This is a genomic window from Bacillus sp. D386 (genome assembly GCF_006346415.1).
This window is the reverse complement of the sequence record NZ_VEMV01000005.1, coordinates 230,686-288,356: the sequence shown is the minus strand read 5'-3', so window position 1 is coordinate 288,356 and position 57,671 is coordinate 230,686. Positions and strand designations below refer to the sequence as shown.

Below are 57,671 nucleotides of genomic sequence, written 5' to 3'. Positions count from 1 at the left end.
TTCGATTATTGATGCGTTAACGATTATGAGTCAGCAGGATCCAAAAAGTTTAGTTAAGGAAATAACCCATCACATGATTAAAAGTCTTCAGGAGGGAGATTCATTAGAAAGCATTAGTGGGAATCTCACAATTTTTATGAATGATTTTGAGCGAGTAATCAGCCATGGGCAAAAAAATAGTTTATTAGGAGAAGAACTTCTTTACTACAGCAGATATCTGTTAAATGAGATGGAGATGCAGACTGAAAAATATATAAAGGTGGTTCAACCATTAATGTTTGGCCTTGTTGCCATTTTAGTGATCCTTCTGTATTTGGCAATATTAATGCCAATGATTTCATTGATGAATACGATATAGGAAGGTGTTTTTGATGAAATACAAAAATGAACAAGGTTTTACCTTGATTGAGATGTTGATTGTCATGCTGGTTATATCAGTTCTATTGATTATTACAGTACCCAATGTAATGAAAAACCAGGAAGCAGTTAATAGTAAGGGATGCGAGGCATTCGTAAAGATGGTTGAGGGACAGGTACAAGCCTATAAATTAAAGGAAGGTACGCTTCCGACGATGGAGAAGCTTATCTCTTCTGGTTTTTTAAAAGAGGATGTTAAATGTCCGGAAGGAAAAACCGCGGTGATTTCGGATGATGGGACTGTAACTCTTCAGGGACAATAAAAATGGAAAAGAACGAAGAAGGGTTTACGTTAGTAGAGGTGTTGATTGTACTTGGATGTCTGACGTTAATGCTGACTATAGCAAGTGCGGTTACAAGTAAAATGTTTGAAACATATGAACAGCAAGCATTTTTAAATCAACTGGAGAAGGATATTTACTATGCTCAGGTCTATGCAATGGAAAATAACACGTATGTATTACTAAGATTTGTAACTGACCAAAATGAATATTCAGCTTACTCATACAAAACAAACAGTCATATTATTTCGACTCAGAAGGCCGAATCAATCAAGTTTAAAAAAGTTGGCAATGTGCCAATTACCTATATTCCAGCAGGAAATATCCAAAATCCAACAACAATCTATTTAACCGGTAAAAATGGTAAAACGATATACAAGCTTGTCTTTCAATTAGGGAGGGGGAGATTTTATATATCAAAAGTATAAAGAGCATGGATATGCTATCTTGGACCTGCTGATTTCGTTTGGAATACTTATCTTATGCTGCTGTTTATTGCTTCCGGCATATATGGAAAGCATTACGCTAAAGAATGACTTAAGAATGGAGGAAGCCGCTCTTAATAGATTGTTTGAAAATTTAAATGAATATCAGATAAACGACCGTCCACTGTTTACTGGACAAGCAGAGATTGAGGGGAAAGCCTATACTTTTTATCTTGAAGGGGACGTTTATTTTGCAGAGTATAGCAACTCAAAGGATAAATTACAGAAAGTGTATGAAAAGCTGCCTGAAAGATGATGGCTTTACTTTGGTAGAGATATTATTTGCTCTTGGTTTATTTTCGTTATTAAGTGTCTTTATGACGAGTGCACTTGCCAGTATAACAGACTGGCATGTCAAGGATACGAACACAAATACAAGGATGGAATGGAATATCTTTATACGTCAATTGGAACGAGAATTTCAAAAGACAAAAGACTTCGGAGTACCTAAAAGCAATGTCCTTTTACTTGATAAAAGTGGAGAAGAAATAACATATGAAGTCTATAACAATATGGTAAGAAGGCGAGTGGATGGCGCTGGGCATGAAATGGTCCTTCAAGATATTAAGAGCTTTCATGTTAAAAAAGAAGGAGAGTCACTGATCATATCTGTGACTCTTATAAATGGTGATATGTATGAAAAACGGCTGTTCAAACGATACAAATTTGAACCTTCTTAAAAATGAACGTGGGATATTTATGCCTGTTGCTTTATTGTTTTTTTCGGTTATTTTTATCATTTGTATGTATTCGATAGGAAATATGGCTCAGGAAGTGAATTATCATAAGTATCAAACCGAATGGTTAATTACCACCTATCTGGGTGATACGGGTACACATGCTGCAATCTTAATGCTTGATGATGATAGTGTTCCTGAGACAAAAGGGGAATGGATTTATTATAATGGAAGAATAGGCTATCATATAAAACCGCTTGAGAGAGGGTTCTATGAGATCTCATTGGATATTCAGACTGATCATACGGTGAGACGGGAGACGATTACGTACTCAATTGAAGCAAAGAAAGTAGTGAAATGGATAGATAGTTAGGAGTTAGGGGGAGCGAGATGAAAGCCATTTATTTAATTGGATTTATGGGAGCTGGGAAAACGACTGTGGGTAGGGCTCTCGCTGAAAAAATGCGTTGTCCCTTTTATGATAGTGATCAGACGGTGGTTGAACGTACAGGAAGGTCGATTCCGCAGCTCTTTGATGAAGTAGGTGAAGATGGATTCAGGGACCTAGAACAGCAGGCGTTGCAATCATTACCTATCGAAAATTGTATCATTGCGACAGGCGGGGGTATCATTCTTAGGGAAGACAACCGGAAATATATGAAGGAAAAGGGAACCGTTATTTGGCTCCATGCCAATCCGACAGAAATCATAAAAAGGCTCGAGACTGACTCATCACGCCCTTTATTGTCCGGAAATAAAGAGGAACAAATAGTGCAGCTTTATCAAAAGAGGGTTAACCTATATAAGTTAGCTGCTGATTTACAGGTTCATACGGACAGAAAAACAAAAATGGAGATTACAGAAGAGATATTAATGAAAATCACCATAAACTAGCCATCTTTTTTAGAAATTAATGAATAACATCCATGATAAATGGAGATACTTCTGATGGGTGAATGTCGATGAAAACAAATGATTATATAAAATTTTTAACAATTCAGTGGTTAGTGTATATGAAGCAGCCAAAGGAAGTACGTAAAGAGCAACGCCGTAATCATAGAGATGATCGGCCGCCATTAATGAACCATTGGTTCGGAATCATTCCGTTATCGATTGAAATGCTCTTTAAACGTAAGGCGTAATAAATAGTATTTGTTTAAAAAAGCAGTGGATTTTTTGCTGAATCCACTGTTTTTTGTATATTCATTTTATCCTCATCTAAGATTACGTCATATTCATGCCATTCAAACAAAAAGAAAGCCACACAAGTAATGTATGGCTTAACCCATTATTAATTAATTGACTATTATATATAGGCGATTACTCCCATTGTTTTTTCCATTCATCTATTTGTTTCTGATAATCCTCCTGAATGTCCTTTAATTCTTCTTCTTTTTTGTTCTTGAGCTGTTCAATACCATCTTGTCGTATTTTATGCATTTCAGAAGCTTTACCTAGTAATTCCTTTTGGACAGAATCACTTATTAGTTTTTTATATTGATACTCTACTTGTTTTGGTTATACGGATATTCAGCCTGTAACTTTAGAGATCCTCTTTAGATAGCCTGACCGCTAAGATAAAAAAGGCCGCCATTTATGAAGCTGACACGGATTCTGGGTTCATATTGCATTCGTAATGCTTCTTTTTCAAGGTCATACATGTGAGTTTCCTCTTCTTTTTTATCCTCATAAAAATGGTTCAGTAAACTCAAATCTTTATTCCAGCGCACGAGAGCCTCATCAGCCCACCCATGGTCATCCTGATTAATTTTATTTTGGATATAAGTTTTGATACGATGCAATCCGCTTTGATACCGAATAATTGGTGTAAGGGTAAATGTATAATCAGATATTTTAGGTGTAAGCGACAGTTTATCAGCTGAATCAATGAAATTTTCAACGAAAAGACCGTTAATCAGGTTCAATCCTATTGAAAAGAATAAATCCTTTTTTCGGTCGCATTCATAGGAGATATTAACATTTACACCTAACCAAGGAAATAAAGGCATCTGACCACTAGTCACTTTAATCTCCTCAAATAAGCGGATATGCTTCGATAGTCTTTGGGCAGATGCGAATATTTGGTGCAGGCGAGGGGATCCGAAATGTATGAATTCCCCTTTTAAATCAGGAGGAGCTGCCTCTTTGTCGAGGATAAACGTTAAGCTCATCGGATTAGGCACTCCGCCAACTTTCTCGAGATAATGCCAATAAAAAGGTCGGTTCATCAGTTCTTTATCCATATCAATTGTCAACTGCACAGTTAGATGACCTGGCCCTTGATTGATGATTTCGCATTGATTGGCTGTGAAAAATTGAACGAGAAACTCAAGAATTTCCTGTTGCTGCATGTGAAGGCATCTCCTTTTTTAGATCTTGAGCAAGCTGTATTAAAGACGTGAGATTATCCATTTTAACCTTCATCTCACCCTCTGTTTTTGATTTATTGAGGATGTCAGTTAAATGCTCTTCAAGATTCTTAACCTCCAGCCTCGTTAGAATATCATCAAGTTCCCCAACGACACGTTCAAATAATTGAATTTTTTCGTAGAGAATTTTCATAATATGATCCTCAATGGTATTCCTGGTCGCAAAATTATAGATTCGGACATCTTCTGTTTGTCCAAGTCTGTGAATTCGGCCGATTCTTTGTTCCAGTCGCATCGGATTCCAAGGTAAATCAAAGTTTATAATATGATGGCAAAACTGCAGGTTAATTCCTTCTCCACCTGCTTCTGTAGCAATTAAGACTTGTGCTTGTTTTTCGAACAGTTCTTTCATCCAGTCCTTCTTACTACGTTTAAATCCGCCGCGGAATGGAACAGAAGTGATTCCATTTTGCTTAAGAAACCACTGCAAATATAATTGCGTGGCTCGATACTCGGTAAAAATGATAACCTTATCTTTTATAGAATGAATCAATTCAAGCGCTTTTTTCGCTTTTGAATTGCAATCAACCAGTTCGACCAGGTTGATAAGGTTATGTATGGCTTCCTTAAAGCTTAGTCCGGCATCCGGGTTTCGATCGAGCATATTTTTTAACGTAAAGTAGACGGCTTCCCTGCTGCTGCATGCCTCACGCTGAAGGATTAAAGAAGAAAATGTACTCCCGATACCCTCCGGCAATTCTTTCCTAAATGAAGAAACTCCATCATATAGATCCTGTTCCTTTTCGGTGAAATCTATAAAAATTGTTTCAACCTTTCTTTTTGTCCACTCAATGCCGGTATCCTGGCGTTTATTTCGAATCATCACCATATTAACCAATTCTTTTAAATAAGCATCATCCTTTAATGAACGTTTCTTAGCAGAAAAGCGTTCATTAAATTTGGCATAGCTTCCTAAATGCCCTGGCTTAAGCAATGATACAAGATAAAAAATTTCTTCTAGCTTGTTTTGAATAGGGGTTGCCGTTAACAGTAGACAGAACTTTCTCTGGACTTTTTGTACAAACTCATAGTTTTTGGTTTTATTGTTTTTTAACTTGTGAGCCTCATCTATGATGACAATGTCATAGGTTTGTTCGAGTATGGCAGAACGATGAGGCTCTCGTTTAGCAGTATCTATGGAAGTGATTATACATTCAGAATCCCACCCATACCCCTTTCTGTATATGACAGCTGGTATGTGAAACTTCTGATTAAGCTCCTGTGCCCATTGAGATACGAGAGAGGCTGGGACTAGTATTAGTATTTTGCTTGCCAGGCCCCGAATCATATATTCCTTTAAGATCAGACCGGCCTCTATTGTTTTACCAAGACCTACTTCATCAGCTAATATGGCTTTACCATTCATTCTTTCAATGACTTCGGTAGCAGCTTCGAGCTGATGGGTTAAAGGTGTAAATCCTGATAAATGCTTTGGTGCAAGGAGGCCGTTGAAATCTGGAATCAGATTATGCTTTTCGGCATCCAATCCGAGTTTAAAAAGGGAGTAGCTGCACCAGGGGCCATCCTCCATAATCTTTTCCTCAAGCTCCTTTTCCCAATCTTCATCAAAATAGACCTTTGGTGTTAAACTCAATGTGAATCCCAACTTTCTTTATTTAAGCTAGTTAGATAAATGCTTGATTGTAATTTAACTAAATTCAATAGAATTCTCTTACCTTATATAGGTATAGGTGGTGTCATTAATTTCTAAACAATAGTAGGAGTTTAATCTCCGGCTAAAATCTGATTAAATGCTTTATGCGGATGGCAGAAAATTATAAGGAATTTATTCAGTGACGCCTAAACAATTTTTTTGCCCCAATAAAGCTGAGGTGTTACTGATATTTTTTTAGTTTCCAATCATTCATCGAGATAACGTAAATGTTGCCACCTGATAATTGTTGATGGTAGGATATAAATGTAAGACTATTTAGAAAACGGCTTATCTCTTGCTTTTTGTTTAGTATGACCAATTTACATAATTATATGAGCGAATGAAGGCAAGGGGAGAGACCGTATTTGCGGCACCGAAGGAGCAAATGGTGAATCCATGAATCTCTCAGGTACAGAGACTCTTGCTGGACGCATCTCTGGAGAGCGCTTCCTTTATTGTGAAGCCACCCAAGAGGAAACGCCGAAGTACGTTACCCGGCGGTAAACTTTCAGGTATCAGGACAGAGCCCCCCTAATAAGGGAGGTTTCTGTCCTTTTTTTCGTGGATCGCTGAAGGATATATCGCTTCGGTCAAATGTGGAAAAGCGGCGTTTTACTTAATAAGTTAACAAGCAATCATTTAAATGGCATAACAAGCAAGAGAATCCGTATAAAACGAATATTTTAGGAGGGTAAGGATGGGAGAATTAAAGCAGACTCCGCTGATCAGTGTGTACAGGGAGTACGGAGGAAAAACAATTGATTTTGGCGGCTGGGAATTGCCTGTCCAATTTTCGGGCATTAAACAGGAGCATGAATCAGTGCGTACAAAAGCAGGCCTCTTTGATGTATCACATATGGGCGAATTCATGATTAAGGGTGCTGGGTCTTTACCATTTTTGCAGCTGATGATGACCAACGATGTCAGTAAGCTGAAAACGGGCCGGGCACAGTATACTGCTATGTGCTATGAGAATGGCGGAACGGTTGATGACCTGATTATTTATAAAAAAGGTGAAGATGATTATTTGTTAGTTGTGAACGCATCTAATATTGATAAAGATTTTGAGTGGTTAAAAAAGCATGCGAGCGAAGATGTAGAACTAAAAAATATATCGGAACAAATAGGGCAATTGGCATTACAGGGACCGCTTGCAGCTGATATATTACAGAACCTTGCAGAGGAAGTAGATCTCAATACCATTGGTTTCTTTGCTTTTCGTGAAGATGTCATGATAAATGGCATTAGTGTACTTGTTTCAAGAACTGGCTACACCGGTGAAGATGGATTTGAATTGTACTGTAAGAGCGAAGATACAGTGAAGCTTTGGAAAGATCTTTTAGAATTCGGTAAGGATAAGGGATTGGTTCCATGTGGACTTGGGGCAAGAGATACGCTTCGGTTTGAAGCAAAACTTCCTTTATATGGCCAAGAGTTATCTCCAGAGATTACACCTATCGAAGCGGGGATTGGGTTCGCTGTAAAAACCGATAAAGAACATTTTATTGGTAAGGAAGTTTTAAAGGAACAGAAGGAAAATAGCGCCCCTAGAAAGCTTGTCGGAATCGAAATGATTGACCGCGGTATTCCGAGACATGGGTACCCGGTTTTCGTTAAGGATGAAAACATCGGGGAAGTGACCACTGGAACACAATCCCCAACCTTAAAGAAAAACGTAGGCCTTGTCCTGATTAATGTAGAATTCGCTAACCTTGATGAGGTAGTCGAGGTTGAGATACGGGGAAAAAGATTAAAGGCGAAAATTGTTAGTACTCCATTTTATAAACGCACTCAGGCAGGAGGAGTAAAAAAATGAAGCATCGTTATTTACCAATGACAGAGCAGGATACTGAACAGATGTTAACAGCGATTGGTGTAGAATCAATCGATGACTTATTTTCTGATATACCTGAAAAAGTAAGGTTTAAGGGTGAATACAAGCTAAAAAAAGCAAAGTCTGAATCAGCACTTCTGAAAGAATTAACTGAGCTGGCCGAGAAAAATGCCAATCTCAGGACCCATAGTTCTTTTCTTGGAGCGGGAGTATATGACCATTACATGCCAGTCATCGTTGATCACGTTATCTCAAGATCAGAGTTTTATACCGCTTATACACCGTATCAACCGGAGATTTCCCAGGGAGAATTGCAGGCTATTTTTGAATTTCAAACGATGATTTGTGAACTGACCGGAATGGATGTGGCGAACTCCTCCATGTATGATGGGGGAACTGCTCTGGCCGAGGCAGCCATGCTCTCAGCAGGACATACACGTCGTAAGAAACTGCTTGTTTCAGAGACAGTGCACCCGGAATCACGGGCTGTTTTATCCACTTATGCAAAAGGCCAATATCTTGAGCTTGAAGTTGTCCCCTGTAAAAATGGAGTGACGGATACAGAACAATTGGCGGGTATGATGACTGATGAGGTAGCTGGTTTTATTACTCAATATCCAAACTTCTTTGGCCGAATCGAAAACTTAGCTGAAATTGAACAAATTGTTCATGAACATAAAGGAATGTTAATTGTTTCAAGTAACCCACTTTCACTTGGTGTCTTGAAACCGCCGGGTGATTTTGGTGCAGATATTGTCATAGGGGATGCACAGCCGTTCGGAATCCCGGCTGCATTTGGCGGACCTCATTGCGGATATTTTGCAGTTACTTCTAAGCTGATAAGAAAAGTACCTGGACGTTTGGTTGGCCAAACGGTTGATGAGGATGGGAAGCGTGGGTTTGTATTAACCTTGCAGGCGAGGGAACAGCATATTCGTCGCGATAAAGCGACCTCGAATATTTGCTCTAACCAAGCATTAAATGCTCTCGCAGCCTCTGTGGCAATGACTGCGTTAGGTAAGAAAGGCGTGCAGGAGATGGCGCTTCAAAATCTCCAAAAAGCGCATTATGCAAAGGAGCAATTTAAAACAAATGGACTTGAAATTGCCTTTGAAGGACCTTCTTTCAATGAGTTTGTTGTTAAGTTAAATGGTTCTGTAGCTGCAGCTAATAAAATGCTCCTACAAAAAGGCATAATTGGTGGTTATGATTTAGCTTGTGATTATCCTGCCTTAACCAATCATATGCTTGTGGCAGTGACGGAGCTGCGTACAAAAGAAGAGATTGATAGATTTGCACAGGAATTGGGGGATTTCCATGAATAAACAGGATCAGCCATTAATATTTGAACAAACCAAGCCGGGCCGTATCGGCTATTCGTTGCCGGAAATGGATGTTCCGGAGTCAGCATTAACTGAGTTTTTGCCTGAGGAGTTCATTCGCACAGAGGAACCAAAGCTGCCTGAAGTATCCGAGTTGGATATCATGCGTCATTACACGGCACTTTCGAGAAGAAATCATGGCGTCGATTCCGGTTTCTATCCGCTCGGTTCCTGTACCATGAAATATAATCCGAAAATTAATGAGAATGTTGCCCGTCTAAATGGATTTGCACATGTTCATCCTCTGCAGGATGCAGAAGCTGTACAGGGTTCTTTAGAGTTAATGTATGATTTGCAGCAAAGTCTAAAGGAAATCACAGGTATGGACGAAGTCACTTTGCAACCGGCTGCGGGAGCGCATGGAGAGTGGACGGGATTAATGATGATTCGTGCCTATCATGAGGCGAATGGTGATTTTGACCGCGTAAAAGTAATTGTTCCTGATTCTGCGCATGGTACGAATCCTGCCTCAGCCACAGTTGCGGGATTGCAAACTGTTACCGTGAAGTCAGGTCCGGATGGTTTAGTAGATCTGGAAGATTTGAAGAGTGTTGTAGGGAAAGATACAGCAGCCTTAATGCTTACAAATCCGAATACACTGGGGCTTTTTGAAGAACAGATCATCGAGATGGCCGAAATTATTCATGATGCCGGTGGAAAACTATACTATGACGGTGCCAATCTGAATGCTGTACTATCCAAGGCTCGCCCGGGTGATATGGGATTTGACGTTGTTCATCTTAACTTGCATAAGACATTTACTGGACCACATGGCGGCGGTGGGCCAGGTTCAGGGCCGGTTGGGGTTAAGAAGGAGTTAATTCCGTTCTTACCAAAACCGCTTATTGTAAAAGAAGAGAATGGCTATCAGCTTGATTACAATCGTCCGCAATCAATTGGCAGAGTAAAGCCGTACTATGGAAATTTTGGAATCAATGTCCGTGCCTATACGTATATTCGGTCTATGGGACCAGACGGATTGAAGGCAGTAACGGAGTATGCTGTCTTAAATGCAAACTATATGATGAGAAGATTGGCAGAGTACTATGATCTCCCATATGATAAGCACTGTAAGCATGAGTTTGTTATCAGCGGAAAACGTCAGAAGAAACTTGGTGTTCGGGCTCTTGATATTGCCAAGAGATTGTTAGACTTTGGCTATCATCCACCAACCATTTATTTCCCTTTGAATGTGGAAGAATGCATGATGATTGAGCCAACAGAAACAGAATCAAAAGAAACACTGGATGGCTTTATTGATGCTATGATTCAAATTGCCAGGGAAGCAGAGGAGAATCCGGAAATTGTACAGGAAGCACCACATACAACGGTAATCAGCCGTTTGGATGAGGCACTGGCTGCTCGTAAGCCTGTATTGAGATATCAAAATTAATAAGAATAAATTTTAAGCAGCTATCATGACCAGATAGCTGCTTTTTTAGAAGAATGAAGTGGTTCAGGATAGGGAGGGAAATACGATAGAAAATATATTCTGCCTTTCAAATGAAAGAATCATGCTGAGAGAAATGATTAGTAGTGATTGGGTTGATGTACATAAATACGCATCACAAGATATCGTTTGTCAGTACCAGCCCTGGGGACCGAATACGGAAGAAGAATCGAAAAAATTTGTGAGCCAAGTAATCGAAGATTCAACAAAAAAACCAAGAGCAAGGTTTGTCTTCGCAATTATTTATAATGGAAATATGATTGGGGCTGGAGAGCTTACTATACGAAGTTTCACTAATAAAGCTGGAGAAATTGGCTATATTGTTAATCCGGATTATTGGGGAAAAGGAGTGGCGACAGAAGTCGCGTCTTTGTTAATTGAATTTGGATTTAAGGAACTGAACCTGCATCGTATATTTGCAACCTGTGACCCAAGAAATATAGGTTCAGCAAAGGTGTTGGTGAAAGTTGGAATGGTTAGGGAAGGAATCATTCGCGACCATTTGATCATGAGAGAAGGCTGGCGTGATTCAATTCTCTATAGTGTATTAGAACATGAGCTGTAAAAATAAAAAGACAAATGAGGCTCCCATTAAAACTATCTGCCTTGTAAAGGCTATTTTAACAAAATCAATACTGGACTCATCTAGGAGTTGAAATCATCTTATTGACAATCAAGTCCGGATGTTTTTATAGGAAAAATTGTACTACAGCGTCCAATCCCAAAAAAAGAAATGGAGGAACATATAAAAAGGGATGTTAACATTTTTCCAGTTACCAATCACCAGCTTTTTTGTCGAAACCAGCACATATGGGTGTGATTGTAGCGGATACGCGAAGACTCGTTCAAAATGCAAAGAAGGTGTGCCTTTTCAGGGAAATTTATTCGCCAAAGAGGCGCCCAAAGGGTAGCTTTTGGGACAGCCTCTACTTTTGATTTCGCTTATTTTTCTGGAACAAAGTATATCACAGATGGACCAGATGCTCCTCCTGGAAGACTGGTGACAAAATCATATTGATTCCCGTTGGCTCCGATTTTTTCAGACGCAAACTTCCATGCATTAACATAGCTTAAAAACCCAGTAGTGTTAAGTTTACCGTTCCATTGCATAGCAAAATGACCAAATCCGCCGGCAGGGTTATCATAAAGTGAAATTTGCAATGGACGATGCAAACTATTTTCTATCTTGACGTCTAAGTCATATAAAACACCATAGTTCCCATTGTTGATCACCGATTTGTTTCCATCGACAACACTAATGCCTTCTTCGTATTCTCCCGGCATTTTATCGCTCCATTGACCATAAGCAGCCGAAGATAGGCGAATAAAGGCATTTCCTATTGCGGTATCATACGTAAGTGTACCCTTACGATCGAAATGTGGAAAACTACCACGAACATGTGAGTCAGGTGGTAAAATTTCGAAAGAAAGCGGGTCGGCTGGACGTTCTGTATAGTTAAGTGTGGTTGCGGTGACGGTGGCAGGCTTGCGGCCGTGTTTTGTGTAAATATCATACTGGGCAATCCCGCTTACCGTTTCTCCATCGTTTGCATTTGTTTCCAGGAAATAACTTTCACCTGGCTGGAGGGTTTTAATGTAATTTTTTTTAGCTTTTTCTTCCAGGAATTGTACTAACGCCTCTTTTCCAGCTACATCAGGATAAATATTGACTGATGCTCCAACGCCTTTAGAATATAGCATAACTGATTCATCGGATGTATTTGTCAGAGTTAGGCTAACGTTTCGATTCTCCCCACTATTATTCTGGTGATGCCAAAATACACGAAACTCGCCTGTAGCGGTGTCCCGGTAAAACGCACCATCGTCGGAGTATGTTTCCGGTGAATCACTAAGGATTAGTTTTCCACCTGTTTGTTTTAATTCGGGTTTTTCTAGTTGAACTGCAGGCTTAAGTGTTTCAATTGGAACATAATTTTCATTGGCATACGAACGGGCTGGTAAAAGACATGCTAATAGAACAGAACCTATAACTATAGCGGGCTTGATTTTCATTTCTATTCCTCCTCTCTATTTTATTGAAATCCCAAAACGACTTTCATATTAGCTTAAGAACTTAGATGGGGATTCAATATTTGTACTATTCAATATACTCAGGAAAATTCCTCCTTTTTTATTAAAGATAGTGGATTGTTTTTTTCTTCCTTAAAGGTCAAGTCATTTTTATATCAAGATCATTGGCATTTAATATACTCCCTTGACGAATAGAGAAGGCTTATGTATTCTGAGTTGGAAGATATATCCTCCTTGTGGTCGATTGGAGGAATTTTTCTTCATATTTGATGTTAAAAACTAGTTGAAGGAGATTTTTTATGCAGAAGATTGAGAAAGTAAACCCTCTTATCATTATCAAATCTGTATACAACTCACTTACGAAAACAGAGCAAAAGGTTGCCGATTATATTATGGGCAATCATGAGGAAGCTGTATATTCCTCTGTAACTGATTTAGCTGAAATGGTTGGAGTTGGCGAAACTACCGTTTTGCGATTTTGCAGAAAATTAGGATATAGGGGTTTTCAAGAATTTAAACTTTCCGTTGCGCAAAATCTGATGGAAGTTGACGAACATGTTTATGGGAAAATCGATGAACGGGATTCTGTAGAGGTAATTGCAAAAAAGATAGCTAATCAAAATGTAAGTGCTTTAAATGATACTGTGGCTTTACTCAAGGATAGCACGCTGCAGTCTGCGATAGAAAAGATAAACAAAGCCAGGAAGATTTATTTCTTTGGTGTGGGATCATCTGGATTTACGGCATTGGAAGGAAAACATAGATTAATGAGGCTAGGCTATAATACTGAACATGTCTCCGATTCACATTTTATGTCCATGACCGCCTCTTTATTGGGTAAGGAAGATTTAATTATTGCGATATCTTCATCTGGCAGCACAAAGGACGTTGTGGATGCTGTCAAAATCGCGAAGGAAAACAGTGCTTTTGTTATTTGTATTACAAATCAAGCGAGATCACCAATTACAAAATATGCAGATTTAATTCTTCTGGCAGCAAATAAAGAATCTCCATTTGAAGGCGGAATCTTCTCTTCTAAGATTGCTCAGCTGTTACTGTTGGATATTCTGGCAACGAAAGCTGCTCTTAATAATAGAGAACAAGCATCCAAAGCAATAAAAAATACAGCAGAAGCGGTTCTTGATAAATTGTACTAACAAAACTAATTGAAAAAAGGTGGAAATCATGGTTTCTTCAAGTAATAAATTATTTGAAGTGCTTGAATATATTTTTGATTTGGTTCTTTTAAACTTTTTATTCATCTTGTGCTCACTTCCTGTCGTCACTGCTTATCCCGCTTTTGTGGCATTAGTAGAAACTATTAAAACTCTGTCAGAAGAAGAATCAGCCCCAGCTTGGAAACAATTTTTCAAGCTCTTTTATGACTATCTTAAAAAAGGAATGAAAGTATGGGTGGTTCTTCTTTTTGCTACAATCGTTATAGCTGGAGACATTATCGCTGTGTTTTATTTGCCCAATGCATTACAGAATTTACTGCTTCCCTTTACTGTAATCATGCCTCTTCTATTGTTTGGGATATTTACTAATCTTATAAAACTATTTATTTTGGGTGAACATCGTATTAAACCGTTATTTATTAATAGTTTTTTTCTGCTTCTTAGACATCCCCTAAAGCCCATACTAGTCATTTTAATCAGTGCTATTTATCTGATTTTATCAGTCTATTTAAGGTTTATTCCATTTATTATTGCTTTTAGCCTTCTTGCATTCACCTGTTATTTTTTACTGTTCACAAGGAATTCTGAAGTGAATAATAATTAGATTAGTTTGAAAAATGGATATTTTTTCACTTTTCTGAAAAAAGGTGGATTTAATCTCCATAAAATGGTACTCTCATGTTATAAAGCTTAGTTTCAATTTCGGTGAGGTGTACAAAAAAACATTTACTGCTAGAAATCGAAATACCGAAAAATCAATCAGGGGGTGTAAGGAATGGGTAGTTTTAAAAAAGTATTTTCAGTAGCTATGTCGTTATTGCTAGTTTTCGGAGTTTTAGCTGCATGTAACTCCGAAGAGTCTGGAACAAAGGATTCAGGTTCAGGTAAAGACGGAAAAGCAACGGTTGAATTTTGGACAATTGCGCTTCAACCAACCTTTAATGATTATTTCAATGACCTTATTGCAAAGTACGAGGAAGAGAATCCAAATGTAAAAGTCGACTGGAAGGATTTCCCGTATGATGCGATTCAAAACAAGCTAATGACAAGTATTGCAAGTAAAAAAACACCTGACGTTGTTAACTTAAATACCATTTTAGCAAACCAAATGGCTTCAAAAGGTGCTTTGGTTGATTTCAATAAAGAACTAACGGATGAGCAAAGATCGATCTATTTTGAAGGAATCTATCAATCTACTGAACAGGGCGACGGTACATATGCGCTTCCTTGGTATACAGGTATTCCAGTCCTGTTTATCAATAAGAACTTGGTCGAAAAAGCAGGCCTTGATATCAACAATCCTCCACAAACCAAAGAAGAGCTAGTGGCCTGGGGAAAACAAATAAAAGAGAAAACAGACTCTTTTGGCTACGTATTCTCTATGGAAACCCGTTCCATTCTTGAAGAAGGATTTAAAATTGTCGAGAATGATAAAGCAATATTCAATAACCCCGAAGTAAAAGAGTATATCCAGGGAAATGTTGATTTGATTAAAGATGGAGTAATCCCGGCTGACGTACCGACCTTTGCCAAGCAGATTGAGCTTTTTGGCAGTGAACAGGTAGCAATGATTATCTCTAGCTCTTCGTTTATCAACCAATTAAAAACGGCTTCACAGGATGTCTATCAAAATACAATTGCCGTTCCTTCCCCAACAGGAAAAGCGGGGATCCGTTTCACCAATACGATGAATCTAGTGGTTCCAAAGGATTCAAAGAATGTAGAGGCTGCCACTAAGTTCGCGCATTATCTGTCAAACGATGAAAATCAATTGGCCTTCTCAAAAGCGGCAAACACTCTCCCTTCTACAAAGGCTGCTGCCAAGGATGAATTCTTCTTTAAAAATGATGGAACATTAGAAAGCCAAGCGCTATCTGCTTCTGTTGAAAGCCTTGAAAGTGCAACAGACTTTTATCTTGGCATTGAAGCCGCTGGCGATGTGGACAGTGCGATAAGTAAGCATCTGCAGAACATCTACATCAATGGGGAGGACCTTGATGCCGAGATTGAAGCGGCTGAGAAGGAAGTCAATGATATTTTAGCTGATAAATAGATGAAAATTGAATGGGCAGATGAATTTCTGCCCATTTTCGATTAGGAGGAATAACTCTATGGGGAAGAAGAGGACTGTCGGTTTAAGCAGATTTACCGAGGCTCAAACAGCATGGCTTTTTATGGCGCCAGGGTTACTTTTGCTTGCTATATTCACCTTTTGGCCGATTATTTACAGTTTTCCTTTGGCATTTACCAACTACTCGGTTATTGGTGAAACGGCATTTGTTGGGCTTGATAATTTTAAAAAGGCATTTACAGATGTGAATTTCATTGCATCGATCAAAAACTCGCTTCTTTACATGATTATTGTGCCATTTATCCAAATCATCTCAATCCTGATGGCTATTCTTGTGAATCGAAATATCGCGGGGATTAAGTTTTTCAGGACCGCCTTCTATATTCCTGTGGTTACCTCCATGGTTGCTGTCGCGATTATCTGGGGCTGGCTGATGAGCTCAAACGGAGTTCTTAACTATCTTTTAATGTCAGTTGGGATTTTGGATGAAAAGTTGAATTGGCTCTCTGATAAGGATACAGCACTCTGGTCGTTAATGTTTATTACCTTATGGAAGGGCTTAGGGTATTATATGATGATTTATCTTGCTGGCCTGCAAGCTGTTCCAACAGATTGTATCGAGGCGGCAAAGATTGATGGTGCCAGTAATTTCCAGATTATGAGAAAAATCACAATCCCTTTGTTAAAGCCATATGTGTTCTTCTGCACGTTAATTTCCTTAATGGGAGCCATTCGGGTATTCGATGAGGTGTTCGTCTTAACGTCTGGCGGGCCAGGAAACGTAACTTTAACGAGCAGTGTGTATATTTACCAACAAAGTTTTGAAAAATTCGAATTTGGATATTCATCCGCATTGGGGTTATTGGTTAGCTTCATTATTATGTTCCTCAGTGTGTTCATCTTCATGTTTAACAAGAAGGGTGGTGTAAATCCATATTAATTATGGATGCCCCTATGAAAAAGAAGAAATCATTCAAGAAAATGATTAATAGAATTTTTATTTATGCGTTACTCATTCTACTTGCCCTATTTATGATGGGACCATTTCTATGGCTGTTAAGTGTATCCCTAATGCCTGGAAAGAACGTTTTTTCATTTCCGCCTGCAATCCTGCCAACCTTTATTGATTTTAAGAATTATATCGAAGTATGGCAGTACATGGACTTCCTTAAATATATTTGGAATACGGTGATTATCACTTTCTTTGGTGTTACATTGAGCATTTTATTTAGTGCATTAACCGCGTATCCGTTGGCCGTGTTTAACTTTAAAGGAAGAAATTTAATATTCCTGCTGCTCGTTTCGACGATGATTATTCCCGCAGCCGCAGGACTTGTAGTTAACTACCTGACAATTAATATGTTCGGCTTAGTCAATACCTTTACCGGTGTTCTCCTTCCGACGCTTGTTTCCGTGTTCAATGTCTTCTTATTCAGACAAGCCTTCATGGGAATTCCATTGGATATAAGGGACTCAGGGAAAATGGATGGCGCCTCGGAATTTCGGATTTGGGGCCAATTAATGATGCCGATGATCAAACCGTCTGTCGCGGTGGTTGGATTATTTGAGTTTATGGCGAACTGGAATATTTTCCTCTGGCCGATCATTGTGTTAGAAACAAATAAATATCCGTTAGCCGCTGCGCTTAGCTTTTTGAAGGGCCAGTTTTCGTATAACTTTGGGTGGATTGCCGCTGGGACAATCATCTCCGTATTGCCGATTATCGTGGTCTTCATATTTACGCAAAAGTATTATATGGAAGGAATCTCAGGCGCAGTAAAAGGATAATTCATCCGAAATAATGAGTGCTAAAAAAGGAGATTTACATGAATAAAATTGTTTATATCCCATTAGATGAACGGCCATGTAATTATTCTTTTCCAAGCCTTTTAACAGAACAAACAGATGTCAATATAGTAAAACCCAGTTCAAGTATGATGGGGGATAAAAAGGTTCCGGGAAACACGGAGAAGATCTGGGAATGGCTGTTTGAAGAAGCAAGGGATGCAGATGGTCTCATTCTTTCATTAGATACATTGTTGTATGGCGGAATCATTCCTTCTCGCCTGCACCAGCTAACATTGGATGAGATCAGAACTTCACTCTTAAGACTGGGCCGCCTGAAAGAAATCAATCCGGATGTAAAACTATACGCATTCAATTTGATTATGAGATGTCCTAAATATTCAAGCAGTGATGAGGAACCGGACTATTATGCAGATTGGGGGAGTGAAATCTTCCAGTATGGAAGACTGCAACACCTGATTTCTGCCAATCTTGCATCTGAAGAAGACCAACAACAATATGAAAACCTTAGGTTGCAGCTGCCACAAGAGGTAGTGGATGACTATTTAACTCGAAGAAAAATCAATGTTGAGGTAAATAAGCTCGTCCTTGGCTATGTGAATAATGGAATTATAGATTTCTTGGTTATTCCTCAGGACGATTCCGCGCCTTACGGATGGACGGCCCTTGACCAACAGGTGGTTAGAGGAGCAATCGCCTCGCATCATCTTGAACTAGATGTGTATATGTATCCAGGTGCAGATGAAGTTGGATGTACATTGCTGGCAAGAATGCTTAATAGCTTTAAAAAGAAAAGACCAATTGTATATCCAGTTTTCTCAAGTATACAAGGTCCGTCTGTTATACCGTTATATGAAGATCGCCCTTTAATGGAAACTCTCAAATATCAAATTTTAGCAGCCGGTGGACTGCTAACTTCCGATAGTACATTAGCAGATTTTGTATTATTTGTTAATACACCAGTAGAGCCGATGATGGAAGCTGCCTACCAGGACAATCTTAGTACAAAATATCAGGTGAATCGAAATTTAATCGATTTTGTCGAGCAGCTTGAGTATACAGTGAATGAAAGAAATATCCAGTGTGTGGTGGCTGATGTTGCATTTGCGAACGGTGCCGACTTAGGGCTGCTAACGTTATTAAAAAGAAAGAAGCTTCTTTTTAAATTAGCTGGTTACGCTGGTTGGAATACAAGTTCTAATACGTTGGGAACATGCATCACACAGGGAATGCTTCACACTATATATGGCAGTTCGCAAACTCATTGTAACTTTCTTGCATTACGGTATGTCGAGGATGCGGGCTATTGCAGCATCGTCAGAAAAAATATCACGGCTAATCATTTGCCTGGATTAGGATTAAATTATTTCCTCGTTGACGGAAAAAAAGGAAAGGTTACTGATCTAGTTCAGGAGCAATTAATGAAGTTCATTGGCGAATATCTTAGCGATGAGGAAAACGATTTACATATTCAAGATTGCTACATGCCATGGAGCCGTATGTTTGAAGTCGGTCTGGTTGTTAAACATATACCGAAAATGAAAAACTAGTATTTTACTAAAATGGTTGGGAATAAAGGGGCTGCTACGATGAAGAAAGAATTTGCTGATGTAGTGGTAATAGGTGGAGGTTTAGGTGGCTGCATGGCCGCATTGGCTGTTGCTAAAATGGGTTTAAAGGTCATTATGACGGAAGAAACAGATTGGTTGGGTGGACAGCTTACAAGTCAGGCAGTACCTCCTGATGAACATAAGTGGATTGAGATATATGGTTGTACTGCTACGTATCGTGAATTTAGAGATCGAGTTCGCCAATATTATCGTGATAATTATCAGCTTACGAAGGAAGCAAAGGAAAATGACACATTGAACCCTGGAAATGGATGGGTAAGCCGGTTGGCACATGAACCTAAAGTTGCCTTAAAGGTAATTGGTGATATGCTTGCTCCATACATGAACAGTGGGAAAATAAAAGTCCTTTACAACTATAAGCCGCAAGAAGCGATAACAGAAGATGATGTCGTAAAATCCGTTACAGTGACTCACATCCGGAAAGCACAAAAAATTGAATTGATTGGCCAATACTTTATAGATGCAACAGAATGTGGGGATGTTCTGCCAATTGCCGGGGTTGACTATGTATCAGGCGCGGAATCAAGAAAAGATACAGGCGAACCTCATGCACTGGAGGAAGCAAATCCAATCGATATGCAATCGTTTACCTATGTGTTTGCGGTTGATTATGTGGAGGATGGGAATTTTATCATAGATAAACCTGAGCAGTATGAGTTTTGGCGTGAATATATGCCGAGCTTTTCACATTTCCCCCTTTTCAGCTGGTATGCGACAGATGCAGATGATACATCAAAGCTAAAACAATTTACGTTATTCCCTAATAAGGAAGGAATTCCTTCCTTATTTACTTATCGAAGAATACTTGATACAGAAAACTTGGACGGGGATTTATACGAAGGTGATATTTCTCTGATCAATTGGGCGCAAAATGACTACTTCCTAGGACCGATTTATGAAGTAACAGAAGAAGAAGCTGAAAAAAACTTATTTAACGCCAAACAGCAAAGCTTATCCCTCCTGTACTGGCTTCAAACTGAAGCACCAAGAATTGACGGTGGAAAAGGCTACCCTGGCTTAAGGCTGCGTAAGGATGTATTGGATACAGAGGATGGCCTTGCAAAATATCCATATATTCGTGAATCAAGAAGAATCAAAGCGGTTTACACCATTACCGAACAGGATGTTAGTAAAGAAATAAGAGGGGATCAAGGAATATGCAGGTATTTTGATAGTGTGGGTGTTGGAAGCTATCACTTAGATTTGCATCATACAACGGTATCAAACCGAAGTTTCTATATTCCAAATTTACCTTATGAAATTCCCCTTGGAGCTCTAATACCAGTGCGAGTGAAAAATCTGATTCCAGCATGTAAAAACATTGGAACGACTCAAATTACAAATGGCTGCTACAGACTTCATCCGACGGAATGGAATATTGGCGAATCAGCGGGTTATTTAGTGGCTTATTCGTTGCTAAACAATGTTACCCCTTACCAGGTTAGACAAGAAGAAGTGCATCTGAAGAACTATCGAAATATTTTGATAAATCAAGGAGTTCAGATTCATTGGCCAGACGATATTGATCTATAAGGAAGGGTGGGGAAAATGGACCAATCAAACATATTATGGGTGGATTTTTTAGCAAATGGTACTCGATTATTAGATCCAGAAAAAACGAAAGAGCTCATTCAACATGCACTGAACTGTAAGGTCACACATCTTGTCATTGATGCGAAAATTCCATATGGATTTACAACCTATCCTAGTGAGTATGCATATCATGTTAGTGAATTGAAGGACGAACAGTACCATGATTGGAAGGGCCGGGATTTTCTTCAAGAAATGATTGATCATGCAAAAAACTCTGGTCTCAAGATTATCGCAAATGTCGATGTGTTCGCAGAAGGAAATGGTATAGACAAAGAAGGAATGGTATATGCTCAGCCTGAGTGGCAGGTTGTTCATTATAACGAAGCATTTTCATCCATGCCGACAGCTGCGGAAAATCACAATGATCCAACGGTGTTTGTTAATCCGATTCATCCAGAAGTAGAGGCCTATGAACTAAATATCATTCAAGAAATTGTTCGAAACTATGAAATAGATGGTGTTGTTTTAGACAGATGTCGATATCCGAACGTTTATGGTGATTTTAGCAAGTTAAGTAAACAAAGATTTGAAGCTTTTATAGGCAAGGAAGTAAAAAAATGGCCAGCGGATATTCTGATTGTTGAAGATAAGAAACCTATGTTTGGTCCTCTTTTTCCAAAATGGGCTGAATTCCGTGCTAAAAACATTAAAAACTTTGTTCAAAAAGCTAAAAATGTCGTCAAAACAAGAAATCCGGATTTCATTTTCTCAATATATGTTGGTTCATGGTATCCACTGTACTATAACGAAGGCGTCAATTGGGGAAGTGAAAGCTATCGCCCTTCCTTAGAATGGGCTTCTGAGACGTATCATACATCCGGATATGCAGAAGAATTTGATTTTATCATGACAGGCTGCTATTACTCAGATGTAACGATTAAGGAAGCGCAAAGCAATGGGAGACCTGCAAGTTGGTATAGCGTTGAAGGTGCGATTGAGATGAGTGAAGAAGCAATTAATGGAAAAACTCCTGTGATTGCTAGTTTATTCTTGAAGGATTATACCAATGATGTTGAACAATTTAAAAAAGCTGTGCAGCTTTGCAAGGAACGGACAAATGGAGTTATGCTGTTTGACACAGTTTATTTAGAGGATTATCAGTGGTGGAACGAACTGGAAGAAATACTATAGCAGGGATTTTCTCTGACTGAAATACATCTCCGGTGGAGGCTTGTGAGATCTTCAAGAAGGATTTTCACACAAACTTGATATGAACCTTTGTGCCAATCTACCAGGACCAATTGATTGAATCATAGATTAATAAGTAACTGGAGTGGAGTGTATAAGATGGATGATAAACAAGTGTTTTTTGACAAAATTTACAAAAAGTTAGTCGTGTCATGCCAAGCACTGCCTGATGAGCCCCTGCATAGCTCCTATATTATGAGTAAGATGGCGGAGGCTGCAACCAGAGCAGGTGCAAGCGGCATACGGGCTAACAGTGTAGAAGATATCCATGAAATAAAAAAAGTAACCTACTTGCCAATTATCGGTATTATCAAACGGGATTATGAAAATACTGATGTTTTTATCACTCCAACAATGAGGGAAATTGATCTTCTTGTAAATGAAGGGGTAGATATGATCGCATTGGATGCCACTAACCGAGTACGGCCGGATGGTCATACAATTACTGAGATTTTTCCTGAGATCAGAGAAAAATATCCACAACAATTATTTATGGCGGACTGTTCGACTCTAGAAGAGGGAATTCAGGCGGAAAAATTGGGATTTGATGCTGCAGGAACGACATTATGCGGCTATACAGAATATACAAAAGAGGTAAAATTACCAAATATAGATTTGATTAAGCAATTTGTCAATCATTTAAGGATACCGGTAATAGCCGAGGGTGGCATCTCTTCACCTGAAGAATTAAAGGAAGTTTTGGCAACAGGAGTTCACTCGGCTGTAGTAGGGTCCGCAATCACACGCCCGCAAGTAATTACAAAACGGTTTGTACAAGTTCTTCCAGAAGTGAATCATAAGAAGGTAAAAGAGTTATGAAAATATTTGCTGCTGATATTGGTGGGACATCTATAAAAGTTTGCTTAACCGATAAGTATGGAAAGATGGAGCTCTTTAAAGAGGTTCCAACGGAAAGTATAAAAGGTGGGCAATCTATTATTCAAAGGTTGGAGAAAATAATCGATCAGTACCACGATATAGATGCGATCAGTATTAGCACTGCTGGTCAAGTGAATTGTGAGGAAGGCTATATTATTTACGCGAATGACAATCTGCCCAACTATACCGGTACAAGAATTAAGGATTTTCTAGAATCAAAGTTCCATGTTCCCGTCAAGGTTGAAAACGACGTAAATGCAGCTGCTCTTGGTGAAAACTATTATGGAGTAGGTAGGAACTATCGGGATTTTATTTTTTTGACCTTTGGTACAGGTATTGGCGGAGCGATTGTAATTGATTCAAAACTGTATCGTGGTTTCACTGGTATAGCAGGAGAATTCGGACATATGAATCTCTACCCAAATGGTGTTCGTTGCGGCTGTGGGAAACAGGGATGTTATGAACAATATGGTTCGACAAAAGCCCTTATTAGGCTGGCGCAAACTGTAAATTCCGACTGCACTAACGGCAGGCAGCTTTTTGAAATGATACAAAGCGGGTGCAAGGAGCTGTTTGAAGTATTTGATCATTGGACAAATGAAGTTGCACGCGGTATTGCCAGTCTAATTCATATCTTCAACCCCACCTGTGTCGTTTTAGGTGGTGGAATCATGGAACAAGATCTGTCTATCAAACTTGTTTCTGAAAAGGTTCATCAGCACATTATGGATAGCTATTCAGATGTAAAAATAGTGAAATCTGAATTCGGTAATAAAGCTGGCTTGTATGGGGCGATTTCGTTGCACAAATTTAGCTGAAAAGGGGCTAAATACATTGAATACATGTAATCGTAAATTTTATAGTTCGTTTTTACAAAAAAGCCTAGATTACAAGATTATAAAATGTAATCAGCAAATTGAAGATGCTTATTTATTATATGTCCAGGATGGTAAGGACTATTTAGAGCTGGGAGGACTGGAAAAAGCAATTTTGGATATAGTTCTTGCAAACCCTGAACTGGCCAGCCATCTCATTTTCGTTCTTATTCATCCTGGAGATTCGGCCGAAAGGTGGAATTCATTCACCCGAACTGGCTCTTCATTTTATAATTACGTGCATTTTATGAATATAGAATTTATTCCCGAAATTGAAAGTAACCTTGGGATTGAAAGTATTTCAAAACGAGGTCTTCTCGGAGACTCTTTAGCAGGGAACATTAGCCTGAATATTGCATTAGAAAAGCCCGGATTGTGGACGCATTTATTGCTTCAGTCTCCGGCTATTTCTGATGGAGATATAAGACAGCTGGAGAATGTAAAATTAACTGGATGGAATGTATATCAAACTGTCGGGGTGTATGAAAATGAGTTCATATCCTCAGTCTCTAAAGAAAAAATATATTTTCTAAAGAGGAATCGGGAACTGTATCAAAGTTTTCTTTTAAGTCATGTAAATGTGGATTATAGAGAATCTGAGGACGAGCATCTTTGGGAGGTTTGGGCAAGGGATTTACCAGCCGCATTACAATTTTTCGTAAAGGGAGTACAAACATGAAGATACATTTTACAGGCGAGCTTACAGAGGTGTTAGAGGGAGTTAAGCTCCTTAGTGCTGATTTGGGAATAAAAAGTACTGACGATGGGTATCCAATTGAAGTGATAAACCGTCAAGGACCTTTGGAGGTACGTAATAAAAATGGCAAGGCGCAAATCCTTTTTCATAAAAGAATTCATTTTTTTAGAGGATTAGGGTTATGGCTACAGCATATTAACCAAGACAAGGAATTCCATATTACTGAAGAGCCTCAATTTGAAACAAGTGGTGCCATGATTGATGTGTCCAGAAATGCGGTACTAACTGTTGATGGTATTAAAATGCTATTGCGCCAAATGGCTGTAATGGGCTTGAATATGGTAATGGTGTATACAGAGGATACCTATGAGGTTGCCGAAACTCCTTATTTTGGATATATGCGCGGGAAATATACGGATGATGAAATTCGAGAATGTGACAATTATGCTTTCCATTTGGGAATTGAAATGATCCCGTGTATTCAAACATTGGCTCATTTAAAGGAAGCATTAAAATGGGGATATGCGAATGAGATAAAGGATACGGAAGACATTTTGCTTGTTGGCGAACCGAAAACATATGAATTTTTAAAAAGATTGATTCGGGCAGCATCGAGGCCTTATCGTACGAAAAAGATTCATATCGGAATGGATGAAGCGCTTCAGCTAGGCCGTGGAAAGTACATTGAAAAAAACGGGTATCGAAATCGATATAAAATAATGAATGAGCATCTTCAGGAAGTTGTTTCAATCACGGAGGAATACGGGTTGCAGCCAATGATTTGGAGTGATATGTATTTTCGATTGGCTTCTAAAGAGGGAAATTATTATGACTTTGATTCAACGCTACTTGAAGAAGTAAAACAATCAATTCCGAATGTGAAGATGGTGTATTGGGACTATTATCACGAGGAAGAAAGTTTTTATGAGGGTATGCTAAACACTCATAAACAAATTGTCCCTGACCCAATCTTTGCCGGCGGGTTATGGACATGGAATGGGATCTCTCCGAATTATGCAAGGGCTTTTAGGAACACGGAGGCCGCTTTAAATGCATGCAAAAAAACAGGCATTAAAGAGGTCTTTGCAACAATGTGGGGGGATAATGGAGCGGAAACTCCAATTCAAACCGTACTTCCCGGACTGCAGTTATTTGCTGAATATGCCTATCATCAAGATGTGAGCAGAGAGCATTTGGAGGAACGGTTTTACTACTGTACAGGCTGCAAGCTAGATGATTTTTATATATTGAATCAATTTGATGAAATTCCAGGAGTAACACAGGATAATTTATATTCCTCAAACCCCTCCAAATTTTTACTTTGGCAGGATATATTAGTTGGACTATTCGATGAAAATATAAAGGGATTTCCGATTGCAACTCATTACAGTGGTTTAGTGGAGAAGCTGCGGGTGGCCAAGGCGCGCAATCAGGGCATGGAATTGTTGTTTTGCTTTTATGAGCAGCTAGCAAGGGTGTTAAGTGTGAAAGCGGAACTAGGAATTGAATTAAAGCTTGCCTATGACAAGGTTGACAAACCCAAAATAAAGGTGTGTCAAGAGAAGCTGGAAATTCTTAAGGCAGAGGTTGATACGTTAAGAAAGAAACATAGAGATGTATGGTTTTCTGTTAATAAAGCTTTTGGGTGGGAAGTTTTGGATATTAGATATGGAGGATTATTAGCGCGACTTGAAACAGCGCAATATCGACTAGATGAATGGTTAAATAACAAAGTTCCGAAATTAGAAGAGCTGGAGGAAGATCGGCTTAGATACGATGGTCCAGAACAATTTCCAGAGAATGTAACATTGGGCAGAGGGGAGACGTACCATCGGATTGTGACAGCTAGTAATTTATAGTGGCCGACAAATGAAAAGGGTGAACTAATAGGCCAAAGCCATGGTGCCAGAAACTTCAATGACAGATTAAGCTTCATGATTCATTAATTTTAAAATTGAGTGGAAAATGAGGTTGAACAAATGGAAAGTATTAATGAAAAAAACTCCGCTCAGATGAAAGTCGGCTGGGAGCTCAAAAAGGAGCAAGAGGAGATACGATGGCACAACCCAAAAGAAGAGCCATTTCGCATAAGTGGTTTTGCGTGGTTTAACAAGGAAGGCCGGTATCGGCGGCTTCCGGCTCAACCTGATTATGAGATACCCGAGCGCGTAGATGAATTGGCGAATCATACATCCGGAGGACAAATTAGCTTTCGGACAAATGCCTCCAGGCTTGAAATAAAAGTAAAACTGACTGCTGCTGCAGATATGGGTCATATGACTGCTCTTGGCCAATGCGGCTTTGATATATACGTGGGAGAGCCGGGGCAGAAAAGCTATTATGCGTCTGCGATTCCCTCTCTTCTTGATCAATCTTTTGAGAGAACTATTTGGGATTTTTACAGTAATGGACAACATAGCAAGGAGCAATCAAGAGAAGTAACATTGAATTTCCCTTTGTATCAGGGGGTAGAAGAGGTTTTTATAGGAACAAATCTTAGTGCAATCATTGAACCGCCTACTCCGTATGTTTCAGATAATCGCGTGTTGTTTTATGGTACTTCCATTACTCAGGGTGCCTGTGCAAGCAGGCCAGGTATGTCATACACAAATATCCTGAGCAGAAGGTTTCATTTAGAATTTATTAATCTAGGATTCTCCGGAAGTGGCAGAGGTGAACAAGGGGTAGCATTAACCATCAGAGAAATCGAGCGTCCAGCCTGCTTTGTCCTTGATTATGAGGCGAATGTCTCATTTATGGAATATAAAGCTACACTAATTCCCTTTATCGAATCCTACAGGGAATATCATCCAGATGTCCCTATTATCATAATCTCTAGAATTCCTTTTGTACAAGATAAGTTGATAGGTGAATATGAGGATTTTCAAGCGCGTAGAAAATACTCGAAATCAACTGTGGTGCAGTTAAGACAACAGGGGGATACACAGGTTTCATTTATAGATGGGGCTGCTTTGTTGGGTGAATATTGGCATGAATGCACAGTCGATGGAATCCATCCCAACGACTTGGGCTTTATGGAAATGGCCAATCGGATCGAGAGTGCACTTACGCCATTAAGGAGCCTTAAAGCAGGGGATGATCTCTAAATTAAGGGGTTCTCATATTGAGTTTCAAACCAGTGAATTTGGACAGTTCGTTCCGGGCACAAAGAAATGTGAGGGATTATTTTGCATTGGTTTTGCCCAGCCCAGGATTGTTTCATTCATTCATTCATTGTTTCAACTTGCAACCATTTATCGGAAGATGAAGAGTTGAAAATAAAAGCCATGTTTAAAACTAAACGGTACCTCTTTTTGCTTGAATCTCAAAGAATACCAATCAAATTTCAACTATTCCATGCCAATCAGGTATAATAGATAAAAGCATCTCTAAAGTGGAGAATCAGCTAAGTAACCGAAAAAGAGGAACATAAATGACTGAACATAGCTTCAATGATTTTAACATAAGTCCCGAAATTATACGGGCATTAAGTAAAATGAATTATTTTCAACCGACAGAGGTCCAGCAAAAGGTGATTCCAATTGCGATTGGTAATCAGGATCTTATCGTAAAAGCACAAACTGGCAGCGGGAAAACAGCTGCGTATGGAATCCCGATTTGTCATCATATAGAGTGGATAGAAAATAAACCTCAGGCACTTATCCTAACCCCTACCAGAGAATTGGCTGCGCAGGTGAAGGAAGATTTAACGAATATTGGCCGATTTAAGCGGATTAAAGCAGCTGCTGTTTATGGAAAGCAATCATTTGCTAAGCAGCAGCTGGAGCTTAAGCAAAAAAATCATATTGTTGTTGGAACACCTGGAAGAGTGTTGGATCACATTCAAAAAGGTACATTAAATGTTGATGAACTTCGCTATTTGGTAATTGATGAAGCAGATGAAATGTTGAATATGGGCTTTATTGATCAGGTTGAAGCCATTATAAATGAATTACCTAAGGAACGAATCAGCATGCTGTTTTCAGCAACATTGCCGGATGATATTCAAAACCTATCCAATCAATATTTAAAAGAACCAATCTTTATTGAAATTAACAAAAAAGAGATGACGACTCAGTTGATCGAACACTCTTATTATAGGGTCAAGCATGAAAAGAAAGCGGAGCTGCTAAGGAAAGTTACGACGATAGAGAATGCGGATAGCTGCATCGTTTTTTGCCGCACACAGGAACAGGTAAACAATCTGTTTGATACATTGGTTAAATGGGAGTATTCATGCGGTAAAATTCATGGTGGAATGTATCAAGAGGACCGCTTCGATGTTATGAATCAATTTAAACGGGGTGAGTTTCGATATTTAATTGCCACGGATGTCGCTGCGCGCGGAATTGATATTGAAAATATTACGCATGTCTTGAATTACGATTTTCCAGTGGAAAAGGAATCCTATGTACATAGGACGGGAAGAACGGGCCGTGCGGGACATACGGGAGTAGCCATTTCTTTTGTAACTCCTTTTGATGAAGAATTATTGAGAGAGGCAGAAGAATATATAGGCTTTGCTATTCAGGTAAAAGAGGAGCCAACTGAAGCAGAAGTAGAAAAATGCAGGCCGAATTTCGAATCAAAAATGTTCGAAAATGAGATAAAGGAAGATAAAACGACCGAATTAAACAGTGGAATTATGAAGCTGTTTTTCAATGGCGGCAAGAAAAAGAAATTGAGAGCTGTCGATTTTGTGGGGACAATTGCAAAAATTGAAGGCATATCTGCTGAAGACATTGGAATTATCACAATTCAAGACCAGGCTACATTTGTTGAAATATTGAACAATAAAGGTCCAATCGTCTTACAGGCTATGAAGAATAAAACTGTTAAAGGAAAGAAATTAAAGGTATATGAGGCATTTGAATAATAATAGGATGCTCACCGATCTAAACAGCCCTTCCGAATCGTTCGGAAGGGCTGTTTTAATTAGATCCATCCTAAAGATCTAATCATCATTCATGATAACCAAATCAGCTCGTTCTAGCGGGGTAACTTTCTTTATATAATACTCTTCTGCTTTCCAGTATCGATTTTGAAATTTATCGATATTCTCCTGTGTGGTCTTACTTTCCCGGCTGAATCTAGTTACTCTGGAACAATCTAGGTAAATCATAAAATCAAAGAATGCTCTCCATTCTTTTCTTTGCAGAAATATACCTTCAACGATAATGAGGGAAGTTGCTGGAATCTGGATTACTTGCCATTTTTGCTTATCAGTGGTGGGGTCATATGCAGGGAGGAGTAACTCAGTTGATTTCTTTAATTGATTGAAAAAATTAGCTCTTAGCCACTCCGCGTCCCATTGGAGTCGGTAATATTCAATCCATTCATCGTGACCAGTGTGATAACGTTTATCTTTATCTACAATAAAATCATCAATATGAAAAAGGTGAAATGATAGACTCTGTTTCTCAAGTGACTGTTTCATTCTTTTGGTAAAAGTCGTCTTCCCAGAACGACTGAGGCCATCAATACCAAGAATAAATCTTTGTCCTACTTTAAGTTCGGGTAATTGATTAATTAGATTTTGTATATAATTCCCCAAGTATTTCCTTGCCTCCTGTACTTTGAAATTATCCTCACTTAAATAAAAGAATTTGATTTTTCCGTTATTTAATCTCCTTTAGAAATATTTTCCTTTATAATTATAGAAAGGGCAATACAAAGGAGGCGGTTACGTGGATATTGCCAGACATTATAAACAGATGCCACCCACTTTTCAAAAGTTACAGAAACTGCAGGACAATCTTGAAAAAGACGGGTATTCTTTAGATTCACTTGGACTAATGCTGGACACGGAGGATCAGAATTATTTCGTCACACCATGCGATGTCATTACATTTGCGTCTACCGGAGCGGATGGGATTCATTTTGGTTTATTGACTGATTTTGGAGCTGTTACTGATTTGGAAGAGGCCTATGTGGTTTATGTTAGCCCTATGGATTTTGGATCAGCTGTTTTTTTGGCTGCTCGTAATTTAAAGGAATTTACGAATCTCCTTTTCACGATGAAGGATGCGATCGAAATCGGAAATTTTCTTTCGATTGAGATGGCTGATGAAGGAGAAGAAAGTGAAGACAAAGCGGAATTCGAATATGATGAAGAAGAGTTTTTACAAGAGAGGAAATATGTACTTGGAAAATTAAAGGAATCATTAAATTGTACGGTTATTCAAGATGTAAAGTCATATTATAACAATCTATTTAAGGAGAGAAAACAGCAAATCGCTATACATACACAAGACGGGATTGGGGTGATTCCGATAAGTAATCAACCAATCACACGCGATAAATACGAATTAGAAGAGGATGTGGAAATTGACGTTCAAGATTTACAGGCATACTTTCAGAAAGCTTCCGTAGAAAATAAACTTGCTTTTGTCAGAGATGCACAAACTCTTGGCATTATAATGGATGATGAAGAAGTCAGGGAGTTCGTTTTAAGTGAGCTAAGGGGACTTGGATACAAGATTGAAGCGGATCGATTACAACACAGTAATGAATCCGATTAAAGAGAAAAGTTTTCCACATATCTGAATGGGTATATTAATAAGTAGCCTCCTTTTGTGGCAGAATATAAAAATTATTAATATCGAGTTAGAGGGAGAATAATGGATTTACTTTTATCAATTATATTGCTTTTAGTCATGCTTTTAATATCGAATATTATTAGCCACTATATTCCATCCATCCCCACCGCTTTAACTCAAATAGCTTTGGGGATTTTATTTGCTTTATTCATACAGGATCTATCATTTGAGTTAAAAGCGGAATGGTTTTTGCTTTTATTTATTGCACCACTATTATTTAATGATGGACGTCGATTTCCACGCGATGATTTATGGAAAATGCGCTGGCCAATATTGGCCAATGCATTTATTCTTGTTTTTTTAACGACTATAATTGGCGGATATTTTATTAATTGGCTGATTCCCAGTATTCCGTTGGCCGCTGCTTTTGCTTTAGCAGCTATCCTTTCTCCAACGGATCCAGTAGCGGTGAACGGAATTGCCGAAAGGATTTACTTACCGACGATTATTTTACGTCTTGTTCGAGGCGAATCGTTGATTAATGATGCGTCTGGTTTAATTGCCTTTAATTATGCAGTTGCTGCGGTTGTAACAGGTTATTTTTCATTACAGGAGGCAGCAGCCGATTTTGTTTATGTGGTAATTGTTGGTGCGATTGCTGGTATTATCCTCGGATTATTAGCTATCCTAATCCGTTATTCACTAAGAAGACAAGGGATACAGGATGTCACCTTTTATTCTTTGCTGCAATTTGTAACGCCATTTATTGTTTATATTGTTTCAGAAGAAGTCCTGCACGCCTCTGGTGTAATTGCTGTAGTAGCTGCAGGTATTGTTCATTCCAGTTTAAGTGAAAAGACTGGAATGAAAAGTGCTGAGGAACAGGTGGTCACTGAGAATATGTGGTCGATCATCTTGTTTGTACTCAATGGAGTGGTGTTTTTATTATTGGGCTTGAGTTTGCCTTCTTCTATGAGAGCAACGGTAGAGAATCCTCTAATCAGCAATTGGCTTGTGCTCGGTTATGTCCTGGCGATTGGTTTGGCTATCATGATTATCCGAATTGTTTGGTCCTACTGCTTCTTAAGCATGGGTTATTACATAACTAACCGAAAAGAACAATCGAAGCCCAGCTGGAAAGTGGCCCTTCTAACCGGCTTGACCGGCGTACGCGGTGCAATTACGATGGCAGGTGTATTGTCAATGCCATACTTTGTAGCAACTGGAGATTTATTTCCTGAACGTTCTCTAATTGTATTTATAGCAGGCGGTGTTATTTTATTTACTCTTTTAGCTGCGACTATTCTATTGCCTCTGATCAGTAAAAAAGCCATTGAACCAGAGAATGATGAAGAGAAAGAGTTTTTAGATGCTCAGATGAAATTAAAAATATTGAGGACTGCCATAAAGCGGATTGAAGAAGAACTAGAGCCGGAGAATCAATCCGCTGGTTACGAGTTAATTGGTGAATATAAAAAGATGATTGAGCAAATTCGCTATGAAAATAAGGATTTAGAATTTATTAAGGTATCGCAAAAAGAGAGAATTGAGGCTCGCTTAGTTGGTTTAAGAGCAGAAAGACATTATATCCAGGAGGCTGCTGCTGATGGTTCTGTAAGTGAAGAGATTGTGAAAAGACTCGAGAAGTCCTTGGATATAAGAGAAAATTTACTCACAGAGAATTTCATGTCCAAAATAACGACTCTTTTTGGCCAATTATATAGGAAGTATAAGCAATATAAGCGTGTGATAACCAAGGAAAACGAAAAGACGGCAGTCCTGTTAAATGATATGCGGGATATTCAGATTCAGGCGACAAAAGCTGCCATTGAAAGTCTAGAAAAATATGTAGAGGAAACGAACAATTCACATGTTTCATCCATCATTTATGAGTATCGAAGAATTATTGATAAACTGAAGCAACCAAATAAAGCCCGTTCAAATAATAGTATGAAGGATCAGCAAAAAGAAGAATTACGTTTCAAAGCTATTGAAGCTGAACGAGCTGACATTCAGCGAATGTATGAAGAAGGCCAAATAAATCGCGAACTGGCTCAGGATTTACGTCGATTTGTGAATTATGTGGAGAGTGTTATGCTTCAGGAAATTGAGGAATAGGCTTGCAGGTGTTCTACCTGTGAGCTTTTTTGTTTACCGTTTAAAGGTAAAGGGAAATGTGAGTATAAGATTTCACATAAAATACATTTTTGGTCAAATATACCACTATCTTAGATGATAAAATTTAGGAGAATGAAACGGAGGAGGCAACCAACATGAAAGTATTTATGATTGGCGGTACGGGCTTATTAGGTGCTGAAGGCGCAAGGGTATTAATTGAACAAGGGCATGAAGTGGCAACATTGTCACTGCCACCTATCCCTGAAGGCAGTAACCTTCCTGAAGAAATGGAGATAACTCTGGGAAATTATTTAACATTGACAGATGATGATATTCGTAAATATTTAACAGGCTGTGACGGATTTGTTTTTGCGGCAGGTGTAGATGAAAGAGTAGAGGCACCATCACCAATCTATTCATTTTTTGAAAAATATAATATTACACCATTAGAACGGCTATTAAGAATAGCAAAGGAATGCGGTGTCAAACATTCAGTTGTACTGGGGTCGTATTTTGCTTATTTTAATAGAGAACTACCCGAGTATGAACTGACGAAGCACCATCCATATATAAGGAGCCGTGTAGATCAGGCTAATATGGCTTTATCCTTCGGGGATGATGATATGAGTGTAGCCGTTTTGGAGGTTCCATATGTCTTTGGAAGCCAGCAGGGACGTAAGCCTGTTTGGGTATTCCTTGTTGAACAGATTCAAAATATGAAAGAAGCTGTCATGTATCCTGAAGGAGGAACAACCATGGTGACAGCGAAGCAGATCGGGGAGTGCATTGCTGGTGCCTTAATAAATGGGAAGACAGGTAATTACCCGGTTGGCTATTATAATATGGAGTGGAAAGAAATGCTGACCATCTTCCATAAATACATGGGAACACCGGACAAAGAAATCATAACAATTCCTGCCTCTAATTATATTGAAGCGATGAAGGCGAAAGCAGAAAAACAAAAGAGTGCTGGAATAGAACTGGGATTGGATACGGCTGAATTCGCAAAAATCTTTACTAAAAATCTTTTCATTGATAAAAAGACAATTGTTGACCACTTTGGTGTACAGCCAGATGATATAGAAAAAGCCATCGGAGAATCAGTTCAGTTAAGTCTGGATATATTGGAAGGAAAAAAAGCCGTAGTTGATATGAAAGCTGAATAAATCTACATGAGAGAAAAATATATATAAAGGAAGGGAAGCTTTGTTTCCTTCCTTTTTGTTATGAAAAAGGTAATGGGTCATTATAAAGAACCTTAACAAAAGGCTGTTTCGTAAAGATTGTGGCTTTCGTATGGAAGGGGAAGTTGGTATGGTTCGTATTATATAGTTCAGCCAGAACTTTCTGGTTGAACTTTTTATATGGATTTATTCTATCAGTAGCCAGGGTAGAATTTACGGGGATGTGGGACTGATATGGATTTCCTCCGCTAAACTGTTCACCCCCTACTTGTATAAATATATATAAGGCTAGGTGGACTGAGATCTTGTATAACAAACGAAGCTATAATACTACTTGGAGGAAATAGGGGGGACTGGTGAATCTATCAGAGGAGTATAAAGAACGAACCCAATTGTGGGCGTAGATAGCATTTTAATAAATTAATGGAGGATTAGTTAAAGAAGAAGTAATATTTACAATAAAGAAAACACGCCGTTTTTTGGGGCGTGTTTTCTTTATCTTTATGCCATTTATGATATCAAAAAGGTTATTACTTCAGAGTATTTTTAGAAAAGCATCTCAAAACGTAAACCTTTGGATTTATTCTGGTACTAATAGGTGTTACTCTATTTATGGGATTAATCGTAAGAAAGGCTGGCAAGTAAGCAAAAAGCCATGAGAAACATAACTCATGGCATTCGATTACAAGGTATTAATGCTGTTTATTTGGAAGTTTTTTGCTTGGACGTCCATATCCTTGTTTAGCTTGGTTCTTTTCAGCCTTTTGTTGCTTTTCATGCAAATTTTCTACAAATTCATGAGTGCTTTCTTCTTTCATATATTTCATCCTCCCTCTTATGGATTTATAGTTATTTTCTCAATTTTAATGGAATTCATGCATGACGAAAATAGATTATAATAGAGGAAACGAAAATAAAGGGTAGATGGAGGAAAATAGATGACCGGTAAAGTAGGGTTAGTAATTGGGGCAACCGGATTAGTTGGAAAGGAATTGGTGACAACGCTTTTGGATTCACGTGAATTTGAGAAAGTGATTGTATGGGTAAGGACCAGCACGGGTATTCAACATTCAAAGCTTAGGGAAAGTTTTCCGGATTTTGAACAATTGGATCAGGAACCTCTACCAAGTGATGTTGATTGTATTTTTTGCTGTTTGGGTACAACCATTAAGAAAGCGAAGACAAAGGAAGCGTTTAGGAAAGTCGATTATACATACCCGTTGATGCTTGCAGAGAATGCTAAACAGCACCAGGTTCGTCAATTCTTAATTATTTCTGCAATGGGTGCTGATGAAAAATCCCATGTGTTTTACAGCAAAACAAAAGGGCAACTGGAGACTGCATTGAAACAGCTTCAATTAAACAGTCTAACCATTTTTAGACCATCACTTTTATTGGGGAATAGGCAAGAATTTAGATTGGGAGAGGGATTGGCAGCTTTAGTCAGTAAATCTTGCCCGTTTGTATTTAAAGGTCCTCTTAAGAAATATAAGCCGGTACAAGGAAAAATGGTGGCAGAGGCTATGTATATATGTGCGCTGCAGGATAAAAAGGGTATAAATGAAGTTGCTTCCTATGAGATAGAGCAAATTGCCAAGTATTCCGATAAATTATAAAATGCTAAAAGTTCACCATCCTTACAGAATCTGAATGGTTAATGTATAATAGAAATTACTATTAGTAAACAGAGGTTACAAAATGAAAAACAATGAAGAACTTATCAATCAACTGGGATTGCAAGATAAAATCACATTAGAGGATATACCAGATATTGATTTATATATGGATCAAGTCATTCAATTATTCGAGAGTAAATTCAAAATGTCTAAGCGGAATGATGATGAAAAAGTTTTAACTAAAACGATGATTAACAATTATGCCAAGGGTAAAGTATTTTTTCCTATTAAAAATAAAAAATATTCTAAGCGGCATTTAATAGTAATCAGCCTGATTTATCAGTTGAAAGGGACACTCTCTATAAGTGACATTAAAACGATTCTGGGACCCTTGAACACTAAGATAGTAGAGGAAGACTTACAGCTTGATGAGCTGTATTCCAGCTTTCTGCGCTTGACTGATCACAATGCTCATAAATTTAAAGAAGACATACTAGAGAGTATCTCTGAGGCAAAAGAAGAAGGGGTACATTTAGGCGGCACTCTGGATGAGTTCAATGGCGATGTTGAATATTTTGAGAAATTATTAATGATCGCTTCTCTTTCTCATATGAGCCAGCTGTATAAAAAAGCAGCAGAGAATCTGGTAGATGAATTTAACAGTGGTAATAAAACGAAATCATAAAAAATATCCGTTTAATTATAAAGAGCCAAGTGCATACCCTGCATTGGCTCTTTGATTTTATTTAGTTTTAATTTTACCCTTCCATTGTTTGAAGCCGCCCTCGAGTTGATAAAGTTCACGATAGCCTTTTTTATATAGCATCTGAGCAGCTCGTGTGCTTCTCATTCCGCTTTGACAATAAAGATAAACAGGTTTATCTTTGCGGAGTTCCTTCATACGCATTTTCAATTGTGTTGAAGGTATGTTGCGGGCTCCTAAAATATGTCCGCCATCAAACTCTTTTTGCTCACGAACATCTATTAACTGAGCTTTTCGATAGCCAGCTTTAAAGTCCTCTTGGGACAATGTCGTAACCATTTTTTTGCTGGAGAACCAACTGTAGATGGAATATCCAATGATCAATACAGCCAGAACAATTAATACGATTAATGATGTTGGCAATTCAATCCCCACTTTCTCTTTCTGTTCACTTTACTATTATACAGTTCGTATATTTGTCTGGCAAAAAAATTTTCTGGTAATAGTTTACGAATTTGTGATAAAAAATTATTGCATTTAGGAAGGTAGACATATTGTCTTTGGATTCAAAATAATGGTTATATCGATATAGCGTTATTAGAAAGGACAATAAGTTTACAAATCACTATAAATCAAGTATCGTGCATTATGGACAAAAATTTATTTTTTAGGAAAAAAATTTTGGGTCGAAAATGCAAAATTGCTGTTATATGAAGCATAGTTAAGCTTCATAATATGCAAGCTGAGATTTTGTTTATTTTGGTTCGAAAATAGTTAAAAAGAAGATTATATCTTTGATTTTCTTTACTTTTTGTAAAATTTTAATAATTGACAATTTTAGCAGAAGATGCTCCAGACACTATATGTGGTATGAATTATAAAAATACAAATACTATATGTTGAATTAAAATGTAGCCTATGATAACGTAGAGATATTCATTTAAGAACTTAACAAAGATAAATAAAAAAGAGATAATATTATTGGTTGAAGGAGAGATCAAATTGCCTACTGTAACAAATCGCAAGTTGTCTATAAATGTCGAAAGGTTAAATAAAGATATAGCCCTATTTCCGCAAGTTTTTCCGATTACTCCAGACATGAATAAGACGTATAAGGGTGTTTCAAGGCTTGTGATGATAGATCGCTATTCCTTCAAAGATACGGAAAAAATGACACTTAGTAATGGAGATTTTGTTGTACTTACCATTAAAGAAGACCCAAAATTTCCTGCCCGTGGACTTGGGTACATCCAACATATTGATTGGGAAGCCAAGAAAGCACATGTATTGGTTGAAGAAGAATTCCGCTCATCCTTGGACAAGCATGATGAAATTAAAACCGGTCTGATTTGTAAATCACTCGACGTCATTGAAAAACCACTTGAAATTTATTATGAACAGATTGCGAAACGGAATGCACGCGGTTTGGCTGAAGTTGAAAAAACGGAAGAGAAACGCAAGGAATGGTTTGATAAATTTTATAATGAATTAGTTCAAACGAATTTTATCCCGGCAGGACGTGTGCTCTATGGAGCCGGTTCTGAAACAGAAGTAACCTACTTTAACTGCTATGTAATGCCATTTATTAATGACAGCCGTGAAGGGATTTCTGAACATCGCAAACATGTGATGGAAATTATGAGTCGCGGAGGCGGTGTCGGTACGAATGGTTCCACTTTACGTCCAAGAAACACGCTTGCTCGCGGTGTAAACGGAAAATCCTCAGGTGCAGTATCCTGGTTGGATGATATTGCAAAATTAACTCACTTAGTTGAACAGGGGGGTTCCCGTCGCGGAGCTCAAATGATTATGCTCTCTGACTGGCATCCGGATATCGTAGAATTTATCATCTCAAAAATGCAAAATCCTAAAATTTTGCGCTTCTTAATGGAAGTCAGCAAGGATGAAGTAATTCGTAGACATGCATCTGAAAAATTGAAATTCACTCCGCTCACACTGCAAGAGGAAGCCATGTATCAAGGCATAGTCAATTATAAAAACATCTCGGGGTTTGGCGGATTTAATGAGGCAATCATTAAGGAAGCAGAAGAAAAACTTTCCGCTGGTGGAAATGATACTGTTCATAATCCAGACTTTTTAACAGGTGCCAATATTTCAGTGTGCTTAACAAAAGAATTTATGGAAGCTGTAGAAAATGACGGAGAATATGAACTTCGATTCCCGGATGTTGAGTCCTATAATGAAGAAGATATGAAAGCCTATAATGAAAAATGGGCTGATTGCGGTGATGTACGCGAATGGGAGAAACTAGGTTATGCTGTGCGTGTATATCGTAAAATTAAAGCTCGCGAATTATGGAATTTAATCAATATCTGTGCGACTTATTCTGCGGAGCCGGGCATTTTCTTTATCGATAATGCAAACGATATGACAAACGCTAAAGCGTACGGTCAAAAAGTAGTTGCGACGAATCCTTGTGGGGAACAGCCATTGGCTCCTTATTCTGTATGTAACTTGGCTGCTGTCAATCTGGCTGAAATGACAGATAAAGATCGCAAACAAGTGGACTTGGAGAAACTGAAACAAACGGTAAAAGTGGGCGTGCGCATGCAGGATAATGTTATTAACGCGACTCCATACTTCCTTGAAGCCAATAAAAAACAGGCTCTAGGGGAAAGACGCGTTGGCCTAGGTGTAATGGGTCTGCATGATATGCTTATTTATTGTGAAAAAGAATATGGTTCCGAAGAAGGAAATAAGCTGGTTGATATTGTATTTGAAACAATTGCAACTGCAGCATATGAGGAATCTATTGAAATTGCGAAAGAAAAAGGCAGCTTCCCATTCTTAGTTGGTGAATCAGAGGAAGAAACGAAGGAATTGCGCACACGTTTTATTAATACAGGGTATATGAAAAAAATGCCTGAACATATTCGTGAAGGAATCATGAAATATGGTATTCGCAACTCACATTTGTTAACAGTTGCTCCTACTGGAAGCACTGGTACAATGGTAGGTGTTTCTACAGGTCTTGAACCATACTTCTCATTCACATATTTCAGAAGCGGACGTTTGGGTAAATTTATTGAAGTGAAAGCTGATATAGTAGAAGAGTATTTACGTCGCAATCCTAATGCAGACAGCAATAATCTACCTTCATGGTTTATTTCTGCAATGGATTTAACTCCTGAGAAACACGCTGATGTACAATGCATTATCCAACGTTGGATTGATAGCTCGATCAGTAAAACGGTAAATGCACCGAAAGGATATTCCGTTGAACAAGTAGAACGAGTATATGAGCGTCTATATAAAGGCGGAGCTAAGGGTGGAACTGTATACGTAGATGGAAGCCGTGATACACAGGTATTAACGTTAAAGGCTGAAAACGATACGGATCAATCCACTCAGCCACAACATACGAAGCAGCATGTTGTTCTTATCGACACAATTGATGCACTTGAATCAACAAGCGTAACAATCGGAAGCGAAGTTGGAAATACTTGTCCGGTCTGCCGCCAAGGAAAAGTGGAGGAACTTGGTGGGTGCAATACATGTACGAACTGCGGTGCTCAGCTTAAATGTGGATTGTAAATAAAAAATTGATATAAGTGATAAAAAGGATGGTAAAGATTAACGCCATCCTTTTTTTTATTTCTGAACACACTATCTGTTAAGTAGGTGAAAAACATGAAACCATTTATTCCTCAATTAGTTTATTTTGAACCTAAAGCATTGGAATATCCGTTAGGAAAGGCTTTATATGAAAAATTTCAGAGCCTGCCAGTGGAAATTAGGCAAACCACATCCCATAATCAGATTCGCGATTTGCCCGGTGATAATGAACTGCAAAAATATCGAATCGCCAAATCCACGATGGTGATTGGAATACGGAAGACATTAAAATTTGATACATCAAAGCCTTCAGCAGAGTATGCGATCCCGCTGGCTACAGGATGTATGGGGCATTGTCATTATTGTTATTTACAAACAACGCTTGGCAGTAAGCCCTATATTAGAGTGTACGTGAATCTAGAAGAGATTTTTGAACAGGCAAGTAAATATATGGAACAGAGAGCGCCGGAAATCACAAGATTTGAGGCGGCTTGTACCTCCGATATAGTAGGTATTGATCACCTCACGCATTCCTTAAAGGAAACGATTAATTTTATCGGCAGTACTGAATATGGAAGATTACGATTTGTAACTAAATTTCATCATGTCGATCATTTGCTTGATGCTAGACATAATGGAAAAACCAGTTTCCGCTTCTCCATAAACTCCCGTTATGTTATAAAAAATTTTGAGCCAGGAACCTCTTCGTTTGATGAGCGGTTGGAGGCTGCTCGAAAAGTGGCAGCAGCGGGATATCATCTTGGGTTTATAGTCGCTCCGATATATATGCATGAAGGCTGGGAAGAAGGATATTACGAATTATTTGATCGTTTGAGGCATGCGTTAGGTGAAGAGCTGTCCATGATGAAAATTAGCTTTGAACTCATCCAGCATCGCTTTACAAAGCCGGCAAAAAAAGTTATTCAAGCACGATATCCTAAGACAAAGCTTGAGATGGATGAAACGAAGCGTAAGTATAAATGGGGGAAATACGGTATAGGGAAATATGTCTATCCTGATGAAGAAGCGAATGCTTTGAAAACTCATATAGAAAACTCCATCAAAGAGTTCTTTCCGAATGCAGAAATACAATACTTTACCTAATGTGTTCTAAACCTCTCTCTCCCAGATTAAAAATGAGTAAGTAAGGGGGGAGGGGTTTTATTTGTTTATTGACGGAGTGTTTTCCGGAGGAGGTATAAAAGGGTTTGCTCTTATTGGGGCAGTAATTGAATTAGAGAAGCAGGGATATCGGTTTAAAAGAGTAGCCGGAACAAGTGCAGGCGCAATCATTGCCGGGTTTATAGCAGCGGGGTACTCAGGGAGCGAAATTAATGAAATTATGAAAAGCGTTAAATTAACGAAGCTATTGGAAACAAAAAAAAATAAACATTTTCCACTAGCCAAATGGCTCAAATTATATTGGAGTATGGGACTTTACAAAGGGGATGCCTTGGAGCTATGGATTAAAGAGGTATTGGCCAGGAAAAATATTAGGACATTTGCAGATTTAGCTGATAAACAATTGAGAGTTATTGCATCTGATCTAACAAATGGAAGATTGATGGTTTTGCCGGATGATCTGCCAAAATATAATATAAACCCCAATCAGTTCTTAGTGGCGAGAGCGATTCGTATGAGCTGCTCTGTCCCCTTTTTCTTTCAGCCGATTACGCTTCGAACGGTAGGGGAGAAAAGGGTTATCGTAGATGGCGGGGTTTTAAGTAATTTTCCTATGTGGCTGTTTGATCAAGATAATGTTATCGCTGAGAGACCGGTGCTGGGATTAAGGCTGGTACCAGAAAAACAACAAGCAGTGGTCCATGAGCGTGATATCAATAATGCAATCGAACTTTTTACATCTTTATTTGAAACGATGAGGAATGCTCATGATGCCAGATATATTTCAAGAAAATTCGTTAAAAACATTGTGTTTATACCAATTAAAGAGGCGGGATTTATAGAGTTTTCTATTTCTGACAATCAGCGGCTAGTATTAATTGATCAAGGTAAAGAAGCGGCGAAGCATTTTCTTAAGGATTGGGTTTACCGAATCAGATGATATAAAACAATAAACAAGTACACTTTGTAGCATCTACTAATAGTAGGGTGCTTTTTTTGTCTCAAAAAGAGTGGCTCTTAATAGTTATAAACGATAAGAATATGTTGATATAATAAATTGAATGAGAAAATAAAAACATTTTCTTTATATAATAGTAATATTTTCCATTATATAGTGTATTTTGTATAGGACGTTTTTCTCATTTATTAAACGATTATAATTTTTTAAAATAATGATATTGATAATCATTATCAACTGTTATATGATAAGAACCATCATATGTTGAAAGGGAGTTGTATGGATGAAAAGGATTTCATTTTTACTACTATCATTATTCATCCTGCTCGCAGGATGTTCAGGTGGTGGCACTTCACCAAATACAAATACAGATTCAAAGGCATCTGAAAAAAATAAGACCGTGAAGATTGCATGGGCAGATAGTGGGTTCCCATCTCCATTTACATTTACCTCAAATGGTCCCGGAGGATATTTACGCAGCAGTTTCATTTTTGACTCGCTTACTTGGAAAGATGAGACTGGGGTAATTCCTTGGCTGGCATCTTCCTGGGAAGTATCTGAGGACAAGCTAACATACACGTTTAATTTAGAAAAAGATGTGCAGTTTCATGATGGAGAATCATTAACCGCCGATGATGTTGTCTTTTCATATAACTATTTTAAGAAACATGCGTTCCAGTGGAATGCAGATATGTCTAAAATAGCTTCACTAAAGAAAATATCAAATCACAAAGTTGCAATTACGTTGACCGAGGAATATTCCCCATTTATCACTGAAATTGCCGGAATTCTTCCAATTCTACCAGAGCATATCTGGTCAGAAATTGAAAATCCAATGGAATATACGGAAGAAAATGCATTAATAGGTACAGGTCCATATGTTCTTGATAGCTATAACAGCTCGACTGGTAATTATCGTTACCTAGCAAATGAGGCTTATTTCAAAGGTGATGTTACGGTTAAGGAAGTTCAATATTTGAATGTAGAGAATAAAATGCTCTCCCTGCAAAAAGGGGAAATAACCGGCGGCATGACGTATAACTATACAGAAGTGAAGCAAATGGAAGAACAAGGGTTTAAAGCGCTTCAAAGTAATCCAACAGGAAGCGCAGTTCGTATTGTTTTTAATTTGGAAAATGAACAGTTAAGTGATAAAAGGCTACGTCAAGCAATTGCCTATGCACTTAATCGAGGTGAAATAGCAGAAAAAGTATTGGGGAATTCCAAAACCATTGTTGGTAGCGGAGGGGTAATTCCACCTGATTCGGATTGGTTTAATGAAGATGTAAAAAAATATGATTATGATGTGGATCAAGCAAATGAAATGTTAGATTCACTCGGATATGAAAAAAATAAAAATGGTGTTCGAGAAGAGCTTAGCTTAAAACTTCTGGTTTCTTCTACTCCTCAGGAAGCCGAATTAATGAGATCAATGCTTGCTGATGTAGGGGTGAAATTGCAAATTCAAACAGTAGATACAGCTACTTTTACAACTGCTATGAGTGAAGGGAAATATGATATGGCTTTAACAGGGCACATTGGATTAAGTGGGGATCCTGATTTCCTCCGCTTATGGTTCTCTGGTCAGGCAAGCAATGCATATGCTGGGAATGCTGTATTCAATCATCAAGAATTTAACGAGTTGGCTAGTAAACAACTGTCTCAAGAAGGGGAAGAGCGTAACGAAACAGTTGATTCTATGCAGGATATTTTAGCTGAAGAGCTGCCTACATTAGTGATTTACCATCGCCCGTTCTACTTTGTTTATGATGCTAATGTATTTGATGGATGGTTTAACACATATGGTGGTATTTCAGACGGAATTCCATTAACAGATAACAAGGCAGCGTTTATTGAATATGATTAAAATTTTTAAGCTGTACGGTTCTCTTCTTCTTATCTTGATTCTCTTAAATTTTTTTCTTCCTCGACTAATGCCGGGGGGACCTCTTGAATATTTAGAGGGGCAGGAAAGCGGTGCAACTTTAACAGAGCAACAAAAGAATTCAATGATTGAATATTATGGGCTGAATGATTCAATGGCTGAACAATTTATTGATTATATAGTTGGCATCGTACAGTTTGATTTTGGATTTTCATATACTTATAAATTGCCTGTTAATGATATCATAATGGACCATATTTCTTACACGCTATGGATTGTCGGAATTTCTTCTGTTCTATCTATTGTAATTGGTATTTTTTTAGGACTGTTATCGGGTTGGGTTCATCATAAAAAAGGTGATAAAACATTCATGTCAACAATGCTGGCAATTGGCGCTTTACCCGAATTTTTATTCGGTATGCTATTGCTTATTGTGTTTGGAGTTATGCTGGATATGCTTCCAATGAGCGGAGCCCATACACCGTTTATGGATAGCGAATCAATATGGGTAAAAGTTAATGATGCGGCTAAGTATGCTATTTTACCAATAGTGACATTAACCATGGTAAACCTGACAAGGATCTATTTACTCGTGCGTAATGAAACGATTCAGGTAGCTTCCTCACCTTACATTGAATTTGCGAAGATGAAGGGCGTCAGGGAAATCCGGTTAGTTTTCAGACATGCGTTTAAAAATGTTTTAATACCTATATTTACTCTGATTATGATAAGAATTGGCTACACCTTTACAGGAGCAATCTTTGTAGAGACGTTATTTTCTTACCCGGGAATTGGGCAGTTATTAAAAGAGTCCATTCTTTCACGGGATTACCCATTGATGCATGGTCTGTTTTTATTATTTGCTGTTATGATTTTGATTTGCAATGCACTGGCAGATTCTATTTATCCTAAACTAGATCCACGTGTTAGAGGGGGCAAACATGTTGAAAAAGTTCTATAAGTTCCCTTTACTTTGTTTAGCCGTGGTCATGCTGTTGGCATTCTTTGGTCCATTACTTTCTCCTTATTCAGCAATGGATTATAGCGGAGGATTGTTTGAACCTCCTTCATCTGAGCATTGGCTGGGTACAAATCGTTTAGGTCAGGATATATTTAGCCAATTATTATATGGAACCCGTACAAGTGTCTTAATTGGACTTTGTATTGCTCTGTGTTCGACAGTTTTAAGTGTATTGCTGGGACTGGCAGCGGGATATTTGCCGAAATTCGATAAATTCATTAACGGGCTGGCCAATATTTTATTAGTGCTTCCAAATTTGCTTTTGATATTATTGGTTGTTGCTTTTACGGGTTCCGGTGTAATTCAGCTTGTAATCATTTTAAGTCTTTTATCGTGGCCGGGTTATATGAGAATTATTCGATCCTCTGTTTTAACATTAAAAGAAAGAGAATTTGTAAAAGCATCGGCGCTGTTTGGTGGCAGTTCTTTTTATGTATTGAAATCTCATATTCTTCCGCAATTGCAGCCCATCATAAAGACTAAATTCGTGATGACATTTCAATCTGCTGTTTTGACAGAAGCAGGTTTAGCATTCCTAGGTTTGGGTGACCCGAATGTGATATCTTGGGGAAGCATGTTAAATATGGCTTTCACACAAACATCTATTTTCTTAACTGGCCAATGGACATGGATTGTATTGCCGCCAGTGATTATGCTGCTCATCACATCGGTTTCGCTTGCTTTCTTATTGGAAGATAAACAGAAGAAGTCTTCAAAAACAAAGAAACAAAAGGGTACAACACCAGTGACCGGCAAGTCTCGCGATTTATATTGTCACTTGGAGCAGGTTACATATGACGAGACTACTATTGTTGAAAATATCGAGTTTACGATCAAAAGAGGAGAGATTGTGAGTTTGATTGGGCCTTCAGGCAGTGGAAAAACAACGATAGCCAGAGCTTTGTACGGATTATTGCCGGCTGAGAACTGGGTTGGCGATGTTACATATGACGGTGAGTCTGTTCGCGAGAAATCCTTTAGAGAAAAGCACTACTGGAAAACATGCTCATTTATCTATCAGGATGCACGGGCGGCATTTAATCCAGTATTAAAAATAAAAGAACAGTTTTTAGAAACCGGTATAAGTCTTGCGGAAGCTGAGAAGAGTGTTGAAGAAGTCGCGTTAAATAAAAACATTTTGGACAAGTATCCGCATGAGTGCTCCGGCGGCATGTTGAGCCGGGCTCTAATCGCACTCTCTCTGGTAAATAAACCAGCTTTTGTGATTGCAGATGAATGCACAAGTGCGCTGGATCCTATATTGAAAAAAGAAGTAGTGGAACTCTTGGAGGAAAAAGTCCGTTCACATGGGATCAGTCTATTATTTATCACGCATGATTTAGATGTAGCGTATGCAATCTCGGATCGGATTTTTAGTTTAAGTGATAAACAACTGATGAAGGAAGTGCAATGAATGTTAAGAGTTCAAGATGTAAATAAAAGCTACCAAAATCAGGATGTGCTTCGGGGAATCAATTTTGAGATTTTGTGCAATGAATTTATTTGTTTGATAGGAGAATCAGGGTCAGGTAAATCTACAACGGCTGAAATTATTATGGGAATTCAATCACCGACAAGCGGACTTGTTGAAAAAGAGCCATGTTGTACGATTCAATATATTTACCAAAATCCGGAGCGTTCCTTTAACCCGTTTTGGACAATGGAGAAAAGTTTAATGGAACCGCTTGTACTTAAAAAGGAAAAGCCGGAATCAATAAAAAAGAAAATAAAAGAATTAATGGCTAAGGCGGACTTACCGACGGAATTATTAGCAAAAAAACCAAGCCAATGTTCCGGAGGACAAAAACAGAGATTAGCTATTATTAGAGCTTTATTAATGAATCCTAAGCTTTTAATAGCCGATGAAATTACATCTGCTCTGGATCCGCAAACAGAAAAGTTAATCATCAACCTATTAAAGAAATTTCAGGTTGAATTTCATATGTCTGTTTTATACATTACGCACCGAATTCAGTCTGTCGGTAATGTAGCAGATCGAATGATGGTACTTGAGACAGGGACCATTGTCGAAAGCGGACCTCCTTCTCAAGTTCTAAACCACTCAACACATCCCTACACAAAAAAATTAGTAGAGGCATGCTACTACTTTGAAAATAAAAAGCTGAGACGACTGAACAGGAGCGAAGAGCATAAGACGAATACTCGAAGGGAAAGTTCTTCCCCGCAGAGTATTTGCTTATGACTCGAGCTCCTAGGAGTCGAAGCTAGATTGAATAAAAAGCTGAAACGGCTTGCCCAGAAGCGAAGAGCATAAGACAGAGGCTCGTAGGGGAAGGTTTTTAGGAACAAAGGCTAAGAGCGCCACATCGTGTGGCAACGCCTTCGTGACCTACGTCCTGTAGCCCTCCGCAGAGACTATGCTTATGTCCTGAGCTTCTAGCCGTTGAAGCTAGATTGAATAAAAAGCTGAAACGGCTGATTTAAGGAACGAAGACTAAATGCGCCACGTCGTGTGGCAACGTCTTCATGACCTACATCCTGTAGGCCCGCGAAGAGCATAAGAGGAGGTGCGCAGGGAGAGTGTTTGATGGAACAAAGACTAAAGACACCACATCCTGTGGTAACGTCTTTGTGACCAACATCGTGTTGGCCTCCGTAGTGGCTATTCTTACGACCTCGAGCGGCTAGGCCCTGAAGCTGGATTAAATAAAAAGCTGAGACCTGTAGGCCCGCGAAGAGCATAAGACAGAGGCTCGTAGGGGAAGGCTTTAAGGAACAAAGGCTAAGAGCGCCACATCGTGTGGCAACGCCTTCGTGACCTACGTCCTGTAGCCCTCCGCAGAGACTATGCTTATGACTCGAGGAGTTAGGAGTTGAAGCTAGATTACTCAACACAAGGAGGAGATACAATGGAACTTAAAATACTGGAACTATGTCCGAATCATGCATTTGGTTATAAAACAGAATTATCATCCGGTCAACATACTAAATTAATGGAATATGAGTTTGCAAACATTGAATTGGCTCCATACAATGTTTTGGTTATTACGGATTTTGCAGATCAGGAGTATTTGTATAAACATAAAGAAAAAATAGAGCAATTCTTAAACGAAGGAAAGATTGTTGTCTTTTGTGGCCACTTATTCAGAGAATGGCTGCCAGGCTGTACGCCAATGATGCCGAAGAAGATTCGCGGCCATCAGGATTACCTAGTAGAGGTTCCTGAGGATTCACCGATTTTTAAAGGTGTAAAAGTAGAGGATATGGTATATACGAAGGGTGTTGCAGGTTTCTTTGCAAGAGGTTTTTATTTGCCACCGAAACATACGGAGATTTGCCTAACATTTACAGATGGTAAGGCCATTACGTACATTGATCGTGAAACAACGAATGGGACAGTTATTGTTCATGCTGGCAGGAGTTTATTAGGATATGGTCAGCGGAAAAACACAACAAATCAAATAACTCCTCAATTTATAGAGGTTCTTAAGAAGGAAATAGTACGCACCAAAGGAGTTGAGGCATAATGAGAAAAATAGCTGTGATTTATGGCGGGCATGCGCCGCATTATAGAACTTTTCATGAGCCAAAGTATGCGCAATTCATAGACTCTCTTATTTATCAGCTTGAATTGAAAGATTTTGATTTAACAGGATTTGATGTGTTGATTGTTCCTTCTCAATTAAATGGTCAAATACTGCTTGATAATAAAGAGAAGTTCTATGAGTTTGCTGATCAGGGCGGTATTATTGTGGCTATGGGTCCACAGCCATGGGAATGGCTCCCTAATCAAAAATGGGAAGAACGCGAGACGAATTTTTGGTGGTGGCTTGAAGAAAATGCAAATAGTGGGTTAGTAACTAAAAATGATGACCATGAATTTTTTAAGTATATTACGCTTGAGGATTCAACATGGCATCAACACGGAGTATTTTGGCCACCAGAGCATGCTACCACACTTATAGCTACGGATGATGGCGGATCTGTACTGTATATAGATGAACAATCAACTAAGGGCACTTGGATTATTACGACTCTTGATCCTGACTATCATTATGGTTCCTATTTTATGCCGGCAACTGAACGATTTTTAGATGGCCTTTTTCCATGGTTGTATCGTGGAGAATTTAAATAAGTCAATTTATCAGTTAAACTTTTAATCTATAACTTATGGATTATCCTTTATTATAATCACCCTAGCTTATTATTCTAATTTTACCCGTTAGGTGAAATAAGGATTAAAGTATCAATCATATATTGTTCTTTAACGAAAGCACGTAAAAAACCGAACTCTTTAAAAAAGGGCCCGGTTTTTTTTACGTGCTTTCTTTCCTTCTATGACAGTCAGTTTGACATCTGACTTTTTCTTAGGTCTGTTAATCAGCTGTTCTTTAGAAATGACAGTTAATCCATGTGTATTATGTTTGCTTCTTTTTGTTTTAATCATTTCATGTTTACGTTTCTTCTTGATTGTTTTTCGGGCTGCTTTCCTGTATGCCTGATACTCTCCACCCGAGTTACCATTCCTGAATCGTGTAATAACAAAATAAATCAACCCAACAACAGCGGCTCCAATGAGTACGTTTTTAATTAGTTCGAACGGGTTATTTATCAAAGTGGAAATTAACCCCAAAGCTGCGAAACCAAGAAGGATATAAATAATAATCATCGAATTCTTACGATTCACAGAAAGCACCTCCTTTAAGAGCATCATTGGCATATTTAGGAAAAAATAAACAATAAGCAAGGAAATTATTTTTCTTTTATTATTCTTTACACTATTTTTTCTTCGAGTAAACCTTGTTTGTAGTTATTTTCAGTTTCGAGCATTTTGTTAAATGATACGATGGCTACCTCAATTTGTTCATCGCTTGGTTCCTTTGTCGTTAAAAGCTGCAACCATAGTCCCGGATAACCTAAAAAGCGCAATACAGGAACGTTACGTACTTTATTGGTTAACTGCAGTACTTCGAATGATACACCTAGGACAATTGGTATTAAGGCAATTCGGTTTAAAATACGAATATAAAGGACATCAGAAGGAACGAACATATATAGAAAAACTCCAACAAATACGGTGAATAAAATAAAGCTGCTTCCGCATCGATAATGCAATCTAGATGCGTTACGAACATTTTCCACCGTTAATTCCTTATTGCTTTCAAATGCGTTGATAACCTTATGTTCTGCCCCATGGTATTGAAAGACTCTTTTTACGAGCGGTGTTAACGATACGATATAGATATATAGTAATAATAATGTGAGTTTGAAAAAACCTTCTAATAATACTTGTACTGTTTCTCCGGGTGCTATGCTCTTAAAAATAACAGCCAAAAATATTGGTACTACGGTAAAAAGTAATTTACTGAGTATAAAGGATAAAATCCCAATGCCTGCTACGCCCAAAATCATACCCAGTTTAGACGTTTCTTCTTCTTCAATCTTATGGTCATCTGCTGGGTCAACGTCATATCGATCTGTAGAGAAAGATAAATGCTTGGAGCCGATTGCACTGGATTCTAATAAAGCCACAATACCACGCAGAAACGGAATCTTTTTTAATTTTATCAGCAGGGGATGGCTTGTTTTTGGCAATGCATAGGAATCGAATGATCCATCTTTTCGTTTAATGGTTGTAACGGTACAATGTTTGCCTCCAAACATTACACCTTCTAATACAGCCTGTCCGCCGTAGATTGGCTTATTATCCAATTTATTCATCACTCCATAATGGTTAAGTTGTCTATATTATCTATTCTACAGAATTTTTCTCTATTTCACTAGTGATTGTTTCCATTTCTCTTATGAACTTTGTCTATTTCGCACATACTAGCAGTTGTGAGGTGATTGGATATGGAAACAGCAAAAGAAAAGCTGAAAAAGCCGATGGGCTATTATGGTGTAATTAATTCAGTTGGATTTTATGGAGGATTGCTTTGGGGTGCGATTTTTCAAATCTGTCACTATTTTCATTTTACGGAAATAGGTCCAACATTTCTTCTTCGCACATGGGTGAAAGCCGATTTTGTTAAAGGGTGGATGGGCGTGGTACTGTCAATTTTATGCTTGTGTCTTATTTCTATGCTCTTTGCTTATGTTTACTCCTTTATTTTTCGTAAGATGCAATCTTATTGGATTGGTATTGTTTATGGGATTGCTCTGTGGGGTCTTTCATTCCTTGTATTAAGGCCATTATTTCCAGGAATGAAAACGGTTGGGGAACTATCAGCGGATACCATTGTAACGACACTATGTATCTTTGTCTTGTACGGACTATTTGTCGGGTACTCCATTAGTTTTGAATATCATGAACGGAAACTAGAGGCAGAGGAAGGAAAGAAAGTAAAAGTGGATTCCGTCCAGTAATAGGTAGTCGAATTTTTCACTCTTGTGTTAAAATTGAAAGTATCACTTTAAAACACGGGAGCCTGGTTATGGATAAAAAAATTTATTTAATCAACGGACCAAATCTAAATTATCTGGGGTTTCGAGAGCCCGAGATTTATGGAAGAACGACTCTTGCAGATCTTGAAGAGTCGTTAGCGACTCAGTCTATAAAACTCGGGGCGCAATTGGTGTGTTTTCAATCCAATTACGAAGGAGCGATAATAGATAGGCTATATGAGGCGGAAACAAACTCGGCTTCAGGGATTATCTTAAACCCAGGGGCATTTACGCACTACAGCTATGCGATACGGGATGCGATCGCCTCTATTTCAGTTCCGGTAATAGAAGTACATATTTCAAATGTCCATGCCAGAGAACCTTTTCGTCATCAATCTGTCACTGCCCCTGTCACGAAGGGTCAAATTGTAGGGCTTGGGTTGAATGGCTATGAATTGGCGTTACGTGCTTTATTGACTACTTAATCATGAGGGAGAGGTCTATTCAATGGAAAAAATTCAGAGATTGCGTGAAAGATTAAGTCAGGAACATATTGATGCTATCATTATTACAAACCCATATAACCGCAGATATATTTCTAACTTTACTGGAACAGCGGGAGTAGTCGTAATTTCCCAGAAGGATGCAAAATTTATTACAGATTTTAGATACGTGGAGCAAGCGGGTAAACAGGCAGTTGGATTTGAGATTGTCAAACATAGCGGACCAATTCAAGATGAGATAGCAGCTCAATTGAAGGAAATGAATGCAAAAAAAATCGGGTTTGAACAGGATGACCTTACTTATGCTACCTATAAGTTATATGAAAAAGTTGTGGAAGGTGAACTTGTTCCTGTTTCCAATGTTGTTGAAAAATTGCGCTTGATTAAGACACCGCAAGAGATTAAGATATTAAAGGAAGCAGCAGACATAGCAGATGCTGCATTTAAACATATTATTGAGTATATTCGTCCAGGTTTAACTGAAATAGAAGTATCAAATGAATTAGAATTCTTTATGCGTAAAGCAGGGGCTACTTCATCATCATTTGATATCATTGTCGCTTCTGGTGCACGTTCTGCATTGCCGCACGGTGTTGCAACAGAAAAAGTAATAGAAAAAGGCGATTTTGTCACAATGGATTACGGTGCCCTTTATAATGGGTATATATCTGATATTACACGTACAGTGGCGGTCGGTAACCCAACTGATGAATTAAAGAAAATCTATGATGTTACCCTGGAAGCTCAGTTGTATGCAATGGAGCATATTAAACCGGGTATGACAGGTCGCGAAGCAGATGCTCTTGCAAGAGATATCATAGCTGCCAAAGGATATGGGGAATACTTCGGACATTCCCTTGGACATGGGATTGGGCTTGAAGTGCACGAAGGTCCTGGACTTTCTGCTAAATCTGATATTATTTTGGAAAAAGGCATGACTGTCACTTGTGAACCTGGTATTTATTTACCTGGAGTTGGAGGAGTAAGAATTGAAGATGATCTCCTTATTACGGATGATTCTAACGAAACCTTTACTCATTCAACGAAAGATTTACTTATTTTATAAGGCTGTAGGAGGCTATATTGTATGATTTCTGTTAATGATTTTAAAACTGGTTTAACAATTGAAGTGGATGGCGGTATCTGGCAAGTAATTGAATTCCAACACGTAAAACCTGGTAAAGGAGCTGCGTTTGTACGTTCTAAATTACGTAATCTTCGTACAGGTGCTATCCAGGAGAAAACTTTCCGTGCTGGTGAAAAAGTTGCTAAAGCACATATCGAAAACCGTAAAATGCAATACTTATATGCAAGTGGAGATAATCATGTGTTTATGGATAACGAAACATATGATCAAATCGAATTGTCATCTAAGCAAATCGAATATGAATTGAAATTCTTGAAAGAAAACATGGAAGTGTCTATCATGATGTTCCAAACGGAAACACTTGGCGTTCAGCTTCCAACAACTGTTACATTGGTAGTAACTGAAACAGAACCAGGTATCAAAGGTGATACAGCATCAGGCGGTACGAAACCAGCTACTGTTGAAACTGGTCTTACTGTTCAAGTTCCTTTCTTTGTAAATGAAGGTGACAAACTGATCATCAATACTTCTGATGCATCTTATGTATCAAGAGGTTAATAAATAGGTGTAAAGACTCCCGGGAGTAAATTCCCGGGAGTTTTTTGTTTAAGCCAAAATATATAGTGAACAACCCCGTCATCCAATTCCACCTTTCCTTAGTTCCGCCATTCCAATTAATTTACTGGATTCTTCTATCTCTATACCTTTTTCCGAATCTAAAGAGATTTTTATTTTACGGTTATAGTCATTTAACCGCGCGTTTGTTTCTAAAAAAGTCATAAACGGCCTGTCCATGAATACATTTTAAATAATGACAGACCAGGCGAGGGAGAGATATGGATTCAATCATTGAATTATTACCTCCGGCTATTGGCGCTGAGTTAAAAGAAATAGCCAAAAATCCAGGGGAAATTGAAGAAATAAGAATTAGAGTTGGAAGACCGCTTGAAGTCATGTTCGGAAATGGAATCACGTATGGGCATAAGCCTGTATTACGGGAGGATGCAGATTTATTTCTTAATAAAGTCAGCCAGTTTTCCTTTTATATGCTCGAGGAAGAGTTAAAACGCGGTTATATAACCGTTCAGGGAGGACATCGGATTGGTTTAGCAGGGAGAGTCATTCTAGAAAATGGAAGAGTGAAGGGACTTAGAGATATCACTTTTTTTAATATCCGGATTGCCAGACAAAAGAAGGGGTTGGTAAATGAATGGGTTCGTTATTTATATCATAATCGCTGGCTATCGACTCTGATTATCGGACCGCCGCAAACGGGGAAAACGACATTTTTAAGAGATCTAGCCCGCTATGCTTCCAGTGGAGATCGCTCCTATCCGATCCGTGCGATGAAAGTGGGAATTGTAGATGAGCGATCTGAAATTGCCGGATGTGTTCAAGGAGTTCCACAAATGGATTTCGGTATCAGAGTAGATGTGCTTGATGGCTGCCCAAAGGCTGAAGGAATGATGATGATGATTAGATCTATGAGCCCGGAAATCATTGTGGCCGATGAAATCGGAAGAATAGAAGATGCTGAGGCGATGATGGAAGCCGTAAACGCTGGTATAACGCTCTTTATAACGGCGCATGGACATTCGCTTGATGATATATTAGCCAGACCCATCATGAAAAACATCGTACAGGAAGCTAATTTTGAGAGAATTGTGGAACTCAAGAGAATAGATCGGCCAGGATGTATATCAAAAATAAAAGATCGTACAGGCAAGGTGCTATTTGATGGGGAAAGAGTGAGAATATGATTAAAATTTTAGGTGCAGTTTTAATTGTTATAGCTACATCCCTTATCGGCTTTGAAGTTTCTAAAAAATTAATCACCAGACCTAAACATATCCGTGATTTACGAGCGGCACTTCAAATTTTGGAAGCTGAAATTATGTATGGGCATTCTCCCTTAAAAGAAGCGGTATTAACACTGGCGAAACAAATTCCTGCTCCAGTTTCAATTCTTTTTTCGGACTTTGCAGGCAGGCTCGGCTCAGCCAATCAATCTGTGTCGGCAGCATGGGGTGAAAGTCTTGAAGTGGTAAGAAAACAATCAGAACTACAGCAAAAAGAAATAGATATCCTTCTCCAATTCGGAGAAACATTAGGTAGACATGATCGGGAGAGCCAGCAAAAACAAATTCAGTTGGCATTGGTTCATCTCGAGAGGGAGGAAGCAGATGCCGTTGATAAGCAGGTGAAATACGACAAAATGGCCAGAAGTCTAGGGTTTTTTGCAGGTCTGCTCATTGCCATTTTAATGATGTAGCGAGAGGGAGGATAGTGGGTTATGGGGATTGATATCGATATTATTTTTAAAATTGCAGGGGTCGGGCTGATTGTTGCGTTCATTCATACGATTCTTGATCAGGTGGGCAAGAAGGAATATTCACAATGGGTCATATTGGTGAGTTTTATTTATATCTTATTTAATGTGGCACAGGTGGTAGGTCAGTTGATTGATCGAATTAAATCCGTGTTTTTATTTCAATAGGAATATTGGGGTGATGAGCCATTGAAATGTTGCAGATAACGGGTGTTGCACTGGTTGGGGCATTTCTGGCAATGATCATCAAGGAACAAAAGCCAAATTTAGCTTTCTTACTTGTTGTATTTGTCGGAAGCGCTATATTTCTTTTTCTGATAGATAAAATCTACGAAATCATTCAAATGATTCAGCAATTGGCCGTTAATGCAAATGTGAATATGGTTTACTTACAAACAGTTTTGAAAATCATTGGAATTGCCTATATTGCTGAATTTACATCACAAATAACAAAAGATGCCGGGCAGGGTGCAATTGCTTCAAAAATTGAATTGGCTGGAAAGATTATTATCCTCACGATGGCCATTCCAATTTTAACGGTCATTATTGAAAGTGTCATTCAGATGATTCCTAACTAATCATTGTGGTGAAAGGTTTAAAGGGGCTGAAGAATAAATGAAGCAATTAAAGTGGACAAGTATCATCATTCTATTTCTAATTCTTAGCTTAAGCAATGGCCAAACAACTCAAGCCTCTCCCACCTCTACTGATTTGCCAGAAGAAACGCAGGCTGTTGAAACATTTAATGTGGGCGATATTCCTCTTGATGATTTAAAACAATTTTGGGATTCGGTTTACGAGGAATATGGAGGTTTTTTGCCTGAGTCCCAAAAAGGAAGCTTTGTAGATTTTATAAGTGGAGAGAAAAAATTCTCTTTAAAAGAATGGCTCAGTGGTATTCTCAAATTCATCTTCCATGAAATTATTGCTAATGGAAAATTACTCGGAACGCTCATTCTGTTGACTGTATTCAGTGTCTTTCTGCAAACATTGCAAAGCACATTTGAAAAAACATCTGTCAGTAAAGTGGCAAATGCAATTGTCTTTATGGTTTTGATGATTATTGCACTGAATAGCTTCTATGTAGCAGTTGATTATGTGATAGATACGATTGCCGCCATCACGGATTTTCTGGTTGCCTTAATCCCTTTATTGCTTGCGCTAATCGCAAGCTCTGGAGGTGTTCTGTCATCAGCATTCTTTCATCCGATGCTCCTGTTTTTAATGAATACGAGCGGAGCATTAATTGAATATATTGTTTTGCCGATGTTATTTCTATCGACTCTGCTAAGCATAGTCAGCATGCTTTCTGAGCACTACAAGGTCACTCAATTAGCTGGTTTATTACGAACCTGGAGTGTGGGATTGCTGGGTATCTTCATGACCGTATTTCTAGGCGTGATCTCCGTGCAAGGAGTATCAACTGCAGTGGCGGATGGAATTGGGATTAGAACAGCAAAATTTGTGACTGGGAATTTTATTCCGGTAGTTGGAAGGATGTTTACCGATGCAGCTGATACCGTAATTGGAGCATCTCTCCTCTTAAAAAATACAGTTGGGATAGCGGGTGTGGTCATTCTATTGATTATGACAGCTTTTCCAGCTTTAAAGATATTGTTAATCGCCATGGTATATAAGGTGGCTGCAGCGATTTTACAACCGCTTGGAGCTGGGCAGATGATTAAGTGTCTCGAGATCATCAGTAAAAATATCATTTTCGTTTTCGCTGCATTGGCCATTGTCAGCCTTATGTTCTTCCTGACTGTTACTGTAATCGTGGCTGCAGGAAATATCACGATGATGGTTCGATAGGAGGCTGAATGAATGAGTATTTTAACTGACTGGGTAACTAATATAATCGTTTTTATCTTATTTGCGATCATTTTGGACATGCTTCTCCCAAACTCGACCATGCAGAAATATACAAAGCTAGTTATCGGGTTACTTTTGATCGCTGTTTTCATCGCTCCCATTCTATCTATTTTTAATAAAAATTTTACAAGTAACATTCAGGAAAAAATCATGCAGAGCAGTACATGGAAAAATCCAAAATTAGAAAATTCAATGGAAAGTAAGAAAAGAGAAATAGAAGAGACACAGCAGGCATATATATTGGAACATATGGCT

General features: G+C 38.5%; 59 protein-coding genes and 2 riboswitches (2 of these 61 only partly in view). Of the genes, 50 read left to right on the top strand and 9 right to left on the bottom strand.

What is annotated here, in order from left to right; genetic code table 11:
• The 8 genes from comGB to FHY45_RS16300 form a co-directional block, all read left to right on the top strand.
• A protein-coding gene (gene comGB / locus FHY45_RS16335; protein WP_180350004.1) for a competence type IV pilus assembly protein ComGB crosses the window boundary here: on the top strand, positions 1–358 show its 3' portion. It extends 683 nt beyond the left edge of the window; 358 of the gene's 1,041 nt are visible here — the last part of the coding sequence; the start codon falls outside the window, past its left edge; its stop codon occupies positions 356–358.
• 13 nt (positions 359–371) lie between these two features.
• Positions 372–680: a competence type IV pilus major pilin ComGC gene (comGC, locus tag FHY45_RS16330; protein ID WP_139892543.1), complete on the top strand. Its 309-nt coding sequence runs from the start codon at positions 372–374 to the stop codon at positions 678–680.
• A gap of 2 nt (positions 681–682) precedes the next feature.
• The gene (gene comGD / locus FHY45_RS16325) at positions 683–1,126 is read left to right on the top strand and encodes a competence type IV pilus minor pilin ComGD (protein WP_139892541.1); all 444 of its coding nucleotides are present in this window, start codon (positions 683–685) and stop codon (positions 1,124–1,126) included.
• A gap of 19 nt (positions 1,127–1,145) precedes the next feature.
• Positions 1,146–1,439 carry a hypothetical protein gene (locus FHY45_RS16320; RefSeq protein ID WP_139892539.1) on the top strand — a complete coding sequence of 98 codons (294 nt, stop codon included), beginning with the start codon at positions 1,146–1,148 and terminating at the stop codon, positions 1,437–1,439.
• The gene (gene comGF, locus FHY45_RS16315; protein WP_139892537.1) at positions 1,417–1,863 is read left to right on the top strand and encodes a competence type IV pilus minor pilin ComGF; all 447 of its coding nucleotides are present in this window, start codon (positions 1,417–1,419) and stop codon (positions 1,861–1,863) included. Before FHY45_RS16320 ends, comGF begins: the two co-directional genes overlap by 23 nt.
• Positions 1,820–2,233: a competence type IV pilus minor pilin ComGG gene (locus tag FHY45_RS16310; protein ID WP_066105051.1), complete on the top strand. Its 414-nt coding sequence runs from the start codon at positions 1,820–1,822 to the stop codon at positions 2,231–2,233. Before comGF ends, FHY45_RS16310 begins: the two co-directional genes overlap by 44 nt.
• A 17-nt stretch (positions 2,234–2,250) precedes the next feature.
• A complete protein-coding gene (locus tag FHY45_RS16305; protein ID WP_066105050.1) occupies positions 2,251–2,754 on the top strand; it encodes a shikimate kinase in 504 nt (167 codons plus the stop codon).
• A gap of 68 nt (positions 2,755–2,822) precedes the next feature.
• Positions 2,823–3,002 (top strand): YqzE family protein, encoded by a 180-nt coding sequence (locus FHY45_RS16300; protein ID WP_139892535.1) that lies wholly within the window; start codon positions 2,823–2,825, stop codon positions 3,000–3,002.
• Between the two features lie 414 nt (positions 3,003–3,416).
• On the opposite strand, the gene FHY45_RS16295 is transcribed toward FHY45_RS16300, so the two are convergent.
• Positions 3,417–4,211: a YqhG family protein gene (locus FHY45_RS16295; RefSeq protein WP_066105044.1), complete on the bottom strand. Its 795-nt coding sequence runs from the start codon at positions 4,209–4,211 to the stop codon at positions 3,417–3,419.
• Positions 4,189–5,820: a DEAD/DEAH box helicase gene (locus FHY45_RS16290; RefSeq protein WP_139892644.1), complete on the bottom strand. Its 1,632-nt coding sequence runs from the start codon at positions 5,818–5,820 to the stop codon at positions 4,189–4,191. The genes FHY45_RS16295 and FHY45_RS16290 overlap by 23 nt, the downstream gene beginning before the upstream one ends.
• A 463-nt stretch (positions 5,821–6,283) precedes the next feature.
• Positions 6,284–6,374: riboswitch (glycine riboswitch) on the top strand.
• Positions 6,375–6,377: 3 nt separating this feature from the next.
• A riboswitch (glycine riboswitch) is annotated at positions 6,378–6,469 on the top strand.
• 171 nt (positions 6,470–6,640) lie between these two features.
• On the opposite strand from FHY45_RS16290, the gene gcvT reads away from it, so the two are divergent.
• From gcvT to FHY45_RS16270, 4 genes are all read left to right on the top strand, one after another.
• Entirely contained in the window at positions 6,641–7,759 is a 1,119-nt protein-coding gene (gene gcvT / locus FHY45_RS16285) for a glycine cleavage system aminomethyltransferase GcvT (RefSeq protein WP_066105042.1), read from the top strand.
• Complete coding sequence (gene gcvPA, locus FHY45_RS16280; RefSeq protein ID WP_139892533.1) at positions 7,756–9,102, top strand: aminomethyl-transferring glycine dehydrogenase subunit GcvPA; 1,347 nt, start codon at positions 7,756–7,758, stop codon at positions 9,100–9,102. The genes gcvT and gcvPA overlap by 4 nt, the downstream gene beginning before the upstream one ends.
• A complete protein-coding gene (gene gcvPB, locus FHY45_RS16275; protein ID WP_139892532.1) occupies positions 9,095–10,552 on the top strand; it encodes an aminomethyl-transferring glycine dehydrogenase subunit GcvPB in 1,458 nt (485 codons plus the stop codon). Before gcvPA ends, gcvPB begins: the two co-directional genes overlap by 8 nt.
• 121 nt (positions 10,553–10,673) lie before the next feature.
• Complete coding sequence (locus tag FHY45_RS16270) at positions 10,674–11,174, top strand: GNAT family N-acetyltransferase (protein ID WP_139892643.1); 501 nt, start codon at positions 10,674–10,676, stop codon at positions 11,172–11,174.
• Between the two features lie 377 nt (positions 11,175–11,551).
• Here the strand turns inward: FHY45_RS16270 and FHY45_RS16265 are convergent, their stop codons facing one another.
• Entirely contained in the window at positions 11,552–12,622 is a 1,071-nt protein-coding gene (locus FHY45_RS16265; RefSeq protein WP_139892530.1) for a hypothetical protein, read from the bottom strand.
• Between the two features lie 317 nt (positions 12,623–12,939).
• Here FHY45_RS16265 and FHY45_RS16260 point away from each other — a divergent pair, with 317 nt between their 5' ends.
• From FHY45_RS16260 to FHY45_RS16195, 14 genes are all read left to right on the top strand, one after another.
• On the top strand, positions 12,940–13,797 hold the full coding sequence (locus FHY45_RS16260) for a MurR/RpiR family transcriptional regulator (RefSeq protein WP_139892528.1): 858 nt from the start codon (positions 12,940–12,942) through the stop codon (positions 13,795–13,797).
• Positions 13,798–13,825: 28 nt separating this feature from the next.
• On the top strand, positions 13,826–14,422 hold the full coding sequence (locus FHY45_RS16255; protein ID WP_139892526.1) for a DUF624 domain-containing protein: 597 nt from the start codon (positions 13,826–13,828) through the stop codon (positions 14,420–14,422).
• A gap of 171 nt (positions 14,423–14,593) precedes the next feature.
• Complete coding sequence (locus FHY45_RS16250; protein ID WP_139892524.1) at positions 14,594–15,871, top strand: ABC transporter substrate-binding protein; 1,278 nt, start codon at positions 14,594–14,596, stop codon at positions 15,869–15,871.
• 58 nt (positions 15,872–15,929) lie between these two features.
• Positions 15,930–16,829, top strand: coding sequence for a carbohydrate ABC transporter permease (locus FHY45_RS16245; protein ID WP_139892522.1), 900 nt, complete (start codon positions 15,930–15,932; stop codon positions 16,827–16,829).
• 14 nt (positions 16,830–16,843) lie between these two features.
• Positions 16,844–17,677 (top strand): carbohydrate ABC transporter permease, encoded by an 834-nt coding sequence (locus FHY45_RS16240; RefSeq protein ID WP_257469160.1) that lies wholly within the window; start codon positions 16,844–16,846, stop codon positions 17,675–17,677.
• Between the two features lie 38 nt (positions 17,678–17,715).
• The gene (locus FHY45_RS16235) at positions 17,716–19,245 is read left to right on the top strand and encodes a DUF4127 family protein (RefSeq protein ID WP_139892519.1); all 1,530 of its coding nucleotides are present in this window, start codon (positions 17,716–17,718) and stop codon (positions 19,243–19,245) included.
• A gap of 39 nt (positions 19,246–19,284) precedes the next feature.
• Positions 19,285–20,859 (top strand): FAD-dependent oxidoreductase, encoded by a 1,575-nt coding sequence (locus tag FHY45_RS16230; protein WP_139892516.1) that lies wholly within the window; start codon positions 19,285–19,287, stop codon positions 20,857–20,859.
• Positions 20,860–20,874: 15 nt separating this feature from the next.
• A complete protein-coding gene (locus FHY45_RS16225) occupies positions 20,875–22,050 on the top strand; it encodes an alpha amylase family protein (RefSeq protein WP_139892514.1) in 1,176 nt (391 codons plus the stop codon).
• A 156-nt stretch (positions 22,051–22,206) separates the two neighbouring features.
• A complete protein-coding gene (locus tag FHY45_RS16220; RefSeq protein WP_139892513.1) occupies positions 22,207–22,926 on the top strand; it encodes an N-acetylmannosamine-6-phosphate 2-epimerase in 720 nt (239 codons plus the stop codon).
• The gene (locus FHY45_RS16215) at positions 22,923–23,804 is read left to right on the top strand and encodes an ROK family protein (RefSeq protein WP_139892510.1); all 882 of its coding nucleotides are present in this window, start codon (positions 22,923–22,925) and stop codon (positions 23,802–23,804) included. The genes FHY45_RS16220 and FHY45_RS16215 overlap by 4 nt, the downstream gene beginning before the upstream one ends.
• 16 nt (positions 23,805–23,820) lie before the next feature.
• On the top strand, positions 23,821–24,540 hold the full coding sequence (locus FHY45_RS16210) for an alpha/beta hydrolase (RefSeq protein WP_180350002.1): 720 nt from the start codon (positions 23,821–23,823) through the stop codon (positions 24,538–24,540).
• Positions 24,537–26,417, top strand: a complete 1,881-nt coding sequence (locus FHY45_RS16205) for a beta-N-acetylhexosaminidase (protein ID WP_139892507.1) — start codon at positions 24,537–24,539, stop codon at positions 26,415–26,417. Before FHY45_RS16210 ends, FHY45_RS16205 begins: the two co-directional genes overlap by 4 nt.
• A gap of 120 nt (positions 26,418–26,537) precedes the next feature.
• On the top strand, positions 26,538–27,665 hold the full coding sequence (locus FHY45_RS16200; protein WP_257469159.1) for an SGNH/GDSL hydrolase family protein: 1,128 nt from the start codon (positions 26,538–26,540) through the stop codon (positions 27,663–27,665).
• A gap of 326 nt (positions 27,666–27,991) precedes the next feature.
• Complete coding sequence (locus tag FHY45_RS16195) at positions 27,992–29,434, top strand: DEAD/DEAH box helicase (protein ID WP_139892505.1); 1,443 nt, start codon at positions 27,992–27,994, stop codon at positions 29,432–29,434.
• 78 nt (positions 29,435–29,512) lie between these two features.
• Here the strand turns inward: FHY45_RS16195 and FHY45_RS16190 are convergent, their stop codons facing one another.
• Positions 29,513–30,112, bottom strand: a complete 600-nt coding sequence (locus tag FHY45_RS16190; RefSeq protein ID WP_139892503.1) for a kinase — start codon at positions 30,110–30,112, stop codon at positions 29,513–29,515.
• A gap of 133 nt (positions 30,113–30,245) precedes the next feature.
• Between FHY45_RS16190 and FHY45_RS16185 the strand changes: the two genes are divergently transcribed.
• The 3 genes from FHY45_RS16185 to FHY45_RS16175 all read left to right on the top strand — a co-directional run bounded on the left by FHY45_RS16185 (position 30,246) and on the right by FHY45_RS16175 (position 34,381).
• Positions 30,246–31,079, top strand: a complete 834-nt coding sequence (locus FHY45_RS16185; RefSeq protein ID WP_139892501.1) for a hypothetical protein — start codon at positions 30,246–30,248, stop codon at positions 31,077–31,079.
• Positions 31,080–31,178: 99 nt separating this feature from the next.
• The gene (locus FHY45_RS16180; RefSeq protein WP_066105025.1) at positions 31,179–33,215 is read left to right on the top strand and encodes a Na+/H+ antiporter; all 2,037 of its coding nucleotides are present in this window, start codon (positions 31,179–31,181) and stop codon (positions 33,213–33,215) included.
• Positions 33,216–33,370: 155 nt separating this feature from the next.
• Positions 33,371–34,381, top strand: coding sequence for an NAD-dependent epimerase/dehydratase family protein (locus FHY45_RS16175; protein ID WP_139892499.1), 1,011 nt, complete (start codon positions 33,371–33,373; stop codon positions 34,379–34,381).
• A 710-nt stretch (positions 34,382–35,091) separates the two neighbouring features.
• Here FHY45_RS16175 and FHY45_RS16170 read toward each other — a convergent pair.
• Positions 35,092–35,217, bottom strand: a complete 126-nt coding sequence (locus tag FHY45_RS16170; RefSeq protein ID WP_077248062.1) for a DUF4023 domain-containing protein — start codon at positions 35,215–35,217, stop codon at positions 35,092–35,094.
• A gap of 120 nt (positions 35,218–35,337) precedes the next feature.
• Here FHY45_RS16170 and FHY45_RS16165 point away from each other — a divergent pair, with 120 nt between their 5' ends.
• Both FHY45_RS16165 and FHY45_RS16160 read left to right on the top strand, forming a co-directional pair.
• The gene (locus FHY45_RS16165; RefSeq protein ID WP_139892497.1) at positions 35,338–36,015 is read left to right on the top strand and encodes an NAD(P)H-binding protein; all 678 of its coding nucleotides are present in this window, start codon (positions 35,338–35,340) and stop codon (positions 36,013–36,015) included.
• A gap of 82 nt (positions 36,016–36,097) precedes the next feature.
• Positions 36,098–36,700, top strand: a complete 603-nt coding sequence (locus FHY45_RS16160) for a DUF1836 domain-containing protein (protein WP_066105014.1) — start codon at positions 36,098–36,100, stop codon at positions 36,698–36,700.
• A gap of 57 nt (positions 36,701–36,757) precedes the next feature.
• Here FHY45_RS16160 and FHY45_RS16155 read toward each other — a convergent pair whose 3' ends face one another.
• Positions 36,758–37,141: a rhodanese-like domain-containing protein gene (locus FHY45_RS16155; RefSeq protein ID WP_225983605.1), complete on the bottom strand. Its 384-nt coding sequence runs from the start codon at positions 37,139–37,141 to the stop codon at positions 36,758–36,760.
• 579 nt (positions 37,142–37,720) lie between these two features.
• Between FHY45_RS16155 and FHY45_RS16150 the strand changes: the two genes are divergently transcribed.
• From FHY45_RS16150 to FHY45_RS16110, 9 genes are all read left to right on the top strand, one after another.
• A complete protein-coding gene (locus tag FHY45_RS16150; RefSeq protein WP_139892495.1) occupies positions 37,721–40,273 on the top strand; it encodes a vitamin B12-dependent ribonucleotide reductase in 2,553 nt (850 codons plus the stop codon).
• A 96-nt stretch (positions 40,274–40,369) separates the two neighbouring features.
• On the top strand, positions 40,370–41,398 hold the full coding sequence (gene splB / locus FHY45_RS16145) for a spore photoproduct lyase (protein WP_066105011.1): 1,029 nt from the start codon (positions 40,370–40,372) through the stop codon (positions 41,396–41,398).
• A gap of 61 nt (positions 41,399–41,459) precedes the next feature.
• Complete coding sequence (locus FHY45_RS16140; RefSeq protein ID WP_066105006.1) at positions 41,460–42,356, top strand: patatin-like phospholipase family protein; 897 nt, start codon at positions 41,460–41,462, stop codon at positions 42,354–42,356.
• Between the two features lie 301 nt (positions 42,357–42,657).
• Entirely contained in the window at positions 42,658–44,241 is a 1,584-nt protein-coding gene (locus FHY45_RS16135; RefSeq protein WP_066105003.1) for an ABC transporter substrate-binding protein, read from the top strand.
• A complete protein-coding gene (locus FHY45_RS16130; RefSeq protein ID WP_139892494.1) occupies positions 44,234–45,220 on the top strand; it encodes an ABC transporter permease in 987 nt (328 codons plus the stop codon). Before FHY45_RS16135 ends, FHY45_RS16130 begins: the two co-directional genes overlap by 8 nt.
• On the top strand, positions 45,201–46,694 hold the full coding sequence (locus FHY45_RS16125; protein ID WP_139892492.1) for an ATP-binding cassette domain-containing protein: 1,494 nt from the start codon (positions 45,201–45,203) through the stop codon (positions 46,692–46,694). The genes FHY45_RS16130 and FHY45_RS16125 overlap by 20 nt, the downstream gene beginning before the upstream one ends.
• Positions 46,695–47,483 carry an ABC transporter ATP-binding protein gene (locus tag FHY45_RS16120; RefSeq protein ID WP_066104997.1) on the top strand — a complete coding sequence of 263 codons (789 nt, stop codon included), beginning with the start codon at positions 46,695–46,697 and terminating at the stop codon, positions 47,481–47,483. It begins immediately after the preceding gene.
• Between the two features lie 667 nt (positions 47,484–48,150).
• Positions 48,151–48,768: a phosphate starvation-inducible protein PhoH gene (locus FHY45_RS16115; protein WP_139892490.1), complete on the top strand. Its 618-nt coding sequence runs from the start codon at positions 48,151–48,153 to the stop codon at positions 48,766–48,768.
• A complete protein-coding gene (locus FHY45_RS16110; RefSeq protein WP_066104987.1) occupies positions 48,768–49,376 on the top strand; it encodes a hypothetical protein in 609 nt (202 codons plus the stop codon). Before FHY45_RS16115 ends, FHY45_RS16110 begins: the two co-directional genes overlap by 1 nt.
• A gap of 159 nt (positions 49,377–49,535) precedes the next feature.
• Here the strand turns inward: FHY45_RS16110 and FHY45_RS16105 are convergent, their stop codons facing one another.
• Both FHY45_RS16105 and FHY45_RS16100 read right to left on the bottom strand, forming a co-directional pair.
• Positions 49,536–49,928: an SA1362 family protein gene (locus FHY45_RS16105; RefSeq protein WP_077248061.1), complete on the bottom strand. Its 393-nt coding sequence runs from the start codon at positions 49,926–49,928 to the stop codon at positions 49,536–49,538.
• Between the two features lie 86 nt (positions 49,929–50,014).
• Positions 50,015–50,962, bottom strand: coding sequence for a DUF1385 domain-containing protein (locus tag FHY45_RS16100; protein ID WP_066104984.1), 948 nt, complete (start codon positions 50,960–50,962; stop codon positions 50,015–50,017).
• A gap of 132 nt (positions 50,963–51,094) precedes the next feature.
• Here FHY45_RS16100 and FHY45_RS16095 point away from each other — a divergent pair, with 132 nt between their 5' ends.
• From FHY45_RS16095 to efp, 4 genes are all read left to right on the top strand, one after another.
• Positions 51,095–51,607 carry a YqhR family membrane protein gene (locus FHY45_RS16095; protein WP_066104981.1) on the top strand — a complete coding sequence of 171 codons (513 nt, stop codon included), beginning with the start codon at positions 51,095–51,097 and terminating at the stop codon, positions 51,605–51,607.
• Between the two features lie 68 nt (positions 51,608–51,675).
• Positions 51,676–52,110, top strand: a complete 435-nt coding sequence (gene aroQ / locus FHY45_RS16090; protein ID WP_139892488.1) for a type II 3-dehydroquinate dehydratase — start codon at positions 51,676–51,678, stop codon at positions 52,108–52,110.
• Positions 52,111–52,132: 22 nt separating this feature from the next.
• Positions 52,133–53,194 carry a M24 family metallopeptidase gene (locus FHY45_RS16085; RefSeq protein WP_139892486.1) on the top strand — a complete coding sequence of 354 codons (1,062 nt, stop codon included), beginning with the start codon at positions 52,133–52,135 and terminating at the stop codon, positions 53,192–53,194.
• A gap of 21 nt (positions 53,195–53,215) precedes the next feature.
• Positions 53,216–53,773, top strand: coding sequence for an elongation factor P (gene efp / locus FHY45_RS16080; protein ID WP_066104976.1), 558 nt, complete (start codon positions 53,216–53,218; stop codon positions 53,771–53,773).
• A 78-nt stretch (positions 53,774–53,851) separates the two neighbouring features.
• Here efp and FHY45_RS20645 read toward each other — a convergent pair whose 3' ends face one another.
• On the bottom strand, positions 53,852–53,995 hold the full coding sequence (locus FHY45_RS20645; protein WP_180350001.1) for a hypothetical protein: 144 nt from the start codon (positions 53,993–53,995) through the stop codon (positions 53,852–53,854).
• A 56-nt stretch (positions 53,996–54,051) separates the two neighbouring features.
• On the opposite strand from FHY45_RS20645, the gene spoIIIAA reads away from it, so the two are divergent.
• The 6 genes in view from spoIIIAA to spoIIIAF are tightly spaced (at most 37 nt apart) and all read left to right on the top strand, a layout consistent with a single transcriptional unit that may run on beyond the window.
• The gene (spoIIIAA, locus tag FHY45_RS16075) at positions 54,052–54,975 is read left to right on the top strand and encodes a stage III sporulation protein AA (RefSeq protein ID WP_066104973.1); all 924 of its coding nucleotides are present in this window, start codon (positions 54,052–54,054) and stop codon (positions 54,973–54,975) included.
• Complete coding sequence (gene spoIIIAB, locus FHY45_RS16070) at positions 54,972–55,487, top strand: stage III sporulation protein SpoIIIAB (protein WP_066104970.1); 516 nt, start codon at positions 54,972–54,974, stop codon at positions 55,485–55,487. The genes spoIIIAA and spoIIIAB overlap by 4 nt, the downstream gene beginning before the upstream one ends.
• Before the next feature lie 21 nt (positions 55,488–55,508).
• Complete coding sequence (gene spoIIIAC, locus FHY45_RS16065; protein WP_049670184.1) at positions 55,509–55,712, top strand: stage III sporulation protein AC; 204 nt, start codon at positions 55,509–55,511, stop codon at positions 55,710–55,712.
• A gap of 26 nt (positions 55,713–55,738) precedes the next feature.
• A complete protein-coding gene (spoIIIAD, locus tag FHY45_RS16060) occupies positions 55,739–56,122 on the top strand; it encodes a stage III sporulation protein AD (protein ID WP_066104967.1) in 384 nt (127 codons plus the stop codon).
• A 37-nt stretch (positions 56,123–56,159) separates the two neighbouring features.
• Complete coding sequence (gene spoIIIAE, locus FHY45_RS16055) at positions 56,160–57,356, top strand: stage III sporulation protein AE (RefSeq protein ID WP_066104964.1); 1,197 nt, start codon at positions 56,160–56,162, stop codon at positions 57,354–57,356.
• Between the two features lie 12 nt (positions 57,357–57,368).
• A protein-coding gene (gene spoIIIAF / locus FHY45_RS16050; protein WP_066104961.1) for a stage III sporulation protein AF crosses the window boundary here: on the top strand, positions 57,369–57,671 show its beginning. It continues 324 nt past the right edge of the window; the window shows 303 of its 627 coding nt (coding positions 1–303); its start codon is at positions 57,369–57,371; its stop codon lies beyond the right edge, outside the window.

What these genes read in the sequence shown, in the direction of transcription:
- FHY45_RS16305 (WP_066105050.1), top strand. Translation starts at nt 2,251, where the DNA reads ATGAAAGCCATTTATTTAATTGGATTTATGGGAGCTGGGAAAACGACT.
- FHY45_RS16310 (WP_066105051.1), top strand. Translation starts at nt 1,820, where the DNA reads ATGAAAAACGGCTGTTCAAACGATACAAATTTGAACCTTCTTAAAAAT.
- FHY45_RS16170 (WP_077248062.1), bottom strand. Translation starts at nt 35,217, where the DNA reads ATGAAAGAAGAAAGCACTCATGAATTTGTAGAAAATTTGCATGAAAAG.
- FHY45_RS16200 (WP_257469159.1), top strand. Translation starts at nt 26,538, where the DNA reads ATGGAAAGTATTAATGAAAAAAACTCCGCTCAGATGAAAGTCGGCTGG.
- FHY45_RS16195 (WP_139892505.1), top strand. Translation starts at nt 27,992, where the DNA reads ATGACTGAACATAGCTTCAATGATTTTAACATAAGTCCCGAAATTATA.
- FHY45_RS16135 (WP_066105003.1), top strand. Translation starts at nt 42,658, where the DNA reads ATGAAAAGGATTTCATTTTTACTACTATCATTATTCATCCTGCTCGCA.
- FHY45_RS16290 (WP_139892644.1), bottom strand. Translation starts at nt 5,820, where the DNA reads ATGGAGGATGGCCCCTGGTGCAGCTACTCCCTTTTTAAACTCGGATTG.
- FHY45_RS16085 (WP_139892486.1), top strand. Translation starts at nt 52,133, where the DNA reads ATGGAAAAAATTCAGAGATTGCGTGAAAGATTAAGTCAGGAACATATT.
- spoIIIAB (WP_066104970.1), top strand. Translation starts at nt 54,972, where the DNA reads ATGATTAAAATTTTAGGTGCAGTTTTAATTGTTATAGCTACATCCCTT.
- comGD (WP_139892541.1), top strand. Translation starts at nt 683, where the DNA reads ATGGAAAAGAACGAAGAAGGGTTTACGTTAGTAGAGGTGTTGATTGTA.
- FHY45_RS16265 (WP_139892530.1), bottom strand. Translation starts at nt 12,622, where the DNA reads ATGAAAATCAAGCCCGCTATAGTTATAGGTTCTGTTCTATTAGCATGT.
- spoIIIAC (WP_049670184.1), top strand. Translation starts at nt 55,509, where the DNA reads ATGGGGATTGATATCGATATTATTTTTAAAATTGCAGGGGTCGGGCTG.
- FHY45_RS16175 (WP_139892499.1), top strand. Translation starts at nt 33,371, where the DNA reads ATGAAAGTATTTATGATTGGCGGTACGGGCTTATTAGGTGCTGAAGGC.
- FHY45_RS16230 (WP_139892516.1), top strand. Translation starts at nt 19,285, where the DNA reads ATGAAGAAAGAATTTGCTGATGTAGTGGTAATAGGTGGAGGTTTAGGT.
- comGC (WP_139892543.1), top strand. Translation starts at nt 372, where the DNA reads ATGAAATACAAAAATGAACAAGGTTTTACCTTGATTGAGATGTTGATT.
- spoIIIAD (WP_066104967.1), top strand. Translation starts at nt 55,739, where the DNA reads ATGTTGCAGATAACGGGTGTTGCACTGGTTGGGGCATTTCTGGCAATG.
- FHY45_RS16180 (WP_066105025.1), top strand. Translation starts at nt 31,179, where the DNA reads ATGGATTTACTTTTATCAATTATATTGCTTTTAGTCATGCTTTTAATA.
- aroQ (WP_139892488.1), top strand. Translation starts at nt 51,676, where the DNA reads ATGGATAAAAAAATTTATTTAATCAACGGACCAAATCTAAATTATCTG.
- FHY45_RS16220 (WP_139892513.1), top strand. Translation starts at nt 22,207, where the DNA reads ATGGATGATAAACAAGTGTTTTTTGACAAAATTTACAAAAAGTTAGTC.
- FHY45_RS16120 (WP_066104997.1), top strand. Translation starts at nt 46,695, where the DNA reads ATGTTAAGAGTTCAAGATGTAAATAAAAGCTACCAAAATCAGGATGTG.
- comGF (WP_139892537.1), top strand. Translation starts at nt 1,417, where the DNA reads ATGAAAAGCTGCCTGAAAGATGATGGCTTTACTTTGGTAGAGATATTA.
- gcvT (WP_066105042.1), top strand. Translation starts at nt 6,641, where the DNA reads ATGGGAGAATTAAAGCAGACTCCGCTGATCAGTGTGTACAGGGAGTAC.
- FHY45_RS16165 (WP_139892497.1), top strand. Translation starts at nt 35,338, where the DNA reads ATGACCGGTAAAGTAGGGTTAGTAATTGGGGCAACCGGATTAGTTGGA.
- FHY45_RS16240 (WP_257469160.1), top strand. Translation starts at nt 16,844, where the DNA reads ATGAAAAAGAAGAAATCATTCAAGAAAATGATTAATAGAATTTTTATT.
- FHY45_RS16115 (WP_139892490.1), top strand. Translation starts at nt 48,151, where the DNA reads ATGGAACTTAAAATACTGGAACTATGTCCGAATCATGCATTTGGTTAT.
- gcvPB (WP_139892532.1), top strand. Translation starts at nt 9,095, where the DNA reads ATGAATAAACAGGATCAGCCATTAATATTTGAACAAACCAAGCCGGGC.
- spoIIIAE (WP_066104964.1), top strand. Translation starts at nt 56,160, where the DNA reads ATGAAGCAATTAAAGTGGACAAGTATCATCATTCTATTTCTAATTCTT.
- splB (WP_066105011.1), top strand. Translation starts at nt 40,370, where the DNA reads ATGAAACCATTTATTCCTCAATTAGTTTATTTTGAACCTAAAGCATTG.
- gcvPA (WP_139892533.1), top strand. Translation starts at nt 7,756, where the DNA reads ATGAAGCATCGTTATTTACCAATGACAGAGCAGGATACTGAACAGATG.
- FHY45_RS16300 (WP_139892535.1), top strand. Translation starts at nt 2,823, where the DNA reads ATGAAAACAAATGATTATATAAAATTTTTAACAATTCAGTGGTTAGTG.
- spoIIIAA (WP_066104973.1), top strand. Translation starts at nt 54,052, where the DNA reads ATGGATTCAATCATTGAATTATTACCTCCGGCTATTGGCGCTGAGTTA.
- FHY45_RS16160 (WP_066105014.1), top strand. Translation starts at nt 36,098, where the DNA reads ATGAAAAACAATGAAGAACTTATCAATCAACTGGGATTGCAAGATAAA.
- FHY45_RS16270 (WP_139892643.1), top strand. Translation starts at nt 10,674, where the DNA reads ATGCTGAGAGAAATGATTAGTAGTGATTGGGTTGATGTACATAAATAC.
- efp (WP_066104976.1), top strand. Translation starts at nt 53,216, where the DNA reads ATGATTTCTGTTAATGATTTTAAAACTGGTTTAACAATTGAAGTGGAT.
- FHY45_RS16100 (WP_066104984.1), bottom strand. Translation starts at nt 50,962, where the DNA reads ATGAATAAATTGGATAATAAGCCAATCTACGGCGGACAGGCTGTATTA.
- FHY45_RS20645 (WP_180350001.1), bottom strand. Translation starts at nt 53,995, where the DNA reads ATGACTTTTTTAGAAACAAACGCGCGGTTAAATGACTATAACCGTAAA.
- FHY45_RS16255 (WP_139892526.1), top strand. Translation starts at nt 13,826, where the DNA reads ATGGTTTCTTCAAGTAATAAATTATTTGAAGTGCTTGAATATATTTTT.
- FHY45_RS16110 (WP_066104987.1), top strand. Translation starts at nt 48,768, where the DNA reads ATGAGAAAAATAGCTGTGATTTATGGCGGGCATGCGCCGCATTATAGA.
- FHY45_RS16225 (WP_139892514.1), top strand. Translation starts at nt 20,875, where the DNA reads ATGGACCAATCAAACATATTATGGGTGGATTTTTTAGCAAATGGTACT.
- FHY45_RS16235 (WP_139892519.1), top strand. Translation starts at nt 17,716, where the DNA reads ATGAATAAAATTGTTTATATCCCATTAGATGAACGGCCATGTAATTAT.
- FHY45_RS16205 (WP_139892507.1), top strand. Translation starts at nt 24,537, where the DNA reads ATGAAGATACATTTTACAGGCGAGCTTACAGAGGTGTTAGAGGGAGTT.
- FHY45_RS16245 (WP_139892522.1), top strand. Translation starts at nt 15,930, where the DNA reads ATGGGGAAGAAGAGGACTGTCGGTTTAAGCAGATTTACCGAGGCTCAA.
- FHY45_RS16130 (WP_139892494.1), top strand. Translation starts at nt 44,234, where the DNA reads ATGATTAAAATTTTTAAGCTGTACGGTTCTCTTCTTCTTATCTTGATT.
- FHY45_RS16250 (WP_139892524.1), top strand. Translation starts at nt 14,594, where the DNA reads ATGGGTAGTTTTAAAAAAGTATTTTCAGTAGCTATGTCGTTATTGCTA.
- FHY45_RS16295 (WP_066105044.1), bottom strand. Translation starts at nt 4,211, where the DNA reads ATGCAGCAACAGGAAATTCTTGAGTTTCTCGTTCAATTTTTCACAGCC.
- FHY45_RS16095 (WP_066104981.1), top strand. Translation starts at nt 51,095, where the DNA reads ATGGAAACAGCAAAAGAAAAGCTGAAAAAGCCGATGGGCTATTATGGT.
- FHY45_RS16215 (WP_139892510.1), top strand. Translation starts at nt 22,923, where the DNA reads ATGAAAATATTTGCTGCTGATATTGGTGGGACATCTATAAAAGTTTGC.
- FHY45_RS16125 (WP_139892492.1), top strand. Translation starts at nt 45,201, where the DNA reads ATGTTGAAAAAGTTCTATAAGTTCCCTTTACTTTGTTTAGCCGTGGTC.
- FHY45_RS16260 (WP_139892528.1), top strand. Translation starts at nt 12,940, where the DNA reads ATGCAGAAGATTGAGAAAGTAAACCCTCTTATCATTATCAAATCTGTA.